We start from the raw sequence: 53,680 nt of genomic DNA on the forward strand, positions 1-53,680 counted from the left end.
GGCAAGCATGCCGGACTTGATCGCCGCGTGGCTACCCTTGATACGCGACGCGTTCAGAAAGCCCGCGTCGTCACCGACCAGCGCACCGCCCGGAAATACGAGCTTCGGCAGCGACAGCAGCCCGCCCGCGGTGATCGCGCGCGCGCCGTACGATACGCGCCTGCCGCCGTCGAGAAACGCGCGGATCGACGGATGCGTCTTATAGCGCTGGAACTCCTCGAACGGCGACAGATACGGATTCGTATAGCCTAGCCCAACGACAAAACCCACCATCACCTGGTTATGGTCGATGTGATAGAGGAACGAGCCGCCGTAGGTCTGCGAGTCGAGCGGCCAGCCGGCGGTGTGGATCACGAGGCCGGGCTTGTGCTTCGCCGGGTCGATCTCCCACAGTTCCTTGATGCCGATTCCGTACACCTGCGGGTCGGCGCCGTCGCGCAGCTTGAACTGGTCTTGCAACTGCCGGCCGAGGTGCCCGCGCGCGCCTTCGCAAAAGAGCGTGTATTTTGCGTGCAACTCCATGCCGAGTTGGAAATTTTCGGTCGGCTGACCATCCTTGCCGACGCCCAGATTGCCGGTCACGACGCCCTTGACCGAGCCGTCGTCGCCGTATAGCACGTCGGCGGCCGGGAAGCCCGGAAAGATTTCGACGCCGAGCGCTTCGGCCTGTTGCCCAAGCCAGCGCGTGACGTTCGCGAGGCTGATCACATAATTGCCATGATTCTTGAAGTTATCGGGCAGCGCCCAGTTAGGCACCGTGGTCGCGCCCGTTTCGGTCAGGAACAGGAACCGGTCTTCGCTCACCTCCACGGTAAGCGGCGCGCCTTTTTCCTTCCAGTCCGGCATCAGTTCGTTGAGCGCGCGCGGATCCATGACCGCACCCGACAGGATATGAGCCCCGATCTCCGATCCCTTTTCGAGCACGCAGACGCCCAGTTCGGCACCCTTTTCCTGCGCGAGCTGCTTGAGCCGGATGGCCGCGGCAAGCCCGGCTGGCCCGCCGCCGACGATCACGACGTCGTATTCCATCGACTCGCGCGGGCCATACTGCTCGATGAGACTTGCGGGGGTCATTGAAACTCCTCTTGCCGTTAGAATGCTCTTTTCGGGATCGTATTGTGGGCGAACGGTCCCGGCGCTGCAACCGGATGCAACGTCATTAGGACGATCGTACTATTATTCGGCCTCGGCTCGACAGTGTATGCCGACATGCCACGCGACGGGCAGACGCGTGGTTCGCGCTGCTCACGCGCTAGTGTGCGCCGCCGCGGCGCCCGGGCCGCTCCAACGAAACAAGGAAAACCACGATGGGCCGTTCGATCAATCTGGAAGGCAAGGTCGCGCTGATTACCGGCGCGTCCACTGGGCTTGGCAAGCGGTTCGCACAAGTGTTGTCGCAGGCTGGCGCGAAGGTCGTGCTGGCAAGCCGCCGCATCGAGCGCCTGAAGGAGCTGCGCGCGGAAATCGAAGCCTCGGGCGGGGCGGCGCACGTCGTGTCGCTCGACGTCACCGACTATCAAAGCATCAAGGCCGCGGTCGCGCATGCGGAAACCGAGGCCGGCACGATCGACATTCTGGTCAACAACTCCGGCGTGTCGACCACGCAGCGGCTGGCGGAAGTGACGCCCGCCGACTTCGAGTACGTGTTCGATACGAACACGCGCGGCGCGTTTTTCGTCGCGCAGGAAGTCGCGAAGCGCATGATCATGCGCGGCGCGGGCAGCGGCGGCAAGCCGCCGTACCGGATCATCAATATCGCGTCGATGGCCGGGCTGCGGGTGCTGCCGCAAATCGGTCTGTACGCGATGAGCAAGGCGGCGGTCGTTCATATGACGAAGGCGATGGCGCAGGAGTGGGGCCGGCATGGCATCAATGTGAACGCGATCTGCCCAGGCTACATCGAAACCGAGATGAACCACCATCACTGGTCGACTGAACAGGGCCAGAAACTGGTCTCGATGCTGCCGCGCCACCGCGTCGGCAAGCCCGACGACCTCGACGGCCTGTTGCTGCTGCTCGCCGCCGACGAGTCTCAATTCATCAACGGCTCGATCATCGCCGCCGACGACGGGTTCGGCCTGTCGTAAGGCATTTCGTTTCGGCGCCGCCGCGCGCCTGGCGTGGCCGTGATCATGGAATGACCGCGGCCGCGTCCGCTTTACCCTGGAAGAGTCTGATGAACGATTACCACGCAGTATTCGAAATGTCGCTGCCGATCCGTTGGGGCGACATGGACGCATTCGGCCATGTGAACAACACCGTTTACTTTCGCTACATGGAGCAGGTGCGGATCAGCTGGTTCGAGCATGCCGGTCTGTTGCAACTGAGGCCTGATGGCGAGGGGCCGGTGATCGTCAATGCGTCGATGGAATTCCTGAAACAGCTGCAATACCCGGGTGATGTGATCGGCAAAATGTCGGTCGGCACGCCGGGCCGCAGCAGCTTCGATACGGGCTTCATCCTGATGCGCGCCGACGATCCGCATACGGTCTATGCGCGCGGCAATGCGCGCTGCGTGTGGGTCGACTACAAGGCGGGCAAGTCGGTGCCGATGCCCGACAGTCTGCGCGCGGTGATCGAGAATGCACCGCTTGCGCAAGCGGCTGCGTAAGAGGACAAGTTCGTCGTCACGGTTGGGCTTCGTTGTCGTGAGTCGGTGTCCTGGCCCGATGCGCTGGGTCAATGTCCCAACAGCCGCTGTAATAGCTCAGTCGCGTTGCATGTATCGTATTTGCGCATCAGCCGCGCGCGGTACACGTCGACCGTGCGTGAGCTGATGTCGAGTATCCGGCCGATCTGCTTGCTGGTCTTGCCGGTCACGAGCTGCGCGGCGATCTCCCGCTCGCGCGGCGTCAATTCGATCGCGACGCGTCGCGTCGCGCTCAGATCCTCGAAAGTCCAGACGCCTGCCGCGTGCGGATCGGTGCGCTCGAGCGAGCGGCCGGTTACGTGGCACCAGAACAGCTCGCCGTTCGCGCGCTTCATGATGCGGTCGTCCGCGTAGCTGCCCTGCGCGGTCATGATCGGCGGAATGCGCGCACCGATCCGCTCGAACTCGTCGGCCGACGGATACAGCACCTGAAACGACTGGCCAAGCAGCGCCTCGCGTGTGCAGCCGAAGATCGATGCGAGCGCGTCGTTGCAGTCTTCGATCACGCGCGCGCGCGAAAGCACAAGGCCGATCGGCGCGAGATGGAAGGCGGTTTGGTAGTCCAGGGCGGGCATGAATGCGGTACGAATACTTATGTATTTTTGCGTATTGTGCCGTAATGGGCGGGCGTCGTACCCTTTGCCCATCAAAACGTAAGTCGCGGCAGCAGGCGGGCGGTTACCCGGTTCTTCGTTATGCGCGTTGTTATCCGCTTGTCAGGACGACACTTCAGCTTCGGCTGGTCGCGGATGTCCGAGCAGTTTGTACTGCGCTTGCTGCCAGTGACTAGAATGACGGTGCGGGCATTGCCCGTTGCGCGTCGATTGGATCGCATTCGTTGCGCGTGGAAGAAAAAGCATCGGGTCGATTCTGGGTTTCCATTCAAGGAAGGGACATATTGATGAACAAGGTCTATCCGAGCGCGGCCGAAGCGCTCAAGGACATCGTCAAGGACGGGCAGACGTTTGCCGTCGGCGGTTTCGGCCTATGCGGCATTCCTGAAGCACTGATCGCCGCGCTGCGCGACTCGGGCGTGAAGGGCATCACGTGCATCAGCAACAACGCCGGTGTCGACGGCTTCGGTCTCGGCCTGCTGCTCGAAACGCGCCAGATCAAGAAAATGGTCTCGTCGTACGTCGGTGAGAACAAGGAGTTCGAGCGCCAGTTTCTGGCCGGCGAACTCGAACTGGAATTCACGCCGCAAGGCACGCTCGCCGAGAAGCTGCGCGCGGGCGGTGCGGGCATTCCGGCGTTCTTCACGAACACCGGGTTCGGCACCGTCATCGCGGACGGCAAGGAAACGCGCCAGTTCGGCGAAAACCACTACGTGCTCGAGCATTCGCTCACGGCTGACGTCGGGCTCGTGAAGGCGTGGAAGGCGGACAAGTCGGGCAACCTGATCTATCGCCGCACCGCGCGCAACTTCAATCCAATGTGCGCGATGGCGGGTCGCATCACGGTGGCGGAAGTCGAAGAAATCGTCGAAGTCGGCCAGCTCGATCCGGACGCGATCCATACGCCGGGCATTTTCGTGCAGCGGCTCGTGCTCAATGCGCATCCGGAAAAGCGTATCGAACAACGTGTGACCCGCGCGAAAGGAGCGTGATCATGGCCTGGAATCGTGACGAAATGGCCGCACGCGCGGCGAAGGAACTGCAGGACGGCTTCTACGTGAACCTCGGCATCGGCTTGCCGACGCTGGTCGCGAACCATGTGCCGTCGGGCATCGAAGTGTGGCTGCAATCGGAAAACGGATTGCTTGGCATCGGGCCGTTTCCGACGGAAGACGAAGTCGATGCGGATATGATCAACGCCGGCAAGCAGACGGTGACGACGCTGCCGGGTTCGTCGATCTTCTCGTCGGCGGATTCGTTCGCGATGATTCGCGGCGGCCACATCAATCTCGCGATCCTCGGCGCGATGCAGATCAGCAAGACGGGCGATCTCGCGAACTGGATGATCCCGGGCAAGATGATCAAGGGCATGGGCGGCGCGATGGATCTGGTGGCGGGCGTGAAGCGCGTCATCGTGCTGATGGAGCATGTCGCGAAGGGCGATCAGCACAAGATCCTCGAAGCATGCACGCTGCCGCTGACCGGTGTCGGCGTCGTCGATCGGATCATTACCGATCTCGGCGTGATCGACGTGACCGACAAGGGGTTGAAGCTCGTTGAGCTGGCGCCGGGTGTGTCGGTCGACGAAATCAAGGCGAAGACCGGTGCGCCGCTCGACGTGAGCGCGGTGCACTGATTGGTTCGATCGGCGGTGCGCCAGTGCGAGCGGGCGTGACGAGAGTCACGCCCGCTGTGTTTTTGAGGGTGCTACGTGACGCTCGCCGTCGCGTGTCGCCGTGCCAGCAAAAATGAAGCGGATACAATCAGCTGGATTGTGACTGCGCGAAGGTCTTGCGCTATCTATGGCCTATCCGCACCAGTCTTCACTTCGTTTCGTCCGTCCAGGAGGGAATCACGATGACCGACGTGTCCGCATCCGTCACCCGCACCGACCTCAACACCGCTTCCAGCCAGAGCATGCCGCGACAGCGCTACGTGCAGTGCCTGAGCCCCGCCGGCCTGCATCGGCTCGCGTACACGGAGTGGGGCGACCCGCACAATCCGCGCGTAATCGTCTGCGTGCATGGCCTCACGCGCAGCGGTCGCGACTTCGACCGTTTTGCCGCCGCGATGGCGACGACACATCGTGTCGTGTGCCCCGATGTGGTTGGGCGCGGGTTGTCGTCATGGCTCGACAATCCGAACTTCTACGGCGTGCCGCAGTACGTCGCGGACATGGTGACGCTGATCGCGCGTCTCCAAGTGGAGACCGTCGACTGGTTCGGCACCTCGATGGGTGGCCTGATCGGCATGGCGCTCGCGGGTCTGAAGGGCTCGCCGGTGCACAGGATGCTGATCAACGATGTCGGCCCGCATATCGAACCGGACGCGCTGAAACGGATCGGCGCCTATCTCGGCAAGCCGGCGCGCTTCGACACGTTGCAGCAGGGTATCGAGCACGCGGCGCTGCTGGCGGAATCGTTCGGACCGCTGACACCCGACGAATGGCGCGAGATCAACACGCCGCTGCTGCATGAGCGCGACGGTGCATGGCAATTCCGCTACGACCCGCGTATCGCGCAGCCGTTTACCGCGGTGACGCCCGAAATGTCCGCACTCGGCGAAGCGGCATTGTGGAAATCGTTCGCGGCAATCGAGGGGCCGGTGCTCGTGGTGCGCGGCGCGCAATCGGATCTGCTGTCGCGCGACACGGTCAAGCAGATGGTTGAGCGGGGGCACAACGTATCGAGCGTCGAGATCGATGGCGTCGGGCATGCGCCGGCGTTTCTCGCGGCCGATCAGATCGCGCTCGCGCGGCGCTTCTTCATCGGCGAGTCCGTCGACGCGTCATAATAGAGGGTCGCGCCGGCGCGGGCCGTGCCCACGTTGCCGGCCAGCTCAACCATTCAACCATCAGGGACTCTCATGGCAGTCATTCGTCACCACGTCGGCAAGCGTCTTTCGGAAATCGCCGTGCACAACGGCACCGTGTACCTGGCTGGGCAGATCGCCGAGGACACCAATCAGGATATCGGTGGCCAGACGCGTGAAGTGCTGGGTCACGTCGACCGTCTGCTTGCCGAGGCGAACAGCGACAAATCGCATTTGTTGTCAGTGCAGATTTTTATCGCCGATATGGCTCAATTCGGCGGCATGAACGCCGTGTGGGACGAGTGGGTCGCGCAGGGCGCGACGCCGCCGCGCGCGACGGTCGAAGCGAAGCTCGCGAACCCGAAATGCCTCGTTGAAATCGTCGTGGTCGCCGCGCAGCGCAACTGATGCTCGCCCGTTGCACCGCCGTTGCTGTGTTGTTGTAGTCATTGCCTGACCGCCCGCTCGCCCGCGGTATGCATGCCGTGGGCCGTTGCATCATGAATACCGAGACCTCGACGACCGCTCCCGCTTCCTTGCCATCGTTCGACGATGCGCTTGCCTTCGTGCGCGAGCGTGCAGGCGAGGCGCGGCTGTCGTCGGGGGAGTCGCTCGCCGAACATGCGGCGGGCACCGCGTCGATCATGCGCACGCTTAACGTCGATCCGCCGGCGGTGCTGGCGGCAGCGTTGTTCAATTTGACGCCGTATCTCGAAGACCCGGAGAAAGTGATCGCCGAGAAGTTCGGCGACGAAGTCGCGCAGCTGGTGAGCGATGTGCGCAAGCTGCTGCGACTCGGCACGGTCAGTCTGCGCGCCGCTGCGCAAAGCGCGCTGCCCGAGACGGGCGGACGCGACGCGCAGGCGGCCCGCCGTGCGCAGGTCGAAGCGTTGCGCAAGATGCTGCTCGCGTTCGCCCAGGATATTCGCGTCGTGCTGATCCGGTTGGCGTCGCGTCTGCAGTCGTTGCGCTACTACGCGGCGGCGAAGCTGGCGCCGTCGCCGGAGGTCGCGCGCGAAACACTCGACGTCTACGCGCCACTCGCGAACCGGCTCGGCATCTGGCAGTTGAAGTGGGAGCTCGAAGATCTCGCGTTCCGCTTCGAGGAGCCGGCCACCTACAAACGCATCGCGAAGCTGCTCGATGAAAAACGGGTCGAACGCGAGACCTATATCGCCGAAGCGATCGCGCGACTGCAGCGGGAGCTGGCGGCCGCGCAGATTCGCGCCGAGGTAAGCGGACGGCCGAAACACATCTACAGCATCTGGCGCAAGATGCGCGGCAAGGATCTCGACTTTTCCGAGCTCTATGATGTGCGCGCATTTCGCGTGATCGTGTCGGACATCAAGGATTGCTACACCGTGCTGGGTATCGTGCACAACTTGTGGCAGCCGGTGCCGAGGGAGTTCGACGACTATATCTCGCGACCCAAGCCGAATGGCTACAAGTCGCTGCATACGGTCGTGATCGGCGACGACGGCCGCGCGTTCGAAGTGCAGATTCGCACGCAGGAGATGCATCGGTTCGCCGAATATGGCGTGGCCGCGCACTGGCGCTACAAGGAAGCGGGCACGCGCGGCTACGGCGGGCAGTTCAGCGCGAGCGGATCGTACGACGAGAAGATCGCATGGCTGCGTCAACTGCTGGCGTGGAAGGAAGAGGTGTCCGAGCGCGAGCAAGGCGACGCGAGCGGCCAGCGCGAAGACCAACCTGAGCGCGATGGCGGTTGGCCGGATCACGGCGGCGCGGTGCGCGACGAAGCCGATCCGTCTCATCAGCCGTGGCGGTATCTGCGCGACGCGACGCTTAACGACGATCACATCTACACGCTCACGCCGCAGGCGCGTGTGATTCCGTTGCCACAAGGTTCAACGCCGCTCGATTTTGCGTATCACCTGCACAGCGAGCTTGGGCATCGCTGCCGCGGCGCGCGCGTCGACGGCGCGATGGTGCCACTCAACACGGCGTTGCAGAACGGGCAGACGGTCGAGATCGTCACGGTGAAGGAGGGCGGGCCGTCGCGCGACTGGCTCAATCCGCAACTGGGCTATCTGCGCAGCCCTCGCGCGCGGCAGAAAGTGCGTGCGTGGTTCAATGCGATCGACTCCGCGGAGAACATCGCGAACGGCCGCGCGCTGGTGGAAAAGACGTTGCAGCGCGAAGGCAAGAGCTCGGTCAATCTCGATCAGCTTGCCGCGAAGCTCGGCTTCAAGGCGCCCGAAGATCTGTATGCGGTGGTCGGCAAGGAGGAGTTCAGTCTGCGCCTGATCGAGCAGGCGTTGAGCGACGCACCGCCGGCCGAGCCGGAAGTCGAGGCGCCCGAGCAGTTCGAAAAGCGCAGCAGTGGCGCGAGCGTCGCTCACGGTGCGTCGACGGGCGTGCTGGTCGTCGGCGTCGATGCCTTGCTGACCCAGCTTGCACGTTGTTGCCGGCCGGCGCCGCCCGACGACATTGCCGGTTTTGTCACGCGGGGCAAGGGCCTGTCCGTCCATCGCAGCGATTGTCCGACCTTCCTGCGCATGGCGGCGCGCGCGCCGGAACGCGTGCTGCAGACCACGTGGTCCGCGGACGTGATGAGTGGACGCGGTCAGTCGGTGTATCCGGTTGATCTCGCGATCGAGGCGACCGATCGGCAGGGCTTGCTGCGCGATATCTCCGAAGTCTTCGCGCGCGAGAAGATGAACGTGATCGGCGTCAAGACGCAATCGCGGCGCAACGAGGCTTACATGCTGTTCACCGTCGAGGTGTCGAGCGCGTCGCAGATTCAGCGTGCGTGCACACTGCTCGGCGAAGTGACGGGCGTCGTGCGGGCGACGCGTAAGGGTTGAGCGGACACGCTTGTGAGCGCGACTTGGGCGGCCATTTGGCGGGCACTCGAAGGGCGTTTCAGGGCACGCAAAAATGACCGGCGTTTTTAATGTCGGCGCATAAAAATACTTGCCAACACTCTGAGTGCTCCATATAATCTCGTTTCTTCAGGCTCGTAGCTCAGCTGGTTAGAGCACCACCTTGACATGGTGGGGGTCGTTGGTTCGAGTCCAATCGAGCCTACCAACGAAAATCGAAACGTCGGTGCATCGCGTCGGCGTTTCAAAAGCGCAAGAGATGCGAACAAGGTTCGCGTCACTATGGCGAACATGGCACCCGCCAGGATGGCGAGCATGGTTATGACACCGCGAACGTTGACGGACACGACTTCGGAGCGACGCTAGTCGAGGACCCTGTTCGCCTTTATCGCCCTTGCGATTTGCTGAAAAGTGAATGCGGCCCCTCGATAGCGGGGCCGCATTTTTTTTGCCTTTGATTTTTGTCGCAGTCGTTTTTTAAACGAGTGGTTGGAGCTGCCGCCGGCCGGTCGGCATCACGGAGAAAACAATGGTTTCGATACGTCTGCCCGATGGTTCTGTTCGACAGTACGATCACCCCGTGACGGTCGCCGAAGTCGCGGCGTCAATCGGCCCGGGTCTCGCAAAAGCGGCGCTCGGTGGCAAACTCGACGGCGAGCTCGTCGATACGTCCGCACTGATCGATCACGATGCGTCGCTGGCCATCGTGACGGAAAAAGACGCGGACGGCCTCGACATCATTCGTCATTCGACGGCGCATCTGCTTGCGTACGCGGTCAAAGACCTGTTCCCCGAGGCGCAAGTAACGATCGGTCCGGTGATCGACAACGGCTTCTACTACGACTTCGCGTACAGCCGCCCGTTTACGCCCGAAGATCTCGAGAAAATCGAAAAGCGCATGCAGGAGCTCGCCAAGAAGGATGAGCCGGTGTCGCGCCGTGTGGTGTCGCGCGACGAGGCGGTCGAGTACTTCAAGAGCATCGGCGAGAAATACAAGGCTGAGATCATCGAATCGATTCCGGCCAACGAAGAGATCAAGCTGTATTCGCACGGCGGCTTTACGGACCTGTGCCGCGGCCCGCACGTGCCGTCGACGGGCAAGCTGAAGGTCTTCAAGCTGATGAAGCTCGCGGGTGCGTACTGGCGCGGCGATGCGAAGAACGAGCAGTTGCAGCGTATTTACGGCACGGCCTGGACGAAGAAGGAAGACCAGGACGCGTATCTGCACATGCTCGAGGAGGCGGAAAAGCGCGACCACCGCAAGCTCGGCAAGCAGCTCGATCTGTTCCATATGCAGGACGAGTCGCCGGGTATGGTGTTCTGGCATCCGCGCGGCTGGACGCTGTGGCAGCAGGTCGAACAGTACATGCGCCGCCGCGTGAACGAGGCCGGCTACCTCGAGATCAAGACGCCGATGATCATGGACCGCTCGCTATGGGAAGCGTCGGGCCACTGGCAGAACTACCGCGAAAACATGTTCACGACGGAATCGGAAAAGCGCGACTACGCGATCAAGCCGATGAACTGTCCTGGGCATGTGCAAGTGTTCAATCATGGGCTGCGTTCATACCGCGATTTGCCGCTGCGTTTCGCGGAGTTTGGCTCGTGCCATCGGAACGAGGCATCGGGTGCGTTGCACGGATTGATGCGCGTGCGCGGCTTCGTCCAGGATGATGCGCATATTTTCTGCACGGAAGACCAGTTCATCAGCGAGTCGATCGCGTTCAACACGCTGGCGATGAGCGTGTATAAAGATTTCGGCTTCGAACAGGTCGACATCAAGCTGTCGCTGCGCCCGGACGCGCGGGCCGGCACGGACGAAACGTGGGACCGCGCGGAGGAAGGGCTGCGCGAAGCGCTGCGCGCGTGCAACGTGCAATGGGAAGAACTGCCGGGCGAGGGCGCGTTTTATGGTCCGAAGGTCGAGTACCACATCAAGGACGCACTCGGCCGGTCGTGGCAGTGCGGCACGCTGCAACTCGATATGGTGCTGCCGGAACGGCTGGGCGCCGAGTTCGTCGCCGAAGACAATAGCCGCCGGCGGCCGATCATGCTGCACCGGGCAATCGTCGGATCAATGGAGCGCTTCCTCGGAATCCTGATCGAGCACCATGCTGGTGCAATGCCCGGTTGGCTTGCGCCTTTGCAGGTCGTGGTCATGAATATCGCAGAAGGCCAGGCCGAATATGCGAAAAATCTGGCTCATTCGTTGCAAAAACAAGGGGTTAGAGTGGAAGCCGATTTGCGCAACGAGAAAATAAGCTATAAAATACGCGAGCACACGCTTCAAAAGGTCCCGTACTTGCTGGTCGTCGGCGACAAAGAGCGTGATGCTCAAACGGTAGCCGTGCGTGCCCGTGGCGGCGTCGATCTGGGCGTAATGCCCGTCGATGCGTTCAGTGAGCGTCTGCGTCAGGAAGTGCAGTCGTTCCAGTAACCCACTTGGCAGCGCGGCTCGTTTTTTTCAATTTTTAGAGGAAACGTAACATCGCTACTGATAAGTCGTCGCATCGCATCAACGGTGAAATTACTGCACCCGAGGTGCGTCTGGTCGGAGTCAACAACGAACCGCTGGGTATCGTAAAACTTGCTGATGCGTTCCGTATGTCGGAGCAGCAGGACGTAGATCTGGTCGAAATTGCCCCGCAGGCGGTCCCGCCGGTTTGCCGGCTGATGGATTACGGCAAGTTCAAGTACCAGGAAGCGAAGAAGCAGCACGAGGCCAAGCTGAAACAAAAGGTTATCCAGGTGAAGGAAGTGAAATTCCGCCCGGGTACCGATGATGGCGACTACAACGTCAAGCTGCGCAATCTCGTTCGCTTCCTCGAAGACGGCGACAAGACGAAAATCACGTTGCGTTTCCGTGGCCGCGAAATGGCTCACCAGGAAATCGGTATGCGCATGCTCGAGCGTCTGCGCACCGACCTCGACGAAGTCGGCCAGGTTGAGCAGATGCCGAAGATGGAAGGGCGCCAGATGATCATGGTGCTGGCGCCGAAGAAGAAGAAGTAAGCTTGCGCGTCGTTTGATGCGCGCTGTGATCGCCGGGATGGGCGCTCGCAGGTAGCTCTCGCAGGTTTAGAGTCGGTTTGAGGTTGAGCAGCACGTGTAGGAATCGAACGGTGCTTCGTCGGAAAGAAAGCGGCGAAGCCCGGCAAAGTTTCGGAACGGCGCCCGCACCTTGCAGTACAGCGGGCGTTTTGTCTGAAAAGCAGCGGCCGTATCGTAATAGCGTCGGCCGTCTGCATACCAAGTGGACTGGGTTTCAAAGGGCGGGTGAAGGGCCGTCAAGGCCAACCGCACACCCATATCCATCAAATAATGGAGTTGTTCGTCATGCCTAAGTTGAAGACCAAGAAGAGTGCTGCAAAGCGCTTCAAGGTGCGTCCGGGCGGGACCGTCAAGCGCGGTCAAGCCTTCAAGCGCCACATCCTGACCAAGAAGAGCACGAAGAACAAGCGTCAACTGCGCGGTTCCACGTCGGTCCATGAGAGCAACATGGCCTCCGTGCGCGCAATGCTGCCGTTCGCGTAACCCCTTAACCGATACTCACAGGAGCGAAACATGCCTCGAGTCAAACGTGGGGTTACCGCACGGGCCCGTCACAAGAAGATCATCAAGCTGGCCAAGGGTTACCGCGGCCGTCGCAATAACGTCTACCGCATCGCCAAGCAGGCGGTGATGCGTGCAGGCCAGTACGCGTACCGCGATCGCCGCAACAAGAAGCGTGTGTTCCGCGCATTGTGGATCACGCGTATCAACGCGGCGGTGCGTCAGCATGACATGACGTACAGCGTGTTCATCAACGGCCTGAAGAAGGCGTCGATCGAACTCGACCGCAAGGTGCTGGCTGACATGGCTGTGTTCGACAAGGCTGCTTTTGCGGCAATCGTTCAGCAGGTGAAAGCCGCCGTTGCAGCCTGATCGTGGCTGGTGCGCCTCGGCGCACCACCGGCGTCAGAAGCAGGACGCCCGGTAACTGCAAGGTTCGTTGCAGCGAATACCCGGACATCCCGGTGACGCTGCAACAAAAACGGGGCTCCTCACCGAGCCCCTTTTTTGTTGGTCGAGCCGGATTTGCTTCAATTGAACACTGACGTTGAGAAGATGGGATCAATGGACCTGGACCAAATCGTCACCGACGCGCAAAGCGCCTTCGAACACGCCACCGATGTCACCACGCTCGAAAACGAGAAGGCGCGTTTTCTCGGCAAGTCGGGCGCGCTGACCGAACTGCTCAAGGGGCTTGGCAAGCTCGATCCCGACACGCGCAAGACCGAAGGTGCGCGCATCAACGTCGCCAAGCAGCAAGTGGAAGCGGCACTCACCGCGCGCCGCCAGGCGCTCGCGGACGCGCTTCTGAACCAGCGTCTGGCCGCTGAAGCGATTGACGTGACGTTGCCCGGCCGCGGTCAGGGCGCGGGTAGCCTGCACCCGGTCATGCAGACCTGGGAGCGCGTCGAGCAGATTTTCGGCTCGATCGGCTTTGACGTCGCCGACGGCCCCGAGATCGAAACCGACTGGTACAACTTCACCGCGCTGAACAGCCCGGAAAATCATCCGGCGCGTTCGATGCAAGACACGTTCTACGTCGACGGCCAGGATGCCGGCGGCCGTCCACTGCTTCTGCGCACGCATACGAGCCCGATGCAGGTCCGTTACGCGCGCACGCACACGCCACCTATCAAAGTGATCGTGCCGGGCCGTACGTATCGCGTCGACAGCGACGCGACCCACTCGCCGATGTTCAACCAGGTCGAAGGCCTGTGGATCGAAGAGAACATCAGCTTCGCGGACCTGAAGGGCGTCTACACCGATTTTCTCAAGAAGTTCTTCGAGCGCGACGATATTCAGGTACGTTTCCGCCCGTCGTACTTCCCGTTTACGGAGCCGTCGGCCGAGATCGACATGATGTTCGAGCACGGCAAGAACGCGGGCCGATGGCTTGAGATTTCCGGCTCGGGCCAGGTTCACCCGACGGTGGTCGGCAACATGGGCCTCGATCCGGAGCGCTACATTGGCTTCGCATTCGGCAGCGGCCTCGAGCGTCTGACGATGCTGCGCTATGGTGTGCAGGATCTGCGTCTGTTCTTCGAAGGCGACTTGCGCTTTCTGCGGCAGTTCGCCTGACATCGCAGGCGCCGCAAGCTGTGTTTTTGGCGCGGCGCGGGCGTAGCGATGCAGCAGCCCGTGCTGGCCGGACGTGACTCAACCCGTTTAGAACGTAGAGAACCATGCAATTTCCGGAATCCTGGCTCAGAACCTTCGTCGATCCGCAACTGACGACCGAGCAGCTGTCGCATGCGCTGACGATGTCCGGTCTTGAAGTCGAAGATCTGCGGCCGGTCGCACCGCCGACGTCGAAGATCGTCGTCGGCCGCGTGCTCGAAGTGGTCAAGCACCCGGACGCCGACAAGCTCAACGTCTGCCAGGTCGATGCCGGCACCGGCGCGACGCTGAACATCGTCTGCGGCGCACCGAATGTTGCGCCGGGCATCAAGGTCCCGGTTGCGCTGGTCGGCGCGCAACTGCCGCCCGCCGAAGCGGGCGGCGCGCCGTTCGAGATCAGGCTGTCGAAGCTGCGTGGCGTCGAGAGCCAGGGCATGTTGTGCTCGGCACGCGAGCTGAAGCTTTCGGAAGACCACAGCGGTCTGCTGGTTCTGCCTGAAGACACGCCGATCGGTCAGGATATTCGCGACACCCTGAAGCTCGACGATACGATTTTCGAAGTCAAGCTGACGCCGAACAAGGCGGACTGTCTGTCGGTGTTCGGTATCGCGCGGGAGACGGCCGCGATTACCGGCGCGCCGCTCAAACCGGTCGATATCAAGCCGGCGCCGGTCGCGCTGAACGAAACGCTACCGGTGAAGATTTCGGCCCCCGACCTGTGCGGCCGTTTCTCCGGCCGTGTGATTCGCGGCGTGAACGCGCGCGCGAAGTCGCCGCACTGGATGGTCGAGCGTCTCGAGCGTTCGGGCCAGCGCAGCATTTCGGCGCTCGTCGATATCTCGAACTACGTGATGCTCGAGCTCGGCCGTCCGTCTCACGTGTTCGATCTGGACAAGATCCATGGTTCGATGGACGTGCGCTGGGGCAAGCGCGGCGAGACGCTCAAGCTGCTGAATGGCAATACCGTCGAGGTCGACGAAACGGTCGGCGTTATCGCTGACGATCGTCACATCGAAAGCCTGGCCGGCATCATGGGCGGCGACAGCACCGCAGTCACGCTCGATACCACGAACATTTATCTCGAAGCGGCGTTCTGGTGGCCGGACAGCATCCGCGGCCGCTCGCGCCGGTACAACTTCTCGACCGACGCCGGACATCGTTTCGAACGTGGCGTCGACTACTCGACGACCGTCGAGCATATCGAACGAATCACCCAGCTGATCCTCGACATCTGCGGCGGGCAAGCGGGCCCGGTCGACGATCAGATCGTCAACGTGCCGAAGCGCGCGCCGGTCAGGATGCGCGTCGTGCGTGCGCAGCGCATCATTGGCATTGCGATCGGCGCCGATCAGATCGCGGACATCTTCACGCGTCTTGGCCTCGACTACGATCGCGAAGGCGACACGTTCGCAGTCACGCCGCCGCCGTACCGATTCGACCTCGAAATCGAAGAGGACCTGATCGAGGAAGTCGCGCGCATCTACGGCTTCGAAAAAATTCCGGCGCGTCCGCCGGTCGCGAAAAGCGAAATGCGCGCAACCCACGAAACGCGCCGTTCGATCCATGCGCTGCGTCACGCGCTAGCCGCGCGCGATTACGCGGAAACGGTCAACTTCAGTTTCGTCGACGCCGAATGGGAACAGGACTTCGCCGGTAACCGCAACCCGGTGCGCCTGCTGAATCCGATTGCAAGCCAGCTGTCGGTGATGCGCACGTCGCTGTTCGGCAGCCTGATCAATGTGCTGCGGCATAACCTGAACCGGCGCGCGGACCGCATCCGCGTGTTCGAAGCGGGTCGTGTGTTCCTGCACGACCCGTCGATCGTCGCGGGCGAGATGACGGTCGAGGGTTTCGCGCAGCCGAAGATGCTGGGCGCGCTCGCGTACGGTCCGGTGCGCGAGGAACAGTGGGGCGCGCCGACGCGCGCGGTCGATTTCTTCGATGTGAAGGGCGATGTCGAAGCGCTGTTGACGCCGGCGCTCGCATCCGCCGCGCGCTTCGTGAAGACGGAACACCCGGCGCTGCACCCGGGCCGCAGCGCGCGTATCGAGCTCGATGGCCGCGCGGTCGGCTGGATCGGCGAACTGCATCCGCGCTGGATGCAGAAGTACGACCTGCCGCACGCGCCGATTCTGTTCGAAATCGAAGCGGAAGCCTTGATGCGGCGCGAATTGCCGAGTCCGACCGAGGTGTCGAAATTCCCGCCGGTGCGGCGTGATATCGCGGTCGTTGTCGACCAGAAAATCGACGCTCAGGCACTCCTCGACGAGATGCAAAACGCGTTTTCGGTCGACGCGTGCAAGACCGTTCAGAGGGTTGCACTTTTCGATGAATTTCGTCCAAAATCAAATACTTCCGGTGGGCTGGCAGCCCACGAGAAAAGCCTTGCGTTCCGTGTGACCTTGCAAGATACTGGTGGGACCCTTCAGGATGAAACGGTCGATCTGGCCATTCAGACCCTGCTGGATCGTCTGGCTCGAGCATATGGCGCACGGTTGCGCGGATAACCCGCAGGGCGGGTTGGTTTCGGTTGTTCCCGCATTCTCCGTTTCAGTTTGCGCGCCATTTGATAGATATGAATGAAATGAACTCGAGTGATTTCGAAGCCCTTCTTACGGCGCAACGTAGCGCCATGATTCGCGATATTCCGACATCATCCGCCGGCGCGCCGGGCGAAATGCCGACGCTGACGAAGGCCGAACTTGCCGAGTTGCTGTTCGACAATGTTGGACTCAACAAGCGCGAAGCGAAGGACATGGTCGAGGCGTTTTTCGAAGTGATCCGTGACGCGCTGGAGAGCGGCGACAGTGTGAAGCTATCCGGCTTCGGCAACTTTCAGTTGCGCGACAAGCCGCAGCGTCCCGGGCGCAATCCGAAGACAGGCGAGGCGATTCCGATCGCCGCGCGCCGTGTCGTGACGTTTCATGCAAGTCAAAAGCTGAAGGCGCTTGTCGAGAACGGCGCCGAGGCGAGCCTCGCGCGCTGATCGATATCTGATCGGTAGTAGATCGATAGTAGATCGATAGTAGATCGATACGCGCACGTTTTCGCGCAACCCACCACGACGGCTAACTGACGATGACAGCGACGATCGAAAAAGTCGTCTTGCCTCCGATTCCGGCGAAGCGCTACTTCACCATTGGCGAAGTGAGCGAACTATGCGGCGTGAAGCCGCATGTGCTGCGTTATTGGGAGCAGGAGTTCACGCAGTTGCGGCCGGTGAAGCGTCGTGGCAATCGGCGGTACTACCAGCATCACGAGGTGCTGCTGATTCGCCGGATTCGCGAGTTGTTGTACGAGCAGGGCTTTACGATCAACGGCGCGCGCAATCGACTCGATACGCACGGTGGCGCACAGCGCGAAGCGGAGGAACAGGAAGAACCCGCCACGCCGGTGGTCACGCAGTCGATGGTATCCGTCGATGTCGATCAGTTGCGCAAGGAATTGCTGCACGTGATCGATCTGCTCGGACATTGACGTGCGACGCGATGTTAACGCGAACGTCGATGCCAATGCGACGCGCAGAAGTGCTCAGCGGGCATAGTGTCTGTTATACTTGCCAGCTTTCGGGGCGTAGCGCAGCCTGGTAGCGTACCTGCATGGGGTGCAGGTGGTCGGAGGTTCAAATCCTCTCGCCCCGACCAAAGAAATCAAGGACTTACGGTGAACGCCGTAAGTCCTTTTTTCTTGGTGCGCCCAGCATGGACGCACCCTTGTGGGTGCAAGTCCCACTCTGAGTTGACCACAGCGATGTAGCGTCGCGCGCGATTTGGCATCACTTTGCGTCCGTTTTGACACCCCGATACCGCTAGATTTCGCGGCCTGATTGTCACTGAGTTAAAAGAGCTCGCCCTGTCCAGGCGGCAACGGAACCGAGCCGCGTTCCCGCATCACTCGTCGCCGACCGAGAGCCTGAACCGCACGACGCAGTCGGTCCGCCTCGGCAACCTCCATCGGCTCTGCCAAACCTAACTGTTGCCCGCGATGCTCTGGGCAGTAGTCATACGTGTCAAACCCACCCAACGGTTTCCTCGCCCTAATGTGGACGGTGCCCCGAAGCTCGGCGTGCTCGCGGCAAATGGGCATATCGCACGTGTAGGGGGCCTTCAACGCCCGTACGGCGTACTCAGTGCCGTCCGGCGCACGCGAGTAGCCCCCGATAGGCCAACCCAACTGGAAGTCACAAAGGAGCGTCGCCGGCCGATCGCAGTAATTGCAGGTCGTCTTCACGGATTCCTTCGCGCTCCCTTTGACACTAAAACAGGCCGCTGGTCTGCGTTCCCAGCTCCCAGTTGGTAATCACAAGCTCACGGCTGGTCTGTGGCCCACCGTTGGTGTTGTTGACTGCATACTTGATGTCGACGCCCAGCATCGCAAAGCCGTCGAATGCTTGGCGGATATCCGGGTGGTCGTTAATGCTGACCATTGCCTTGCCCTTCATGGAACGCATCAGCGATGCCATGCGCTCGTACTCGCTGAATGGAAACGGGACACCATAGCCCTCGGTCTGCCAGTACGGGGGGTCGCAGTAGAAGAATGAGTGCGCGCGATCATATCGCTCAATGCAAACGTCCCATGGCAGGTTTTCGATGTGCGCTCCCGCCAACCGAAGGTGCGCGGCCGAGAGACTCTCTTCGATCCGCAGCAGGTTCACGGCCGGCGCGGTCGTAGCTGTGCCGAACGTCTGTCCGTCCACCTTCCCACCGAATGCGTGCTGTTGCAGATAGTAGAACCGGGCAGCACGCTGAATATCCGTGAGCGTCTCGGGCACTGTCTTCTGATGCCACTTGAACACCTGTCGACTCGATATCGCCCATTTGAACTGCCGCACGAACTCTTCGAGGTGATTCTGGACAACGCGGTACAGGTTCACCAGCTCGCCGTTGACGTCATTGATAACTTCAACTGCTGCGGGCATCGGTCGCAGGAAGTACAGCGCCGCACCACCACAGAAAGGCTCGATATAGCATTCGTGCGCCGGAAACAGCGGGATGATTTTGTCGGCGAGACGGCGCTTGCCGCCCAGCCATGGAATGATCGGTAAGGCTGTATGCATTTGTTGGCTAAACGATGCCGGCGTGATAGCCTTCGTGCGCCTCTGCAGGGGTGACGTGGCCTTGCCGGATTCGCAGCTTGCTCTGCGGGTACGGGACGCACGTGGTGCTACAACACCATGCGCGTCGCCGCGTCCTTTTACGCTAATTCCGCGAGGTAACGCGCCAACGACGTTGCCATCGTATGGCCGTGACCGGTTCTAACCTGACGTGGGGGTGGGCAGGAATGTCCGAACCTGCGCCGGCATCGTGTCGCAGTACGTCTTCCAGCGCGCGTCAGATGTATCGATCTCACCCTGATTCGGGAATTCGGTTGTGTCCTGCGAGCAAGAGAACACCGAGCAGATGGTTGATTGCGTCGCATCCGAGAACTGCACATACAGCGTCGACATAGGCATCTTCCTTAAATTTCGTACCCAGAAATATTTATATCGATTGCGCTATAGGTTCCGCCCCCGGCAATGAAGGCTTGGTAGTAAAGCACCTGAGACGCGATGAGTTCCAACTCGAATGAACTTGATCCACCGGTCGAATTAGAATCCGAACACTGCCGATACGCATTGCCGTTGGCATCCGCAGCAACGAACAGATTCATCGTTGCTACTAGCCCAGTTGTGAGGTACCCGATCCATCCGCTGATACCAACAGCGCACTTTGGAACGATACCGGCGATGGATAGAGGCGTCCAGGCAGTACGAGGCACGGTCGATGTCAATGCAGCTAGTTGCGAAAAGCGGATCTTTCGACCGCGCTGGAACCCGCTCTGAAACTGCGCGCTTCCGTTCGTTTTCCACACGCTGATGAGTGCTGTCGCAACGACATTCCCGGGCGGACTCACGCCCGTGTACACCGACGTCGCGCCGTTGGCCGGCTCAAGTTGAGCAAAAGCCCCCTTCGAACCGTCGTCCTTAAGCGCGGCATAGATGGCGTAATAGCTATTCGGTGCGAGTTCCGTTCCGGTATCCAACCCACCCAGACCAGTCGTTCCACTGGCGACCGTGGCATTGAAGTTGGACAGGCAATAACGCAAGCCACCGAGCGCGCTTTCGACAACAATTTCGTCCGCTGTATAGGTCAGACTCGTGCCGCTTATGTCGTTAACGCATTTGAGGTTGCGCGCCTCACCAACGACACCCGACACTTGCCCGAACTGCACCGCATGCCATCCCTCGGTCGCGGTCGCAACTTGCCTTGCGCCCCCATAGCAGTCCAACAAGACGCAGAACGGATCACCGTCATTTACTCCCGGGATAGTCATCCTGACCAGGATCGCGGTACCTCCGGCCCTCAGTTCGCCACCTTGCAAAGGCTGTAATGCCATGCCGTAGATTGGGAGCGTGGGTAGACCATCGGGCGCGTAAGTCGATGGGCCAGTGTTCGCGTGCCCTATCTGTACCTGTTGCGCAAACCCATCTGCCCATGTCTCTGCCGTAAGAGCCGGGACATTCACCGCCGAGTAGGCATTTGCTGCGCCAGTGTCAGCGAGCACGACCGGAGATTGAATCAGGCGACGGATGGCCTTCAACACCTGTCTGTTGTCAGGCTGATTTGCTCCTGCTGCGTCGAGTGTCATACCCGCCGCCTCAGGCACTGCTGCCAGTTCTTCCTGCACGGACTGCATGAAGTCACGCGTGACGATCGTACCGAGTGCGCCCGACGAAGGATCGCCCGCGTGAAATTGCCCGTCAGGTGTGTTGATTCGCTGCATCGTTGGTTACCCCTGATAGGAAAAGAAGACGAAGGTGTGCGCCGGCTTCAGATCGTTGAACACCTGTTCCAGCACTGGATCGGAAAAGGACAGCAGCCGCTCGCCAACTGCGCTTTGTCCTACACGGAAGTAATACGAGAGATTCGGTGCACCTTCGACCACGACCTGCCAGACGAAAATGATGTCTTCGATATAAAGCGTGTCGCCGACGCGGCTTGAGTCAACGCGAAACGGTTGAGGCTCAACGATCTCGATGGTGTACCCAAGGCTTGCTGCGAGCTGCTTGAAGTAGGCGATCGACAGACCACCTATTTCGTTGATCTTCGCGATCACGGCGGACATGCGCTGCTGGATCGTCGCATCCGCTGCCGGAACCAGACCGCAGACACGCTCCCAATCGGGGAGGAACTGGGCCGCAAGAAAAGACGGCACCACACCGTTCGCGATAACGTCGGCATCCGCTAAAGCACGGTCGAGCGCGTTGCCCTCTGCCCTCAGATCAGCCGCGAGACCCGGTGCCTTCGGATCGTAGGAGAGTGGTGGTAGCAGCCGGCCTAGAAGCTCCGCGTGCGCCGTCATGCCATCACCGTCAACGTAACACTGCCAAGCCGGCACCATTCGACCGCAGTGGCATCGACTACCGGAACGACATTGCCAGCGGGCTCAGTCAACATATAGTCGGCGATGCCTGGAGTGTCGCTTATCACCGCACCGATACGCGTAAGGATCGCGGTGTCGCCTGGCGAGAGTGCTGCATCGTAAGCGGCCATCGCCTCATCTACGGCGGCCTGCGCGGTCGCCAGTTCAACGCCGTCGAGCTTGACGGCCGCGACAACGTCATATGTCTTTGTCGTCGGCTTGATCACAAGCGAACCTTTCGCGGTCACCGGCCGCTGATCATCAATGTGCGCCTGAGTTGCCTTGACCACATCATCGGACGGCAGACCTGCGCTCGCGGCAATGACAACATCGACAGTGCCGAGGCCGCGACGCAGCGGATAGACATACGCAGCGGCGACGCCAGCCACTTCCATTGCCCATTGCCAGTAATCGTACTTGTTGCCGCCTGCTGGCGGCCGGCGAATACGCTGCAACAGGCGAGCCAGCAGGCTTTCTGGTGTCTCGATTTCCGTGCCGCCCTCCATAGCCACGACAGTAACGTTTGCATTGACGTTCAAGGGCGGCACTGTCAAGGTCAATACATCGCCTTCCTCACGGTTTCCGGCAACGCCCGCGACGATGGCTTGCGCCGGTACGACGAGCTGGCCGGTGCCATCTATTACGCCACCACCAGTGGTTACGTACGCGGTGCCGTCCTGATACTTTGCAGCGAGGCCGCTGGTCACGGGCGCGTTGACCGCGCCCGTGACCAGCACTGATCCACCCGACACGACGGCCGCCTTAAGACCCATGCTTCGGAGCCGCGCGTGAAGAATCAGGAAATCCGTGTCGGCAGTGTCCGGAAATATCTGCTTCGCGATCCAGAGTTGATGCTGATACAGACCCTCGACAGCGCTGCCCACGCTACTGGCGCGCACGTAGTTGTCAGAGTCGCTCCCGACATCGGCTTCGGGTTCGAGGTTCTTGCGGTCGCGAAGGATGGCATCACGAACCTCTGCGGCCGTCAAAGCTGTTGCGGGCATCAGGAGACCTTCACGGGGTGTTTGAAGTGCTGCGGGTTGCCACTCACGTCGACGACTTCAATCAGCAGAATCAGCCATCCCGTCTGGCCATCTGCCGAGGTAACCGTGACGCTCTGCGCGCGCTTGTCATCAATGAGCGGCTGCAGTGCCTGCTCGGCATACTGAATCGCAAGCCCACGTACGCGTGGCGTGTCCTTCTCGCGCTCCAGTTCGTGCAGACGTGAACCAATGGTCGGATCAGCCCACCACGAGCCAAGCGGCGTTTTAAGGCGTATGTACACAGGATTAGCGAGCGTTGTTGTGCTCGTACCCGTGTAACCTCCAGTCGTCGGATCGAGAAGTGCGTCCATAGCGCGATTGTCGTGTCGCTCCACTTCGCCCGCTTAGATGATCGATGTCAGTGCGTGGCTCATAACTGGACCGGCGTGCGGGTAGTCGAACCAGTTTCCGGGTGCCCATGATTGTTGAAGTCGATGTCACCGATCTTCGCTTTGCCCGATACATTCAGGTTGTCGATCTGTGCACCGTCGCCTCCGGACATCGACATGCCACCTTTACCCGTGATTTGTTCGGCGACGCTCAGTTCGTGCGTCAGTGTGGCGGTCGGTGTGTCGATGGTCGTTCCAGTCCCGGCTGAGATATTCAGCGTCTTCGTGGCGATGTTGACCGTCTCTTCAGCATTGATGTTCAGCGTCTTCGTTGTGATGTCGATGACGCGACCGCGATTGAGAACAACCGAATCACCTTCGTCGGTATATAGCGCAACGGCTCCGGCAGGAAGAGACTTCAAACGATACGAACCGTGCTCGGTCGCAACGATGACCCCATGGCTTGTCTTCCCGCCGAGCGGTACGACAATTTTCATTGTGCCGGCCGGCGGATTGCTCGTGTAGCCGTAGTGCTGGAACAGTTCGAGATCGGGCAGGTTCTCGCCCGCCAATCCTTCGCCCTGCGACATCTGTACCGGACCGTCGCTACTGACGCTGCCCAGCACGCCACGAAATGCCTGGCGCACGCCGTTGAGCATGCGTGTGATCCGGTTGTCTACGTCCTTTGCGTTCATCATTTGCTCACCGTCGTGCCACCGCTGGAATCAGTCGTGATGATCGAGAGCGGGCCATCCGCTTTCTTGCGATGCTTGCGTCCTGTATGCGGGTGCGCGTCGAGAATCCACACACCATCTTCCTTAAGCGTCAACGTCGTACGCGTGCCACCCGGGCGGCCGCCGGCGAATCGACGCGCCATCATGAAATACACCGCGTCGATGCCATACTCTTCCCACAACACGTGCACCCGCTGGCCCGGCTTCCAAAGCACACCATCGCTTGTGCGGTGGCCACGCACGGACGCGCGCAACGTATGCGCCTGAAGTGCCGAGTCGGAAATGATCTTGCGTGCTCGCGCCTCGACGGCCGCGAGGTTCGGCGCGTCGTGATCGACGTGCACCTTCGGACGATAGACCGTAACGCTCGGGTCTTTAACGGTGATCTTTAACGCGTTCTTGCCGGTTCCAAAATGCGTGCCGTGCGCCTGACCAAGAACCGTCACGTCGGAATAGCGCTCCGCGATAGACTCATCTTCGTCGAACCACTCGACGTTATTACCGGTGCCGTCCTCGCGCAGAACGAGACTGGCCACGGGCGGCGCATTGTAGTCGGGTCCACCCACCACGAGCGTGCCGTCCGGATCGAACCACGGCCATAGACCTTCGCCCTCGGCCGCGTGCGCAAGCGCGTCCCATGCTGTATCGCCCGGGTCAACGCTAACCTTGTCCCACGACGGCATTGCTTGCGACGTATCGACGCGAACCTTCCTGATGCCCAGCGGCTTCACGATGTTCGCGATTACTTCATCGAGTGTCACCTGTTTCGCGGTAAAGATCGGCGCAGAACAGTCACGAAGAATCGCGGCGTAGTCTCGCCCGCTGATCATCAATGACTTTTCGTTTTTGGCCGTGCGTCGACGAACCTGATCGACGTAGCCGACAAGCACCGTTTCGCCACCGACTTTCACTTCCACCGCTGCGCCCTTGACGATATTTGCGGGCATCTTGCCAGCCGGCTTGGCCAGCCTGACTTCCCACGCGTCTGCCGGCACCAGCAGATCCGAGTCGATCGAATACGCAGTCCACTGGCTGTGCACCTTGCCGCCGATCAACAGTGACACGTCGTCGTTACTGGGCGAAGCCATATAGCACCTCTCCGCGTTCGATGAAATTCGGGTTGCGCACAGAAGGGTTCAGACGCAGCAGTTCGGCAGATCGCGTGTAGTCGCCATACCAACGGTATGCAAGCAGCGTCAGATTTGTCGGTGCAGGAACCGTACGGCTGATGAGCGGCGGTAACGCATCGATGACACTGACGGCGAGCTGCTGAATGGACAGCGCAACGTCTTTTAACGGCTCTGTAACCGGCCTGGAATCGTCGATCGCGAGCACGGCACGTGTTTCGTCTATCGCGTCCTGCAGCATGCCCCGCGTGTCGTCGGTGATCTGTTCGATCTGATCGGGCGTAAGAGTCGGCTGATCCGACTCGTTAGCGAGAACATCGGACGCGACACCGGCCATAACGGTGGCCACTACGACCTTTACAACTGCGGTGACGAGCTGCACATCACTCGCGGACGCTGCCACCGTGCTAGGACGTGGCGGTGAATATGGCGCCGCCGGATCAACCTGCGCCGTCGTCGTGGCCACCGTCGTCGCCGTACCGGGAATGGACAGACTCTGGCCACTCGAGGCAGCGGCAGGCAATTTAACGACCGTCGCCATCTGCTCGGTCAGATCGCTCCAGTCTGCCATCACCATGCCAGCATCAAATGACCGGAAATCGGTTATTCCACCGACCAGCCCGACAAGATCGGATGTAAACGCGGCCGGAAAGTTCAGATAGTCGACCGTCGCCGTACGAAAGCCAGTCACAAGGTTCTTGATCGGGCCAAGCGTATCGCTCAACACGTCGCGCAACGCATTCAAACGGCGCAACCCGGCCTGTGCTGTCTTCAGCGCTCCCATGGCAGTACCAAACATGCTGGTACCGGCAGTTTGCGCGGTGCCGGCCACTTGCGCTGTCGCGTCGGCGACCTGCACGGTGAGCTGCGCGACGAAGAACGGGTTGCCCGGAACCGAGGGCGCAAAGCGCATCTCGACCGTACAGTAATCCACATTCTCGGCATCGTGCGGTACATGGCCACCGAGAAACTGCATGTTCGGCATGCTCCCAAACACGGGATGGATCAGTTCGCCCGGGCCTCGCTGAGAGAGCGCGCCTAGAAAATTCTTAAGCCGCTTCTCATAGTCATCACCGAAGAACACGGCCGTGAGGTTCACATCGGTTTTGCCGCCGAGATCCTCAATGTCTTCGCCGTCGACGTGCGGATACGAATAGCGCGCCACGTCACGCTCCAGCGTGTCATCGGTGCGTTGCACGTCGAACTTGACGCCCCGGAACGAGGCGTCAAAGAGCGTGTCTTTCCATGCCATCTTATTGCCTCAGTGCAGCCTTCTGGCCGCTCGTCGTGACAAAGTCGTACAGATGCTGGCCATCGAGATTGATCGTGAAATGTCCTTCTACGACGGGTGGCTTCTCGTCTTTCTTCTGCGCGAAGATTGCGTCGCCGATGAGCTTGCCAATCTTCTCGCCGAAGTCATGACCGAAGTAGCCGGCAATCGCACCGCCGACCGCGCCGACGATCGTGCCGGCGACGGGAACGACGGAGCCAACAGCAGCACCGGCCGCGGCACCGCCCGCCATGCCTGCGAGACCACCGACAACGCCACCCGCAACGCCTACATAACCGGCTTTCTTCTGATCGGGACTCATCGCATCATTGTTGGCGATGGAGAATGCTTCGATGCCGCCGGCAGCAACCTGCAACGGCACACCAAATCGACCGAGCAGCTTCGCGTTACGGGCGAAGCGTGAACCAAAGGTTGCCGCTCGGGCTGCGTTCGAGCCGAGCGCTCCGGCTTCAGTCGCAGCGGCCGCATCGGCTGCTGCAGACCCGGCTGCGCCAGCGCCGGCAGCGCCGCCGAATCCACCGCGCAGGATGCTGACGGCGGCCGCAGCGCCAAGGGTCGCTGTAAGCGTCTGCAGGCCGATCGTGGTGCCCTCGATCGCGGCGGAAATGCCGGGATACTTCCGTGCGTAGTTGGTCAGGTTGGTCGCCGCGTTGCCTAGCGAGTTGTCGAGATTTTCAAGCGCGTTCTGTCGACCGATTACACGTTCGTTTTCCAGCTGATCGGCTTTAAACGAGGGGGTCTGCGAGATGAGATCGAAATTGCCGGTCACTGCCGATCGCGGATCGAACACCTGGGCCGATACCTGCTTGCGGTAATCTGTCTGGCCCATGTATGCGACGAGTGCACCCAACGCCTGCCGATCGTGGATCAGCTTTCCGATCGCCGAACCTTCCAGCAGATTCGCCTGGCTGGACAGGATGTCTTTACGCTCACCCTCCGGAGCACTCGCGAGCTGGGCACGTGTGCGCTGGTAGTTCTTGTCCTTCGCCATCACGTTTTCGACGATGCCGACAAACGCGTCCAGTGCGTTCACGCCCTGCGCGCGCGACGACGCGAGACTGCCCGTCAGATCGATGCCGAGGTGTTTTGCCTTCACCTGCGTGTCGGCCGAGTTGAGCTTTTCAAGCAGGTTGACGAGGTTATTGCCCGCTTCATCTTTCGTACCGGCTGTGATCACCGACGCCTGATTCGCGACGACCAGTTTGCCGAAATCGGTCAGACCGGACATGCCTGCGGTCTTCGCAAGGGACATCTGCTGCGGCAACCACTTCGACATATCCTTCAGCTCGAAGCCACCAGCCTGACCGCCCTTGAGCGCCATATCGAGCGCGCGCGGAATGTCCGCTTCCTTGATACCGAAGTTCTGCATCGCACGGATAGCGATATTGCCCAGCTCGTTTGGATCTGCGCCGGTGGCCGTCGAGAATTTCTGCAATGTCGGCAGCAGCTTCATCGCGGATTTATCACTGACCGCTCCAGACGCGAGCAGGTTGTCCAGGGTGTCAGCCGCCTGCTCACGGGTGCCGCCACCTTGACGGACAGCTCCGACAATCGCATCGTTAAGTTCGCCGATTCCACGACGACGGCCGACCACGTCCCGATCCGAGAACGCCGTGTTAGCCATCATCGCTAGCCGGCGATCGTAGGCCATGGTTTCACGAACGGCTGGAGCTGCGACCATGACGCCGGCAACGCCGCCCGCGATCGCGCCGCCGGCACGCCACGCGGCGTTAATGCCCCGGCCGCTGCGCGTAAGCCTGCTTTCCGCCTGCTCGGTGCCACGCAGCTCACGATTAAGTTCCGCGACACGGCTGCGCAGCGCACTGAATGCGCGCGCCTGTTCGGATGCCGACGAAAAACCGGCTCGATACAAACGGTTGTATGCCGCCACCGTTTGATCGATCTCGCGGCGCACGGTCTGCTCAGAGCGAACGTCGAGCTGCTGGCGCGCATTCGCGAGCCGTTGCGACGATGTGAGAATGTTCCTGTCGGCGCGTACGTATGCGGCCTCGGTCTGCTGCACGTTACGCTGCACCGATTGCTCGGCGCGAGCGGACTGCGACATCCGGACGTCGTATAGCATCCGGCTGGTCGTGACAGCGACGCGCGAGGCGTCGGTGTAGGTCTGCGTCGTCTGGCGCACGGAGCGCTGAACGTTCCGCTCAGCCTGTTGCGTAGGCGCGGATGCCTGATCGCGCATCCGCAGTGTGAGGCCGACTTCGAGATCGCGCGACATGAACTGGTTTTAACCTTTATGAGCGCGTTTAACGGGTGGGCGACGACGCAGGCTTTTAATCGTTGTGGCGGCGTCGGCTCCCTGGGAGCGCTTTACTCCGCGAAGCTTGCAGACGGCATCGAGCCATCCATCAAGCTCCGCGTCGCTCATTGCACGGACTCGGTCTTCTGAGATTCCGTGCTGCCCAAGGAGGACGACTGCGAGCCGGAAGCCCCGGCGGATTCCGCTGGACTCGGCCGCCGAAGCTTTTTTTTGAGATCGTCCTGCGCCTTCTGCAGCACGTCATAGTCGGAGTCGACCATTGCGGTGGCCAGCAGCTCGGGCGTGATCGATTCTTTCGGGATCGTGCCGAGCGACAGCAGACACGTCGCGAGAATCGCCGTATTCACCCGCATGTTGGAGACGCCACCGCCGATGATCTCGGGACTCTCATACACGTCGATGTTGTCTCCCACCGTCGCGAGGCGGATCTCGAAGTCGTAGTGACGCTGTCCGCTATCCGCCGGATATTCGACGCCGTACAGCAGCGATGCTTTTTCGGTCAGCTTCATTCCGTCACCTTATCGGCTGCAAACATGGTCAGATCGCGGCGCGCCTCGTTATCAGCGGTGTACTGATCGCTGACGGTCTGCGTGCCGCAGTCCTGGTAGGTCACACGCTGGCCACCAGGCGTTACAGGGAAAATCGTGATCTTCGCGCCTTCGAGGTTTTCCCAATCGACGGGGTCACCCGCGAGCGGAATCACCACGGTGACTTTCAGCGTGAACTTGCGGATGCCCCGGGCGAACCCCTTGATACGCCCCTTGCGGTTCATCGTCGGTACCGGTTTGGTGCCGGTGTCAACATCGGGCGAGACAGAGATGACTTCAATCTCCTGACTGTCGACCTCCATGACGATCGCGCCGACGTATTCTTCCAATGCCATGTCTTTCTCCTGATGGCGGTTAAATGTCTCGCGTTAGCCGAGAATCAGATCGATCTCCGCCGCGAACACGTGCAGGCCGGGCACCACGGGTGCCGGAAGCTTCCCGTTAAGCTGGCCGATGTTCTGCTCATCGGTCTCGAAGATGAATGAATCCTTGTTCGCGTCGATGTTCTGCAGGATCTCCAGATCCTCCAGCTCATAGGCGACGTCGAGCATCTCGCTGCGCACGGCCGGCGGGATGCGCGTCGACAACTTCGAACGCGGGAAGCGCAGACCGAAGCGATCGCGCCATGCCTTGCGCGAGTAGTCGAGCGAACGGATCGTCGTGATGTCGAGCAGCGCGGGATCGTCGATGCCTTGCGGATTCACCAGATACGTGCTGACCGCGCGCTTGATCTGCACGACATCACCGGGGCCGACTTCGAGTGGCGTGAGGCCTTCGTGAAGGGCCAGTTCCTTTTCCGTGCGACCGGCCTGAAGTTCCGATGCGACGATGTCGAGGCCCGCGATCGGCAACGTGTTAAGCGGCCGTGCAGGATCGGGCTCGCTCGCGAGGACAGCGCCGTAGCCTGCCGCGATTTCTGCCGGATGGCTCACCGAGTTCGGATACCAGGCGAGCGTGATGCGGCCGGAGTTCAACTGGCCAGCGAGCGTTGCACCAGCCGCAAGCGTTCCCGGGAACCCGGCAGACGCGATAGCCGGACGCATTTCCATTGCGCCCGACACCGAGTCAAGGAACGATCGCGTTTTCGTCAGCGCATCCTGCTGCGCCCAGCTCGGTGCGATGATGTTGTATTGCGACGCAAAGACCTTGTCGAGCGCCGGCTCGATGTCCGGATCATTGAGACCGCCTGCCATCGCGACGATCTCGGCCGTAATGCCGCTCGCCTGATTGAGCTGCGACAGGACGATGCCGTTGCCGGTCTCGCCCTTGTTTTTAGCCTTGACCGTGACCACGCCTTCAGCAGCAGCCGCGCTTACGTAGAGAGCCGATGTCTGGGTGATCTGCGCCGCCATGGCAGTGGCAACATCGACAGCGGTATCCCCACTGTTCACCGGAATATCGACGCGCGTGTTGCCGATGAACAGGGCGAATGCACCATCCGACGTAGATGTTCCATCGAATGTGATCGTGCCGGATGCCGGCTGGCCAGCGGTGGCATCGTCGACCGCGATCGCCGTGAGCGTCAGATACGGATTCGCCTTCAGCGCGGCGATCGCCGCAATGTGAGCAAGCGAGCCCGTGCCGAAGTACACGCCTGCCAGATCGCTGGAAAAGATCTGAACAGGTGTGAGCGCGGGCACCGTTCCGACCTGCAGGCGCTGTCCGACGATCAGCATGCTCTGATCGTTGGTCGGCAGCGCGCGCAGCGCAAGCGACGTGTTGAACTCCATGTATTGCCCGGGCGAACGGATGCCCGAGGCAATGGTGCTGAAGCTGATGTTTTTGCTGGCCATGAACTATGCTCCCTTCGTGGACTTTTTGTCACCAGCCGGTGCGGCGTTGGCGTCCGGTGCAACGGCGTTCGCTGGCGACGTATCGGCGACCGGCGCGGGCTTCGCAGCTGCTGCGGCTTTCGTAGCAGCTTCACCGGAGAGCAGATCGCCCTCGGCAATGCGGCGGCGGTAATACACCGTGTTGGGCACGTCGACGAGAGCACCATCGGTTACATACCGACGTGAGCCTGTCTCGATTGGAACTCGCAGACCCTTGCGGGCGATCACTTGCATCATTCACTCCTGTGGCATTTCGATCTGATCCGCCGCGTCTGCGGGTCGATCGGTTCCGGGTTTGAGGAAATAGCTGAGCAACGTCGTTTTCCAGTCCGGCGTCTCGGGATCGATCTGGCCACCGTACTGTTCGAACACCGCGCCGAGCGGACCCTCGGCTTCGCCCTGCGGGAATGCGCCGAGGAACAGCGTGTCTTCAACCCATGCCGTCCGGAACTCAAGCGCGTACACCGACATGGCGTCGTTGCGCACCTTCGTGTTGAACAGCGTGCGGACCGGACCCGGCTGCAGGTTGCGGATCGGCAGGCCCATGTCCTGCTCATTCAGCAGATGCCGAACCGCAGAGACGAGCAGATTGGTGCCGACCTCAGACTGCGCAGGGCCGCCATGGCGACTGGTCTGTTCGTTACGCACGCTGCGTGCGCCGACCATCACGACGAACACAGCTTCGGCCTTCCACTTGGACCGACTTGTCGAAACCGGGTCGGTGCGCTTCACGCCGCCGAACGTGACCCACGCAGCAGGGAAGCGCCGCACAACCGTATCCAGCTCGTCATCGTCGAACTCACCGCCGTACGTGGCAACCTCGGCGACCATCTTGCCGAGGCCGCGCTTGAGGCGATCGACAATGGAGACCTCGACGGCGGTGATGATCGGAACGTAAGCCATAGCGTTAGCGGTTTTCGCGGCCGAACACGCGCGTGCCGGTCACAAACTGGATAGGGTTGTCGGGCTGCGCAACGACACCTGCAGCCGTCACACCGAGCGTCACGCCGCCCGATGCGACAAGCTTCAGGAAGTTCACTGCGCTTTTGTAGCGACTCTCGATCTCAACCGTCATGACGGTCTCGCCACCGCACAGGCGATAACGTGCGATGTCGCAACAGATGCCCGTCAACATCTTCGGCGCGGGATCGAGCGGCAGCGCGTAGCGACCGGCAAGATACGTATCGATCTCGCTCGCCGCATCGTCCAGCGCATTGGCCAACACCGTGGCATTCACCTCGCCGGTGCTGTCGCGATCGGACAGCGCGAGCACCTCGCGCTGTCCGAAGCGGGCCGTCATGATGTCGACGGTTGCGTACATTGCCTAGCGCTTCTTCGAGCCGTTCTGAGAAACCGACTCGGCACCGACATGCCGGGCGGCTTCGAAGGCTGCGCGCTCCTGATCGAACGCGGCGCGCTCCTGATCGAACGCGGCGCGCTGTGTTTCCAGATCGGCTTGCGCTCGCTCGACTGCCGCCTTACGCTCGTTCAGCGCGAGTTCTGCACCCTCGACATTGGCTTCGCGTTCGTCGAGAGCGTCCGAGCGCTGCTTCAGCTCGGCCTCGATGTCGGCGAGCGCCATCGCGCGCTTCGCGTGATCTTCATCGACGGAGACCGGCAGCGAATCGAGCCGCGCCGCCGCGTGCATCACATGCGGGGCATCGCGATGCGGGAGCGCCGCCGTTTCCGCTTCGTCGAGATAAACCGCCGTGTTGACAACGACCAGAGACTTGTCCGCGAGGATCGCAGCATGTGCGTCCGGATGAAGCGCTCCCAGCGCGATCGTTTTCGGCTGTGTGCCAAAGACATGGCCGGCGCGACGAAAATTCTCCCGCGTGGCGGCCACGTGAATGGCCGGGTGCGTGTGCTTGCTCATCTAAACACTCCTGTTAATTCAAATGTGGCCGGAGCCCACCTTTTGCCGCAGCTCCGGGAGTTCCCTTCCTCCGCGCTTATCGGTGTCGCGCGGCAGTCTCTCGCGGGGTGTATCGGGTTATGAGAGCCACGAGGTCGACAGCAGATCCGCCGAGCCCTTCCAGACGTTGGTCGCGCCGTAGTTGTTGGCGTCGGCGTTCAGGATCTTGCGACCGACACCTTCGAGCGACGGCGGCACGACGAGCAGCGACGGGCGGATGCCGAGCGGTTTGCCGTTGTCGCCCTTGAATTCCTGCATTGCCGCGCGAGCCGCTTCGTAGCTGTCTTCGTTCAGCTCGGCCTGCGATGCGTACGCGAGCTGCCACAGTCCGAAGCCGACGTTGCACCGGGCATCAACGCCATAGCGGAACTGCTTGCTGGTGAACACCGCTTCGTCGGTCTCCTGATCCATCGCCACAAAGTTGTATGCCTTGCGCGTCTGGCGGATCAGCGGCTTGACCACGCGCGTCATGTCGAGCAGATACCAGGTTGGCCCGGTGCCGGTCTGGAAGTTCGAGACGGACGCCGTACCCGTGGCCGTATCGACCGGATGGTCGGTGTCGAAAAAATACTGGCCGTCGTAGCAGAGTTGCGTCGTGCCCTGCGACATCAGCCCGAACACCAGTTCGTCCGGATGCTGCTTCGCGTCCAGTCCCAGCTGAGCGATCACCGGCTTGTACACGCCGTACGTGTCGTCTTCGATCACATCGCGATCCACGCCGACCGTGTTCTCGAACGGCTTGTTCTTGATCGAGAAGTCGTGCGTCTTCAGGTTCTGGATCACGCGATCGCCGATCCACTCGCGAAAGCGCGTGGTCTGGCCGAGCCACGGATAGACTTCCTGAGCCGTCGACGATGGCACATCCATCGCGACGCGTTGCCAGTCGGATTGAGCGCCGGTGAAGGCTTGCTGGAACACGGTGTTAAAGCCCGTGAACAGGGTGCGCAGATTGGCGCGGTTGATTTCCATGAACGTTCCTTGCAGAGTGAGCGGGGGTTACTGCTTACGCGCGGATCAGAACTCGACCCAGACGCCAGCCGGATCAACGTCGCACACGATTCCCGCAATCGAACGCGTCGCGCCGCCATCGGTCTTCGCAACGGTCTGGTCGTCGACGATGTACGCGTTCGAGCCGACATCCTTGAACGTGATCTGGTCCGCGCCAGCCGAATTGGCGACGCGCCACAGGCCGCGCTTCACGGGCACATTCGCGGCACCGTCCGCACCGGCCGTGTTGTCGATCTGTTCCTGAACGATCGCCGCGCCTTTGAGCGTGGTGGACGCAGCGCCCTTCGTCGCAAACCCGGTAGCGCTGTCGATCGCGGCGATCGCGCCCACGAAAAACTTCACGCCAGCTTTCGCCGGATAGCTGAAACGGGCACCGGCGCGGTTCTGTGTGTCGCGATCGGCGGTCAATGCAGTCATGCTGTTCTCCTGAAGTAGATCGGGGCTGACGCGTCGACCGCTCAGGCGGCCGGCGCGGACGACTTGGCGAAGTCCTCGGTCGAGATACCGAGCGCCTTGCAAACGGCGATACCGGACGCATCCACGGCATTCGCGCCGGTTTTGTCACCGTTGGGCTGAACGCCGCCGGTCTGCGTCGAATGCAGCGCGGCGATCGGCTGCGCCGTCGAGAGGAACGTCTTGAGCTGGGCGACGTTGCTTGCACCCAGCTCGCGTGCCCACGATTCCTGCGCGGGCAGCAGCCGGCCGTTCGACAGCGCAGCCGTCACCAGCTCGGCGACCTCGTTGCCCGCCAGCTTCGTGTTGGCTGCATCGAGCTGCGCACGCAGATCCGTCATGACGGCGATCGGCACGTACCTGGCCGGGTCAACCTGACTGGCCGACAACGTGGCGATCTGGGCGCGCTGCGATTCGAGCAGTACCGGCAGATTGACGCTGGCGGCCGCGACACCCTCGCCGTCCGACAGCGAGGCGACCAGTTTCTGCAACTGGGCCTTGACGTCCTCTTCGGTCGAGCCGACAGGCATGTTCAGCAGCCAGATCAGCTGTTCGAGCAATTCATTCATGGTGTGATCCTCAGGAGGGGTTTCAGTGGGCAAAGCCGCCACTGCGGCAGAAGTGGACGCACTCGCCATCACCGAGGCAGCGGCGAGCTGAACCTCGTCGAGACAGTCGAGCGCGGGATTGTTGGTGAGCGCGGCATGCAGGATGCTGGTGACGTTGCCCGCCTTGTCGAACGAGAACACCGGTGACAGATACCGGTATTCATGTGCGTCGATCATCGACGACGCACGGGCGGTCCACTCCACGTCGACGGCATAAAGGCCATCGCCGTCGCGCCACTCAAGCGTCTTGAACCATGCTGCGGCAGGTGCGGGCTGGCCGTTCTGCGCTGCGTTGAGCGTCTGGTGTTCGTAGTCGATTACATATGGAACATCGCGAGACGTGGCTGCTGCGATCAGCTTCGCAGCAATAGCTGCATCCATATGCCAGGCGGCACACTCCGTCGGGCGACCGTCGCGAGCGCGAAATTCCCCGGCAGGCAGCAACTGGATAGCCGTGCCTGCGGACTGGATCTGTGCGCTGAGCGCTGCGATGAAAAATGGATTTGCCATGCCGTCATGGTGGCGGCCGGCGTGATGAAAAATTAGTCAACCGGTGTCAGTGCGTCCGGTTCGGGTGGAAATGAGGGGGGAGGTGCGGGACGCGAGGGGCGCTGCGAATGATTTTAACGGGGGTTTAACGGGCTTCGGACCCCATGGCCGCTACATAGGGGTGCCCAAGGTCGACAAATCGCTCAAATCGGGGGGCGTGTCAGTCGTCAATCAGACGCCGCAGGTATGCCGTTACCTCGTCCTCGATGCCCACGTTGTCCGCTTCAGTGAGAACGAGGAACGGCCGCGCCGGCATCTTGATCGTCCAGCCGGTGGAACGGGTCCATTTAACCACCTTCACGTTCTTGTGGCTGTTTTTTGCGAACACGGCGAGATGCGGGTGATCGGCCTGGCGCAGGATCATGCCATTCTTCGCCTTGCGGAGGCGCACGTATCCGGACATCGGGTGGCGCTGGATCGTACCGCCAAACTGGTGAATCGCCGCGTAGACGACGTTCGTGCCGACACGTGCGCTGGTTGCATCGTGACTCTGTTCTATGCTGCCGGCCAGCCGGCCGCTACGCTGCAGGATCTTGCCAGTGCCGGCATCCTCGCGGCGGCGCTTCAGCGTCTTCCTGCTCAGGCCGAGCCACTTGGGCCGCCCCTCGGCCGCGAAGTTCTCTTCGACGGCATCGGCCATCAGCGCCGACACCATCGACATTACGGGCGACGCATCCTTCAGGAAACCAGAAATGCGCTCCATGGCCTGCTCAAAGGCCGAGTCGTCAATCTCGATGTCGCGCATACGCTATACTCCTTTTAACGCGGTCGTATATGCCGGACTCGCTTCCGGATCGATGAAGGGCCGCGTGACGAATGGCCGCGAGCGAGAGCGGCCATTCTCATTTCTGCGGCCGGCGGTAGCGCAGGAATGTCCCGCGCTGTGCATCTATATAGTTGCGGCGCGCTTCTTCTGACTTGCCGACCTTCGCTGGGAATGTCGTCACGCCCGTCCAGCCGTCCTGCCCCTGCTCGAAAACAGCCAGGCCCCAATCACCGGCCTCTGTCTCAAGCGCGCGGATGTACCGGCGGCGCAGCGACCAGGCGCCGTTGAACTGCGCCCAGCCAAGCCAGATCTCGTCGGGGTCTTTCACGGCATCGGCCAGCAGCTCCATGTACGGGCCGCGCCCGAACTTGTCTGCCTTCCAGTTCCCGGCACCATCCTTGAATAACCATTCGTTGATCTGCAGCTGCTCGCCGGCCACGTCGGTGTACGTAACCGGCTTGCCGGCAGCAGCGCCGAACTGCTGCATGAATGTCTGTGCGTAGTGCTCCGGAGACTGGCCGGCTGGCAGCACCGCGTCCGCGCGCACGCGCGTGGCCGCCGGCAGCGGCGGCAGCTCGGCACCGACGGGTAAGGTCTGAGGCAACGTGTCGAGCGGCGGCGGGGTGAACGGCTTCATCCACGCTGCACCCGGGTTCGCGCCGAAGCCCGGGTCGGGCAGCACCAGTTTGCCCGTCGCTGGATCTTTGTATGCGATCGCAGGTTGGGTCTGGTTGTCGCGGCCGATGACCTGTTGCACCTCTTTCAGATCGTTGGCGCTAGCGCGCACTGTCACGCCGTTCTTCTCTACGTAACCCATCGTGCGCGTGCGCACGCGGCAACGGCAGCGGTATCCGTTGGGCGGATAGAAAGTTTGCCAGAACGGATCGTCATAGCGGTACACGCAGCCCGCAAGCGCACGGTGTGCCGGACGCGTGCGGCTGTCGAGCACCGCGACGTATTCCCAGAAGGGATGCGTGTCGACCTGTTCCAGCTGGGTCGCGTAGCGGCCGGCCATGTACGCCGACTGCATGTTCGTGCGGAAGATCGTGTCGAGCCGGCGAGGCGTCAGACGCTTGCCTTCGATCTCGCCCGTCTCGCCGTCGACGATCATGCCCTTGCCGAGCCACCCCTTACGTTCGAGCACCGGCGAGATCTGCTTTTTAAAGTCTTCGAACGTCGTGCCGTTTTTTAACGCGTCTGACAGCGCCTGCCGAACGTCCTGCAGCACGTCGACCTTCATGACGCCCGCAACCGTGAACGCCTTCGCGTGCGCCGCGGCAGCAACGTCCTGCCATCTGAAGCCGATCTTGTATCCCTTCGATTCGAAGTACTCGATCGCCTTTTCGGGCGGCAGGCCGATCGCGTAGGATAGATCAGCCGGCATTCAGTCGACCCCACACATCGGCGACGAAGATGCAGCGGGCGAGCAGCTCCGCAATCGCGGTTTCGTCCATCTGCGGAACTGCGGCGAGCAGCTGCTCGAACGCCTCATCCGGTGTCGAGCCTGCGCGCAATGCGGCGATGACCGGTGCGATCGCCTTGTGCGCCGCGTCGGTCATCGCGTCGGCTGGCAGACCGTCGATCGTCTGATCGAGCGCATGCTGATCGGGATACACTCCTCTCCGGCAGAGTTCGTGAGCACCGCACGATAACGCATCGCCGCCGTGCGCGGCGGCGTATCCGGACGCTCTTCCGGCGGCAGTGCCATCTCCGGCTTCGGCACCGACAGGATCTCTTCATCGTCCTGCGGCTCGGGGATCATGAGCTTGTCCTGCGCCCACTGGCGCGGCACCTTCACACCGGCCGCGACCAGCTTCGGCAACGCTGTCGAGTACAGCTCAAGATCTTCAGCTTCCCGCGTGTCGAACTCGAATCGCGGCACGCGACGCAGATCAGCCGCGCCGAAATTCAGCGCACATACGGTGTAGCACAGCCCGGCCGTAAGTGATGTTTGAACCTGTCGTGCATCCGATGTCAGCAGATCGCGCCGCACACCGTCGTGCGTCTTGCCGAGCGCATTGGTTGAGGTTTTGCCGTCTGCCTGTGATGTGAGCGTGCCGCCCAGAATCGCTTTCGACTGACTCTTCTCGCACCACGTGATCATTGCTTCGAACGGAACTTCGCTGCCGTCGGCGGCCTTCTGAAAGTCGATCAGCATGCCCTCAGGAATAATGCCGGCCGCGTTGTGACCGATATCGGCAACCGCGCGCAATAGGGTGGCTTTCTCTTCCTTGGTCGCACCTGCCGGATACTTGCCGACGCGCAGTGGCAGACCGTAGATTTCGAGGAACTCGGCCAGATCCGCAACCGAGTATGTCTTGAACAGGTATGGCCAGGCTAGCACACGATGCAGACCACCGCGCGTGAGGTAACCACTCTTCGCACGGTGCTTGTGAACGAGCCAGCCGAACGGCCACAACGGTTGACCGTCTGACGAGTTATCACGCAGGCGCAAGTCGTTGCCGTCATAGAACGGTGTGCGGAACCAGCGCTGCGGCCGGTGGGTGAGAGTTTTCGGGAGCCACACCTTGCCGAGCTGCTGCCATTCTATTTCCTGTGCGGAGAAGCCATGTCCGACCGCATCCATGCAATCGAACAGCACGTCGTCGAAGTTGGCAAGATCAGTGAACCATTCCTGCAACTGCGCGGTCTGGCGCTTTTCTTCGGCGCTCGCGTTGGCAGGTGCGACGATGCGCCAGTCGAGCGTGAGCAGCGCACGCTTGCGCTTGCTCATCTCCGCGAACAGGTGCGCATCCTTCTCTTCCATGTCGACGAAGAGATCAGACTGTGCCATCAGATCACCGAACTCCGCCTGTTCAAGAATCGAATAGAGCTTTTTGGGCGTCAGTCCGCGCGACGGATGCTGCGCGAAATCGCGCGTGATCCAGCCCAGCTTCGCCGTTTGTGGCTCGGCAAGTACGTCGCGCTGGAGAGGTTGGCCGTTCACATCAACGATCTGCACCATGGTTCGTTTCCTCAATAGCCCCGGTCGCGCGCGATCGCATAGTCGCTATCGTCATCGCGCTCGCCGTTTCCGTTTTTAACGGGCGTATAGCCCTCGGTGATGCCATAGCCACGCGACTGCGCGATCATCCACAGGATGTGCAACGCCGTCAGGCCGTCGTAGTGGTGATTGCCCTGCGGCTCCGGCCACGAATCCAGCTCGGCCAGCAGCCCCGTAAGCGATGGATGAAAGAGGATCGAGGGCGTGATGCGATCGGTAACGTACGGCTCAAGCGAGTCGATACGGACCTCAGGCGCGACGGTTGCGGTTACACCGACCAGCGGAAGCGGCACGCCCGCGCGTAGTCCCGCTTTCACTAGATCCTGCCGTGCCCACTCGTACGCGTTGTTGTTCTCAAAGCCAACTGCCATGCACCGGAACTCTTTCTGCGTCGCTATCAGATCGGACTCAAGCTTCGACGGCACGCGGCGCTTGATCGACGAATACACGACATGCAGACGGCGGCTGACGATATCGAGGCCACCGATCACAATTGCGGACGGGTCGGATTTCTCACCCTTGCCCATCGACGGGTCACACGCTCCAAACATCAGCCAGCTCTGCAATCGCTGCACCCAGAAGGTGATGTTGCCGAACACCTTGTCTTCTTCCGTGCGCGGATCGCCCTGCATTTCGGTGGCGAACGCACGAGGCGACTTCGCACGCTGCCGCATGAGCCAGTACAGCGTGCGCACAGACGGCCATGACGTGATCGCGCCTTCGTCCATTTGCGCGCGGTGCGCCTCGTAGAAGCGGTACGAAGGAAAATTGCTGTCGGACACGACTTCGCCGCGCGCAGCTGCATCGGAGATCACGCCCTTGTCGGCGTTGAGCATCAGCTCTTCGCACTGTGCCCACAGATCCAGATCCGCCGGCATCTGCGCGATCGCGCGGAAGTGATGCACGACGTGGCCGATGCTGCGCTTCGCGCGCGAGATCGGGTCATCCTTATCGAGAACCGTGCCGACGCCGATGTATTTCACTGTTCCGTCAGGCGGGCCGAGGTAGTCGATCGCCTTCTCAAGCCACGTCCATCGGTTCTGGCGCTCGGTAGGTGACTTCGCTTCGGAGTCGGTGATCAGATCATCACCGAACAGTACCTTTGGACGGCTCGCGCCGTGAAACGTACCGCGAATGGCTTGCTCCGCGCCGAATGGTTCGACCTTCACACCATTGCGCGTGATGAACTCGCCGACCTTCCACATCGGACCCTTGCCGCACACCTCGGGGAAGTCAAGCGCTAGCGCCGCGTTAGCGACTAGTTCCGTTTTAACGACTTCGAGCAGCTTCGTCGGCAGAGACGTTTCTGCGCCAAGCAGAATCAGGTAGTCGAGGAACGGCGGCGGCGCACCGGTCCAGCCGACTTCACGCCGTACCTCTTCACGCTGCAACAGCCCTTGCACGGTGATGTACACCGGGCCGATCTTCGTCGACATCGACGATTTGGCTTCACCGCGGGGCGCGACCCACCATTCACGTGTGCCGCCGGTCTGGCGCAGCAGCTTCGGGAAGCGCGTGCAGAAGTGAGCCTGGAAAAGAGACGGCGTGCCGCGAATGTGATGCGGGAAGTAGGTGTAGGCGAAGAACTGATAGTCGCCGTCGACGAGCACGCGCTTGCGACGCGCTAGCCTCGCTTCAGGCGACGGGTCGAGGCCGGTCGCGTGCGCCTGGATGTCGCGGCGCAGCTCGGCGGCCAGCTCGGCCATCTCCTTGTGAAAGTCCTTCTCGGTGAATTTCTGCACCATATCGTTCAGCCTTCGCTGCGCAGTTCTAAGGGTGAGTCCGCATCGGTTTCACATCGCCAGTGCGGACCCAACGCGTGATGCCCAGTTCGCATGCCTGGGTGAGACAAACACCATTTGCCATGCCGCGATGAGTGACCGGATTGCCGCATCCGCAGTAGCATCGCCTGCGCCTCCCTCGGCGACGCTCAAGCGGCTCGCTGTAGCGAATGTGATCTCTAGATGAGCCGTGGATTCCCCATCCTTCGGTGCCGCCTCGCATAGCCGCTGAAAGCGCCAGGCGGCCGAGTTTGCTAAGGTCCGTCATTCCGCTTTACCCTCCGATTTGCCGATACGCAGCACCACGTGCAGCGATCCGCAACCCATCGCTACACAGTCATGGTCGGGTGGCAGATCGGCGTCGGCGTCGGCGCAGATAACGACAGCGGACGGCGTGTCATACGCCGTCCCGATCTTGCGAATGCCGCTGCCGAGCGTCCACCAATTAGCCATATGCGGTGGCCAGCTCGTCGCCGAACGGACCCAGCACGTCTGCGAAGGCGGCGATGTGCTCGGGATGCCGATCCTTGATGAAAGCCGCAAGGCGTTGCACGACGCCCATCGCGATTGCCAGTTCGTTGGTCTCGGGCAGGATGCGCTTCGACGCATTGATTGTCTTGTTATAGGCGTCGGCGAGACTGGCCAGCATGGAAACCTTGTCGGCCGGCTTCATCTCGCTGGTTTCAAGCTCATCCATGGTGGCTTGATACTGCGTGAGCAGACCGGCCAGCATCTGCCGCGCCGCACCTTCAATGCCACCGCCCGCCATCAACTGCGCGGTCTGCGCCTTGTCCCAATCGTCGCCGGCTTCCAGCGCATCATCCTTCCAGCGTCGCGCGGTTGAATACGCGACGCCGCACTTTGCGCTGGCGATTTCGAGAGACAGGCGATCGAAAACAAACGATCGCCGTACCCGGTCGCGCGTTTCCTTCGGGTGCGCCATGGGTTCCTTACCAGCCGAGCTTTGCGCGTGCGAACGCGATGCCTGCCCCGACGATACCGCCCGTCAGGCCACCGGCGACCGCGCCGGCCACTGCGCCGCTGCGCGCTGCAACCTTCTCGACGTTTTCCATGCGCGTCGTAAGGACACCCACGTTCGCGTCGATCTTGCGCAGCAGAGCAAGCGATTCGCTGTCCGTAGTCGCAGCCGGTTGCGCAGCGGCAGTAGATTGTGCGTCTGCTCCGGTTGCCGCTGCTGCGCTGCCTGCCGGCGTTTGCGTCGATGCGTTGGTGCCCGCCCCGGTGTCGCCCGAGGTCGAAGCGGATAGTTGCGTGAGCCCCTGGCCAGTTCCTGCCTTCTCGGTAGTGTCGGTCATGCCTTGTCAGCCTTTATGAGATAGTCTTTCAGCTCGTTGATACGTGCGTCGATCCGCGTGAACAGCTGGCGCGTTTCTTCGCGTTCATCCTTCACTTCGTCGCGGCTCGCATACTCTTTTGCCACGGCCTCGCGGAAGGCGGCGAAATCCTCTCTGAGCTGCGCAACAGCCTTTCGATCGTCACGGGCATCGCCCTGGACGCGAGCGACCCAGATGCCACACGCCGAGAACGCTATCGCCCACAGCGCACAAACGACGCCGGTGATGATCGTGGTTCCGTCAAGCGTGAATTGCATAGCCCATTCCCTTAAGTCTCTTTTCCAGTTGCTCCTGACATTCGATACAGAATCGGCAACCGGGTACTGCGTCGCGGCGCGCCTGTGGAATTTCCTCTCCACATGTCTTGTTCTGACAGTGCGACTCAGACACGGCGCACTGCGCGGGAATCGGCTGTGTAGCAGCAGCTATTGCCTCGGCACGAAATCTTTCTTCCAGTTCGGTTGCCTTATCATCGACATCCATGCTTTGCCCTTACGGTTGCGCGGGCAGCGCGGCTCGCACGCCCTTCAGTTTGTCTTCGGTGCCGTGGGCGCGGTTGGCGTAGTCAACGAACCAGTCGAGGATGTCCGCTTGTGATACCCCGCTGTCAGTGGTGGCATCGGCGTCGGGTCCGTCAGCAGCAGTGCCGGGACCGGTGCCACCTTGCAAGGCTCGGTCACTATCGTCGGCAATGCCGGCGGCTGCGTTCCACAAGCGGACAAAGCCGAGAGAAAACACGCAGCTATACACAGGGGTAATAGTCGGGGCAGACTGGACATTGACGGCGCGCTGGGGCGCTGCGACGTGCGGCTGAGTGACATCATCGATATGCTCCTTTAACGCCACTGATTCAGTGATAGCGGCGCTCTGGACGTTGAGAAAACCGGATTCGGCAGCCTGCCCACGTGTCACGTCGGCGGCATACTTGCCGAATGCATCGCTTGCTGCCGACGCGGACGCCTGCTGGATCGATGCCTTGTAGTCGGAGAGATTCTTGTCGCCGATCGACTGTGCGACGCTGTAGCCGTGCTCGTAGGTCTTCGCGAACGCGAAGGCAAGCAGCACGGCAATGACGATGCCCGCGATAATCTTCGCGTACTTACTAATCATTGCCATTGGGGCCTTCCTTGTTGGAGCGTCCGCGCCACGCGCCAAGCGCCTGGATGATCGCCGAGTAACCGCCGACGCTAGTGAGATAGACAATCCACACGTCGAGCGTCAGCTTGTCCCTGACGCCCTGGTAGATGAACATGCCGGTGGCGACCGCCGAGGCAACGTTAGGCCAGAGCTTCGCGTGCGAGAGCTTGCCGTCGACGCCCGTGATGAGGTCGCGCAGTGCCATCAGTGACCCCGGGCGCGGTTGCGCCGCTTCGCAGCGACACGGCGTGCAGCGCGAACACCGGACGGCTTACGGCCCGGCGCGATCGGATGGGCGAAAGCGATGCGCAGACCGTAGCCCACATGCGTATGACGCGCGACCATCGCAGACGCGGCGATCGCACTGGCGAGGGAGAGGAGAAGGCGACGCATTAGTCGACCTTCATGAAGAGCGCATGCTCTGCAGCGCGACGGCGCGTGAGGCCTGCCATCGGCTTGCCGTCGCCCTTGTCCCAGAGCGGGAACTGATCGGCTGCGCCCGCATAGTCACGCTCACGCAGCTTTTTAAGCAGCGTTGACGGGCCCCCTTCACGCAGCTCGATAAACCCGTCTTTAACGCCTTTCTTGCCCGGGCCAACGTTGAACACGAACGACACCAGCGCATCGAACTGGTTTTGCGTCAGGTCGAGATCGAGCACATTGATGATGATCTCGCCGCGCGCATGCAGATCCTGCGCGAACAGCGCATCGGATTGCGCCTGCGTGATCTTGAGGCCGGGACGAACCTCGGGGCCGGTGTGTCCGCGCCCGATTGTCCAGGGGGCACCGCCAGTGGCGGGGTCGGGATACGCTTCGAGGCGATCATCCTCGAAGTCTTCGATCAGATCGCTGCCCGCTGCGGAAATGCGTTGGTTTTTCATGCCATCTCCAGTGGATGGCACGACTGTAGGGTGCGCGCGTGTGGCGGGTTAGTGGATGAATGTCAGTGGATAGAGACGGCCCCGTCGGACGGGGCATAACGTCAGGGGTTTGTGGCCTCTGTCAGCTTTCTCACGCCGGCGACAGCCTCAGAATGATTCTGCCCGCCAGCACGGGCAACAATGTACTCAACCATCAGCTGTTTCGCTCGATCCTCGGTGGACTTATCGCGCGGATCAAGCACCGGCAGAGCCTCCGCGACATCGTACATTGAATACGCGAAGTGCTTCTTCTTCGACTCGTTATAGCCAATCACGACCAATCCCGCGACTACGTCTGGCGTCGTACGGTATTTTTTCGCGGCGGCAGCAAGTAGCTCCGTGGCATCCCGAGCTTCCTGACTGTCCGCTGTATGGAAATGGCCGTCTGATATTGCCGCGAACTTTTGCCCGATGGTTGGCTCTGCCGCTTGTGCGGCGCACGCGCATACAAGCGCAAAAAGGGCAGTTGCTACAAATTTTTTCATATAGTTCCCGTGTGTGAACAACGAATGCTATCAGCGCCGCACGTCGAGTGTCATTGTTAATGCGGCCACCAATTTTAACGATACTCAAAAACCAAATAGCAAGCCCCGCATATAGCGGGGCTTTTCACACAATCTTGGGGGTTAGAACAGCACATCTTGACCGGGCGGAGACTGCGCATTCACGTCGCTACGCTTGAGGATGCGCCATATATGCCGGTCGGACATCCGGTAGCGAACCGCGAGATGAGTCACCGTGTGAATGGCACTGTGCTCGCGCGTCATGACATCGAAGTTGCGACGGATTTCGCGGTGCATCAATTCGCGCAGAGCAGTGGCGCAGCGCGGGATATAGAGGCTATCACCGCCGAAGTGTATCGTGATCGCATCGGCGGCATCACTCCCGACAACTTCGGAAAGCGCCTCGTAGCGGATTTCGCCCAAGCGCGACTTGCGAAGTGCAACCGGAAACGTCGTGCCGCCGAGCTGCTCGACGAGACGTACCGATGCCGGCAAGCCGATGAGGCGGATCAACACCTGTATTGCTTCGGGCAGCAGATGCTCGACGTTAGCGAAGTCCATCAGCGTTTCTCCCGCCGTTTCGCGTCAACCTGCAGCGCCGCGATCAATTTGCCGAGCATCTCGCCATCGCAGAATTCGATCGCGTCAACCTTGCAGATACGCTTGACCATGCCACTGACGTATTCCCACGGCCGGCCGGCATCGGCGAGCAGTGCCTCGATCTTGCCTAGCTGCGCAGCACGGCTCGCGGCCACGCGTGGGCGGCTCTGTTGTATTTTCGTGGGCAGGAAACCGCAACGCTCCATGTGCTTGAGTAGCTTTGCGGCACCCTCAGGCGCAAGATCCCTCGCTGACTCGACACCCGCGACGCTGCGCAGCATCGCGCGGTAAGTGTCGTCGTCAAGCGCTAGCTGTTTCTTCGCAACGTGGATTTTCGCTAGTACCGTTCGGGCGATCATGTCATTGCCCCCTGAACGCGCGGCGCAACTCCTTGCGGCACAACGCAGCAAGGAAAACAATGCCGGCGACAATGATAAGAGTGTCAGTCATCGCGCGCCCCCGCTGTGGCCGATAGCCATAGGCGGCTCGTCACTGCCAACGCCCGGGCGCACTCGCGCACCACTGCCGGCGACAATTCCATTCGAGCGGTCTCGAACAGACGACGCCGAACGACTGACCTCACGGCTTCTCGGTGACATCGTGGCCATCGCTGCATAATGGGCGCGCATGTATGCGTCCACGATACGTGCTTGTTCTGCTGATTGCTCGGTTGGCTGGATCTGCCCCTCGACTGCTGCTACCCAGCCACCACAGAACTCATCCGCGCGCGCCACCTTATTATTCGGCCCGCAGCGCCTGAGTTCCGTCTCAATATAGTGGCGACGCGCGCGACGCAATTGTCGGCCCAAGACCTCAAAGGTGTATGCGCAGACTTCGGGGGCCGGCGCAATGCCGATGAACACATAGCCGCCGTTGATGCCAAACGTGCGCTCATTCAGGCGGCGGCTAAACACCATCTCGCAACCGTATGCTCGGGCGCACGTGCTTGCCAGCCCGACTTCGTACCAGACCGGCGTTTTCGTCGAGGCGCTCTTCGCCCACTGTTCATCAGCACCCGCCGCGATAAGATCCGGATGCTCAAAACCGTATTCGCGCATCAGCTTCTGTGCCTGCCGCATTGCGGCCGCTGCCTCATGGGGCTCGCTCGACTTGGCGAGCGCGAGGCACTTGCGTATCTTGTTCAACGCTGTCTTCTTGTCCATTGATTCCTCGGCTGCTCATCAGTACATGGTCACCACGCCATGCAGACCGCCTCGCGGCGGTTTCGCTTCAATCGACATCAGATCCAATTGCAGGTAGGTCGCGAGGCATCAGTACCTGTTCGGCGTCGACAAGCATCAGCTCCAGCTCGGGCTTTTCTCCAACCACGTACTGACATTTGTGACTACCGGCGAAGTGGCGTCGACACCGGACTGACTCCCGAAACAGCTTGATCGCCTGCATTGCCTTGTCGGCGTCGAGCAGGTATTCCTCAAAGCCGATGCGGACGCAGGCAAGGTCGCGCTTTCGTGCTAGCTTCGTCGCCATGGTCAGATCGCCGCGAGGTCGAGGCTGATCGGCCGATACTCCTCGGTCTCGTCGTCGCGCTCGTAGAGACGTACATATGGCTTGCTGCCGGTGATTCGGATGCTGTCCACGATCGCACGCATGGCCGTGGTCCACTTAGGGTGTTCAATCGCGAGGCGGCGTAGACCGAGGATGCGGCCAGTGTTCACGTTGCCCTGCTTGTCGACCTGAAAGGCTTCGTTGATCAGCGCCTTGATCTCGTCGCTGCTGCCTTTCGTCCACTCGCGAATGCACTCGTCGATCAGTTCCTTCGCCGCTTGCAGGCGCTCGTCGAACTGGATGTGTTCGGCAATCTGCCGAACGACCTTGAATCGGCCGTCGAAAGTGATCAGCGTGATGTTTCCCTTGGTGCCACCGGCCTTCACGCCGTACTGTTCGTGGCTTGCCTCAACAAAGGCCGCAATGTCCGAGAATGCACGCGTCTTGAATTCGCCGAGCTGCGCCTGCAAACGCTTCGCCTGGTCGACGAGTGCCTGCACTGTCTGATCGCGCAACTGGTCGACTGGCTTGACCATCGATTCCGGCACGAGACGGCCGCGCGCGTCCTGCACGAAGCCAGCCGGGATATGTTGCTTAGTCATGGAGCTTTCCGTCCTTAGAAAATGAGTTAATTTCTTTGGTGATCCGCCTTAGCGTCTTGAGGCTCGCGGCGATACCTGGTGTGATCTGTCGCTCCCCTGATTCTGCTGCGGCGATGACGGCCGGCACGGACGTAGCAGGTGATGCACGAGCCTCCGGCGTGCCGAGGCCGGCATGCCCTTGTCGCTGCCGCTCGGTGTGCGTCTCGGCGCGTGATTCGGCCTGGTCCGCGAGACCGGCCAGCACTTCGAGCAGATACCCGTGGCTCTTCAAGGGCAGATTGAGACGCCCCTGATCCCGCTGAGCGAGCATGTGCTCGAAACCCTGGCGCCAGTAGTCGACCGGACAAACCCACGTGCGACCATTGCGCTCGATCTGTGCTGCGCGGATCATGGGAGCCAGTTCATTCAGTAGCGAAGCCATGCGGGTATGGCTCATTTGCGTTTTGGCTGGCGCGAACAATCCGACGTAGCGCAGCAACGGCTTGATGAACGAATCGCCGGCCGGGTGCGCTTCGATGATCGCCAGCAACGCTTCACGCGGAGCGTCGTCGGCGAGAACCACATCGAGGCTCATCACGGCGCGACAGTTCGGGCAGCAAAGTTGCGGCATCGGCATTAATGCACCTGCCGGTGCGAGGATGATTCGATGCTGTCTTCGAGCTGCTCGCGCAAACTATCCCGTTCGGACAGGTAGGTCTCGAGGAACGCCGAGATACCGCTCGTATCCTGTTTTATGTGCAGAATCAGGACGCGGTTCATTGCACCGACAATCTGCGCTGCAACTTCGTCGAATTGCGCCAGTTTTTGAGCCTGCATCAACAGCGTGAGGTTGGCTCGGCGCAATTCACGGCGCAGATCATCGACCGATTCAAAGGCGTCGGGATTTGCGATCGTGGGTCCGTTGGTCATTGTCATCACGCTGCTCCCACGATGCGCTCAATGTTGATCGCGTCAATGAACGCGAGTAGCTGCGTCGTCTCTTCGCGCGACAGATCGATAGCCTTGCGATCCTTGACGATCGACAGACGGCCATCGGTGAAAAAACCACACGAGAACCGTCCGTCGCCAACAGTCGCCGGGGCGAGCGCGGGCTTGCGTCTGGTCACGATCTGCTTTACGCCGTCCACTTCCTTAAGCAGGGTCTGCGATGCAAAGTAATGGTTGACGGAAGCGCCGCCTTCGACTGCCGGCTTCTTTTCGCTCTTGACGCGCCCGTCATTGAGGTACGGATGGATGAGCGGCTGGACGTTCTTCGCCTGCATGTCCAGTTCGTCGGCGATCTCGGCCGCTGTAATGCTAGGCCGGTCGACGATCAATTGCAGAATGGCTTTAACAGACGACATGTGTGAGTCTCCTTTAGTGGAAGGTTTGACCGCCGCGCACTTCGCTGTGGTCGGGGTTGCCCGAATGCTCGGGATACAGTTCGGGATCGGGTACACGTGTTTCGGTCGCGGTAGCGGCGATCGCGCGCATTGCTGTCAGCCCTTCGGCATACATTGCGGGCGTGATCTTCTCCGCCTTACGACACGCGAGCCAAACCGCGTACGTGTTCGAGTCAGCCGCTGTCATGCGGGCACCCGTCTCGACGTGCGTCACACAAAAGAGCGGTTCAAGTGGATGGACGGAGCCGGCGAACGGGTTGCTATGAATGGCGAAAGCGCCAGCGGGCATGTTCGGCAAATCCAGCGGTGTACCCTGTACTTCGACGAAGTAGGGAGCGCTGCCAGCCTTGCCGTGACAGAGCATTCGCAGCATCATGTCAATGCCCCTGTTCGTTCCACAACACGCGGATCTCGCCGACCTTGAACTGACCAACGCGGTACCGCGTCGAGCCGGAACCGCCGGTGCGGTAATACGTGGCTTCACCCTTTTCGATCAGCTCGGCGCACGCGGCGCAGTTCTGGATCTGGATCGTGGGCTTCGAGCCATTCGAAAACTCGATGCCGATGACGGTGAAACCACGTTCGGTCAGCGTGCCGATCGTCGCCGCAATGCGAAGTGCTGTGAGTTCCATCAGCTGGTTGATCGGCGGGATCGGCGGGTTGAAGACGTTAGAAAGGGACATCATTTGGAGACTCCTTTAACGGGGCGAAGCGGGCACGTCAGGCACGTGCGCCAATGGCTCAGTTCAAGCGGGTTGTTGAGAGGGGCGCGCCGATTGGCGTAGGACACGCATACCGTCAGCGATATCGGCTGCCCGGTATGCGTGCACTTCACCTGGCCGAAAACGCGCATCACGCGGTCGGCGACTCGATCGGTCTTGCCCGGGTATTTGCCGGCGAGAACAAGGGAAACAGTGGTGCGGGAAACGTCGAGCCTCTCTGCGACGGCGGTCTGCGACGAAGCGGTCACCGCGTCACGAAGCATCTGAAGCCAGTCGCTATCAGGCGTCATGGTCAGGCTCCTCCTGCCATACAACCTTCGCGAGATTCGGGTCGTAGATGCACTTCGTGCGCTGGATCATCGGCGGACGCGGGCCGGTGTATTTCGTCGGCATGAGGCGATATCGGGACTGCCGCGCACCTACGCCGCGAATGAACGGATGACCCTCTTCGACGATGGTCAGATAGCCCGCGACGGCCAGCGCTCGCAGGTACGTCTTGGCGGTCTGTTCTGCAACCTTGATGTCGGCCGTCGACGAACGGATGGCCAGTTCCGCTGCGGTGAAGTCGCCCATGATGCGCATCGTTCGCCACATGTTTTCGTTGCCGGTCGGGCGCACCACGTCGCCCTTGCGATCGAGGCGCGGCGCTTCCACGCCGACATCGCGGATCAGACGGTAGTGCTGCCGCTCGGTGAACTTCGTGCGCGCGCTGATCTGCTCGATGAAGCCGCCACGCTCCAGCACCTGAACATAGGTGCGGATGGTTGCGGTATCGATGCAGGTTGCCTTTTCGATGCCCGGGCCGGTGAAGTCCTTCGCCTGCTTGCGGATGACTTCCCAGATACGCTGACGGGGTCCGCGACCGCCCGCCAGTTCGAGGTGTGCGGGTTTTCTAGCCACGGCGAGATCCTCCGCACGCACCGACGATAAAAGCGATCATGCAGATGGCCAGAACGGCCAGCACGGCGACGACGGTCCAGACGACCAGCTGCACCCAACTCGTCGCGAAGCTCATGCCGACGATCATGACGAGCATCGCAACGGCACAGACCGCGATCAAAAGCGAGTTGAGGTGCACGGCCGAGCGATAGTCATTCGACGTTGGTGTGAAATGAGGTTTGATCATGGTCTGCACCTCACGCGCGACGTTTCGGTGCTTCGCCGGTGTACAGCTCGCGCTTGCCCCACAGTGCGAGATCCATTACGTCCTTACCAGCCAGCATCGCTTCCTCCTGAATGCGTTCGAGGTTCACGCAAACGCGGCGAACAGAACCATGCGACAGCTCGACAAGGCGCATCAGCAAATCGTCGGCGACCTTCACACGCGGGCAATACAGGCTGGTGAGCTGCCGTGCATCGCCCGTCGTGACCGGCTGTGCCGGCACCCACGCCAGCACGCGGCCGTGCATGCGTTCCCAACGCTTCAGCTTGTTCGGCAGCGCCTCTTCGCCGATCATCAGGATTGCGGCCTGGCTAGACTCGTACAGGTCGCGCACCAGCTCGACTGCATTGCGATCGACAAGGTGATCCATCTCGTCGATGATCAGCGGCCGGCCGCTGACGGCCAGTTCCTCCGCTACCTGATCGGCCATTTCAGGAATGGTGCCGCCGGGCTTGATGCCCATTTCGAACAGCACGGCCTTAAGAAAATGCTTCTTTGTCCAGACCGACTTCGCCTGCACATAGCGGGCGCGGCGCGAATTGGCCACATGGTTGGCCGCCATGCTCTTGCCATAGCCGGACGGACCGTAAAAGCAGACCAGTCCGGGCAGGTTTGCGCTGCGCGACAATGCGCGCTCGATCGCGAGATCGCACAGGCCAAGGTTGGTGATCTGCGCGATGCCGCCAGCGGCCGGTTTGAGGGTTGCTTCAAGTTGTGTCATGATTTCTCCTGTCAGGTGTTACCGATGGCCAGCGAGTTGCAGCTCGCCAGCTTCTTCGTCGCGGCGCTTACGCGCCGCGAATTCTTTGCTTCCTGCGTACAGTTCGTGGAACTTCAGTGCTTCCGCGTCAGGCGTCCCTCCGTTAAAAATGAGTTGATCAATCGATTGCCAGCGGGCATATCGCTGGTCTTCCGTCTGCGGCATTTCAATGACTGTCGCGGTCGGCGCAGCAATCGCAGGTTGAGGCTCGGGTGTGACGTCGACTGCCTGCACGTCGACGACACGGGCGTCGAGCGCTGCGCGCGCGATCTGACCGAAGCCTGGAATCGTGAGCACGTCCGGTGTTTCGACGCTCAGCGCCGGAGCGCCGCGCCGCTCGGCTTCAATCTCTTCGCGGTGTACGTCCAGACGCTTTAGGCGTGCATCAGCACGCTTTTCACGCGCCTGCTCGACGAACGACATCGGCATGTAGTGCCGCTCGTTTGCGCCGAACTCGGCGGTGCAAATGAAGCGGCCGTCCATGTGATGCACCCACACGCGTTGCGCGTCGTGGATATCGAAGGCGACATGGACCTGCTCGCCGTGAAACTCTTCGAGCAGCCCGCTGAAATATCTGTTGTTAAACAGCGCAATTTCGCCGCGTGATACCGTGCGCTCGACACGCGGGCGGAACACGTTTTGAGCTTCCGTATCGGTCAGCTGCAGCGGCTCCCATCCGGTCGCGCGATGCGATTCGTACGCTTCCAACGGGGACATGTGACGGCGCTTGCCGGTGACTGGATCTGCGATCTGCGGCAAGGATCGGTGCGGCTTGTTGTTGTACTCGTCGACACGTTCCGTGCAAAACTGCACGAAGCTATCCCAGCTCATCAGCGGTAGCGCGCCACCATGCTTGATCGCCTTACGGGTGACCTTGAACTGCGCAAGCTTCGCTTCGCGGTCCATCGACGCACCGATGAAGCTAGGCAGCAGTTTCGCGCCTTGAATCCAGATGGTTTGATGCGAACGCTCGATGACGCCTTTAGCCTGCGAGTTGTACGGCAGGGAATGCGTCACCTCGAAGCCGAGCAAGCCTTTAAGACCTGTGCCCTCGCGCTTAAGCAACTGATTGTCGTAGCCAGACCCGTTGTCGACGTAGAAAATGGCAGGCGCACCGCGGTTCATCGCCGCGTGGCTGATTGCTTCCAGCACAGCAAGGCTCGATTCGGCCAGACCGACAGAGAAACCGACTGCCATCCGCGTCGCGATATCGATGATCGTCGTGATCTCGGGCCGGAATGGCCGGCCGTGCATCGGATGCTGCACTTCGGCATCGAATGTGTGACCGTCTGCGCTCCATACGTCATTCGGCTGCAGCTGGTCGAACGTACGGCGAATGAATGGGCGGATGTTCTTCAACTCGCGCGGACCCATGCGGCCGACTTCGCGCGACACCTTGCCGAGCTTGCCGAGGAATCGGCGCACCTGGTGGATCGTCGGGAATGGCCACGCGTGAGCACGCATGCGGTACGCTTTTTCGAACTCGCGATACGCCAGCTCGACGGACGGTTTCTGCGGTAGCTGGTAGAAGGCTAGGAAAACCTTGGCCCATGCCGGCACGTCGTAATCTGCCTGCACGATCTTCGGCGCGAGATCTCCCGACTTCTCTTGTGCGAGCCAGCGCTTGAGCGTCCGGACGCTTGGGAATCCATCGCCCTTACGGCCGCGTTCATCGCGCGCCGATCGCAGCATGGGTTCCAGCTGCGCATCGAGCTGACCGAGCTTGGCCTGCGTCAGCAACGTGATCATTGCTGCTTCGCGCGAGATGCCACTAACCTGCATCAGACGATCGAGCGCAACGAGAACTCCCTTGCGTGCGGCTTGCGCGACCTTTTGTCGGTCATTTAATGGGAGTGGCGAGCGCAGTGGCTTCGCGGATTCAGTCGCCACAGGCAATGCGTCCCGTGCGACGCGCGTCGCAAGTGCGCCCTGCAGGTTGGGCGGCAGCATGTACTTGCGCCGAGTGCCGCCGCGTCCGGTTTCCTCGACGAATACCCAGCCTTCGCGCTCTGCGCGCGCAATGATCTTGCCTTTCGATGCAGGGATGCCCGAAATACGAAGCGAGGCAAGTTCCGAGGCAGAAAAATACGGTCCGGTCGACACAGTTATTTCCCGTTCCTCGAATGGATCCTCTCTACGATCTGCTCAAGGAGCTTTCCGTCCATGCGCCCCTCAAGCGAACGCTTTCTTGCCCTTAGATGACTCTCAAGCACCGCCATAGCGCCAAACTCGGCACAAACAGCTTCGTCGATGGTGAGGACGCGCCTGCGCGCA

Annotated in this window: 67 protein-coding genes, 2 tRNA genes and 1 other RNA gene (2 of these 70 only partly in view); 17 read left to right on the plus strand and 53 right to left on the minus strand. The window is 61.2% G+C overall.

The annotated features are described in order from the left end of the window. A protein-coding gene (locus tag HV796_RS23300; protein WP_175228874.1) for an electron transfer flavoprotein-ubiquinone oxidoreductase crosses the window boundary here: on the minus strand, window positions 1–1,074 show its 5' portion. Its footprint begins 600 nt before the window's first position; 1,074 of the gene's 1,674 nt are visible here — the first part of the coding sequence; the start codon lies at window positions 1,072–1,074; its stop codon lies beyond the left edge, outside the window. Between the two features lie 233 nt (window positions 1,075–1,307). On the opposite strand from HV796_RS23300, the gene HV796_RS23305 reads away from it, so the two are divergent. Beyond that, complete coding sequence (locus HV796_RS23305; protein ID WP_175228875.1) at window positions 1,308–2,087, plus strand: SDR family oxidoreductase; 780 nt, start codon at window positions 1,308–1,310, stop codon at window positions 2,085–2,087. An 89-nt stretch (window positions 2,088–2,176) separates the two neighbouring features. Beyond that, window positions 2,177–2,611, plus strand: a complete 435-nt coding sequence (locus HV796_RS23310; protein WP_246355996.1) for an acyl-CoA thioesterase — start codon at window positions 2,177–2,179, stop codon at window positions 2,609–2,611. Between the two features lie 68 nt (window positions 2,612–2,679). On the opposite strand, the gene HV796_RS23315 is transcribed toward HV796_RS23310, so the two are convergent. Beyond that, window positions 2,680–3,225, minus strand: coding sequence for a LuxR C-terminal-related transcriptional regulator (locus HV796_RS23315; RefSeq protein ID WP_175228877.1), 546 nt, complete (start codon window positions 3,223–3,225; stop codon window positions 2,680–2,682). A 326-nt stretch (window positions 3,226–3,551) separates the two neighbouring features. Between HV796_RS23315 and HV796_RS23320 the strand changes: the two genes are divergently transcribed. The 15 genes from HV796_RS23320 (at window position 3,552) to HV796_RS23390 (ending at window position 17,734) form a co-directional block, all read left to right on the plus strand. Further along, window positions 3,552–4,256 carry a CoA transferase subunit A gene (locus HV796_RS23320; protein WP_175228878.1) on the plus strand — a complete coding sequence of 235 codons (705 nt, stop codon included), beginning with the start codon at window positions 3,552–3,554 and terminating at the stop codon, window positions 4,254–4,256. 2 nt (window positions 4,257–4,258) lie between these two features. After that, on the plus strand, window positions 4,259–4,900 hold the full coding sequence (locus HV796_RS23325; RefSeq protein WP_175228879.1) for a CoA transferase subunit B: 642 nt from the start codon (window positions 4,259–4,261) through the stop codon (window positions 4,898–4,900). Window positions 4,901–5,121: 221 nt separating this feature from the next. After that, window positions 5,122–6,057, plus strand: a complete 936-nt coding sequence (locus HV796_RS23330; RefSeq protein ID WP_175228880.1) for an alpha/beta fold hydrolase — start codon at window positions 5,122–5,124, stop codon at window positions 6,055–6,057. A gap of 72 nt (window positions 6,058–6,129) precedes the next feature. Beyond that, the gene (locus HV796_RS23335; protein WP_175228881.1) at window positions 6,130–6,483 is read left to right on the plus strand and encodes a RidA family protein; all 354 of its coding nucleotides are present in this window, start codon (window positions 6,130–6,132) and stop codon (window positions 6,481–6,483) included. 92 nt (window positions 6,484–6,575) lie between these two features. After that, window positions 6,576–8,903 carry a RelA/SpoT family protein gene (locus HV796_RS23340; RefSeq protein ID WP_175228882.1) on the plus strand — a complete coding sequence of 776 codons (2,328 nt, stop codon included), beginning with the start codon at window positions 6,576–6,578 and terminating at the stop codon, window positions 8,901–8,903. A gap of 149 nt (window positions 8,904–9,052) precedes the next feature. Continuing rightward, window positions 9,053–9,129 (plus strand) — tRNA-Val (locus HV796_RS23345). A gap of 321 nt (window positions 9,130–9,450) precedes the next feature. Beyond that, a complete protein-coding gene (thrS, locus tag HV796_RS23350; protein ID WP_175228883.1) occupies window positions 9,451–11,358 on the plus strand; it encodes a threonine--tRNA ligase in 1,908 nt (635 codons plus the stop codon). 50 nt (window positions 11,359–11,408) lie between these two features. After that, complete coding sequence (gene infC, locus HV796_RS23355) at window positions 11,409–11,933, plus strand: translation initiation factor IF-3 (RefSeq protein ID WP_134196353.1); 525 nt, start codon at window positions 11,409–11,411, stop codon at window positions 11,931–11,933. Window positions 11,934–12,257: 324 nt separating this feature from the next. Continuing rightward, window positions 12,258–12,455 (plus strand): 50S ribosomal protein L35, encoded by a 198-nt coding sequence (gene rpmI / locus HV796_RS23360; RefSeq protein ID WP_175228884.1) that lies wholly within the window; start codon window positions 12,258–12,260, stop codon window positions 12,453–12,455. Between the two features lie 30 nt (window positions 12,456–12,485). Next, window positions 12,486–12,845 carry a 50S ribosomal protein L20 gene (gene rplT / locus HV796_RS23365; RefSeq protein WP_006052502.1) on the plus strand — a complete coding sequence of 120 codons (360 nt, stop codon included), beginning with the start codon at window positions 12,486–12,488 and terminating at the stop codon, window positions 12,843–12,845. Window positions 12,846–13,037: 192 nt separating this feature from the next. Continuing rightward, window positions 13,038–14,051: a phenylalanine--tRNA ligase subunit alpha gene (pheS, locus tag HV796_RS23370; protein WP_175228885.1), complete on the plus strand. Its 1,014-nt coding sequence runs from the start codon at window positions 13,038–13,040 to the stop codon at window positions 14,049–14,051. A gap of 104 nt (window positions 14,052–14,155) precedes the next feature. Further along, window positions 14,156–16,597, plus strand: coding sequence for a phenylalanine--tRNA ligase subunit beta (gene pheT / locus HV796_RS23375; protein WP_175228886.1), 2,442 nt, complete (start codon window positions 14,156–14,158; stop codon window positions 16,595–16,597). 68 nt (window positions 16,598–16,665) lie between these two features. After that, the gene (locus HV796_RS23380; RefSeq protein WP_175228887.1) at window positions 16,666–17,076 is read left to right on the plus strand and encodes an integration host factor subunit alpha; all 411 of its coding nucleotides are present in this window, start codon (window positions 16,666–16,668) and stop codon (window positions 17,074–17,076) included. Between the two features lie 92 nt (window positions 17,077–17,168). Continuing rightward, a complete protein-coding gene (locus HV796_RS23385) occupies window positions 17,169–17,567 on the plus strand; it encodes a MerR family transcriptional regulator (protein ID WP_175228888.1) in 399 nt (132 codons plus the stop codon). A gap of 90 nt (window positions 17,568–17,657) precedes the next feature. Then, window positions 17,658–17,734, plus strand: a tRNA-Pro gene (locus HV796_RS23390). Window positions 17,735–18,345: 611 nt separating this feature from the next. Here HV796_RS23390 and HV796_RS23395 read toward each other — a convergent pair. The 51 genes from HV796_RS23395 to HV796_RS23640 form a co-directional block, all read right to left on the minus strand. Further along, window positions 18,346–19,146: a DNA adenine methylase gene (locus tag HV796_RS23395; RefSeq protein ID WP_175228889.1), complete on the minus strand. Its 801-nt coding sequence runs from the start codon at window positions 19,144–19,146 to the stop codon at window positions 18,346–18,348. 198 nt (window positions 19,147–19,344) lie between these two features. Beyond that, on the minus strand, window positions 19,345–19,536 hold the full coding sequence (locus tag HV796_RS23400) for a hypothetical protein (protein WP_175228890.1): 192 nt from the start codon (window positions 19,534–19,536) through the stop codon (window positions 19,345–19,347). 11 nt (window positions 19,537–19,547) lie between these two features. Beyond that, entirely contained in the window at window positions 19,548–20,852 is a 1,305-nt protein-coding gene (locus tag HV796_RS23405) for a hypothetical protein (RefSeq protein ID WP_175228891.1), read from the minus strand. Window positions 20,853–20,858: 6 nt separating this feature from the next. Next, window positions 20,859–21,431 carry a YmfQ family protein gene (locus tag HV796_RS23410; protein ID WP_175228892.1) on the minus strand — a complete coding sequence of 191 codons (573 nt, stop codon included), beginning with the start codon at window positions 21,429–21,431 and terminating at the stop codon, window positions 20,859–20,861. Then, window positions 21,428–22,495, minus strand: coding sequence for a baseplate J/gp47 family protein (locus tag HV796_RS23415; RefSeq protein ID WP_175228893.1), 1,068 nt, complete (start codon window positions 22,493–22,495; stop codon window positions 21,428–21,430). Before HV796_RS23415 ends, HV796_RS23410 begins: the two co-directional genes overlap by 4 nt. Beyond that, window positions 22,495–22,845 (minus strand): phage GP46 family protein, encoded by a 351-nt coding sequence (locus HV796_RS23420; protein ID WP_175228894.1) that lies wholly within the window; start codon window positions 22,843–22,845, stop codon window positions 22,495–22,497. The genes HV796_RS23415 and HV796_RS23420 overlap by 1 nt, the downstream gene beginning before the upstream one ends. Window positions 22,846–22,904: 59 nt before the next feature. Further along, on the minus strand, window positions 22,905–23,522 hold the full coding sequence (locus HV796_RS23425) for a phage baseplate assembly protein V (RefSeq protein ID WP_246355997.1): 618 nt from the start codon (window positions 23,520–23,522) through the stop codon (window positions 22,905–22,907). A gap of 35 nt (window positions 23,523–23,557) precedes the next feature. Beyond that, complete coding sequence (locus HV796_RS23430) at window positions 23,558–24,685, minus strand: phage baseplate assembly protein (protein WP_175228896.1); 1,128 nt, start codon at window positions 24,683–24,685, stop codon at window positions 23,558–23,560. Continuing rightward, the gene (locus HV796_RS23435; RefSeq protein ID WP_175228897.1) at window positions 24,669–25,976 is read right to left on the minus strand and encodes a DNA circularization protein; all 1,308 of its coding nucleotides are present in this window, start codon (window positions 25,974–25,976) and stop codon (window positions 24,669–24,671) included. The genes HV796_RS23430 and HV796_RS23435 overlap by 17 nt, the downstream gene beginning before the upstream one ends. Before the next feature lies 1 nt (window position 25,977). After that, window positions 25,978–28,251 (minus strand): phage tail tape measure protein, encoded by a 2,274-nt coding sequence (locus HV796_RS23440; RefSeq protein ID WP_175228898.1) that lies wholly within the window; start codon window positions 28,249–28,251, stop codon window positions 25,978–25,980. Window positions 28,252–28,397: 146 nt separating this feature from the next. Further along, complete coding sequence (locus HV796_RS23445) at window positions 28,398–28,802, minus strand: hypothetical protein (protein ID WP_175228899.1); 405 nt, start codon at window positions 28,800–28,802, stop codon at window positions 28,398–28,400. Then, window positions 28,799–29,176: a phage tail protein gene (locus HV796_RS23450; RefSeq protein ID WP_175228900.1), complete on the minus strand. Its 378-nt coding sequence runs from the start codon at window positions 29,174–29,176 to the stop codon at window positions 28,799–28,801. The genes HV796_RS23445 and HV796_RS23450 overlap by 4 nt, the downstream gene beginning before the upstream one ends. Window positions 29,177–29,209: 33 nt before the next feature. Further along, window positions 29,210–30,634, minus strand: a complete 1,425-nt coding sequence (locus tag HV796_RS23455; RefSeq protein WP_175228901.1) for a phage tail sheath subtilisin-like domain-containing protein — start codon at window positions 30,632–30,634, stop codon at window positions 29,210–29,212. A gap of 3 nt (window positions 30,635–30,637) precedes the next feature. Continuing rightward, complete coding sequence (locus HV796_RS23460; protein ID WP_217477986.1) at window positions 30,638–30,910, minus strand: hypothetical protein; 273 nt, start codon at window positions 30,908–30,910, stop codon at window positions 30,638–30,640. Then, window positions 30,911–31,576 carry a DUF1834 family protein gene (locus tag HV796_RS23465; protein WP_175228902.1) on the minus strand — a complete coding sequence of 222 codons (666 nt, stop codon included), beginning with the start codon at window positions 31,574–31,576 and terminating at the stop codon, window positions 30,911–30,913. Window positions 31,577–31,580: 4 nt separating this feature from the next. Next, on the minus strand, window positions 31,581–31,994 hold the full coding sequence (locus tag HV796_RS23470; RefSeq protein ID WP_175228903.1) for a gp436 family protein: 414 nt from the start codon (window positions 31,992–31,994) through the stop codon (window positions 31,581–31,583). A 3-nt stretch (window positions 31,995–31,997) separates the two neighbouring features. Then, window positions 31,998–32,549 (minus strand): RND family efflux transporter, encoded by a 552-nt coding sequence (locus HV796_RS23475; RefSeq protein ID WP_175228904.1) that lies wholly within the window; start codon window positions 32,547–32,549, stop codon window positions 31,998–32,000. Window positions 32,550–32,666: 117 nt separating this feature from the next. Continuing rightward, entirely contained in the window at window positions 32,667–33,557 is an 891-nt protein-coding gene (locus tag HV796_RS23480) for a Mu-like prophage major head subunit gpT family protein (RefSeq protein ID WP_175228905.1), read from the minus strand. Between the two features lie 45 nt (window positions 33,558–33,602). Then, entirely contained in the window at window positions 33,603–34,013 is a 411-nt protein-coding gene (locus HV796_RS23485; RefSeq protein ID WP_175228906.1) for a hypothetical protein, read from the minus strand. A gap of 41 nt (window positions 34,014–34,054) precedes the next feature. Beyond that, a complete protein-coding gene (locus tag HV796_RS23490; protein ID WP_175228907.1) occupies window positions 34,055–35,167 on the minus strand; it encodes a phage protease in 1,113 nt (370 codons plus the stop codon). Window positions 35,168–35,366: 199 nt separating this feature from the next. After that, entirely contained in the window at window positions 35,367–35,951 is a 585-nt protein-coding gene (locus HV796_RS23495) for a phage virion morphogenesis protein (RefSeq protein ID WP_175228908.1), read from the minus strand. Window positions 35,952–36,048: 97 nt separating this feature from the next. Next, window positions 36,049–37,212, minus strand: a complete 1,164-nt coding sequence (locus HV796_RS23500) for a PBECR2 nuclease fold domain-containing protein (RefSeq protein WP_246355998.1) — start codon at window positions 37,210–37,212, stop codon at window positions 36,049–36,051. A gap of 133 nt (window positions 37,213–37,345) precedes the next feature. Then, a complete protein-coding gene (locus HV796_RS45460; RefSeq protein ID WP_281369821.1) occupies window positions 37,346–37,531 on the minus strand; it encodes a phage portal protein family protein in 186 nt (61 codons plus the stop codon). Then, on the minus strand, window positions 37,528–38,937 hold the full coding sequence (locus HV796_RS23505; RefSeq protein WP_281369822.1) for a DUF935 domain-containing protein: 1,410 nt from the start codon (window positions 38,935–38,937) through the stop codon (window positions 37,528–37,530). The genes HV796_RS45460 and HV796_RS23505 overlap by 4 nt, the downstream gene beginning before the upstream one ends. Window positions 38,938–38,948: 11 nt before the next feature. Next, on the minus strand, window positions 38,949–40,721 hold the full coding sequence (locus HV796_RS23510; RefSeq protein WP_175228910.1) for a hypothetical protein: 1,773 nt from the start codon (window positions 40,719–40,721) through the stop codon (window positions 38,949–38,951). A 300-nt stretch (window positions 40,722–41,021) separates the two neighbouring features. Next, on the minus strand, window positions 41,022–41,210 hold the full coding sequence (locus HV796_RS23515) for a hypothetical protein (RefSeq protein ID WP_175228911.1): 189 nt from the start codon (window positions 41,208–41,210) through the stop codon (window positions 41,022–41,024). Then, window positions 41,203–41,700, minus strand: coding sequence for a DUF1804 family protein (locus tag HV796_RS23520; protein WP_175228912.1), 498 nt, complete (start codon window positions 41,698–41,700; stop codon window positions 41,203–41,205). The genes HV796_RS23515 and HV796_RS23520 overlap by 8 nt, the downstream gene beginning before the upstream one ends. A 7-nt stretch (window positions 41,701–41,707) precedes the next feature. Next, a complete protein-coding gene (locus HV796_RS23525; RefSeq protein ID WP_175228827.1) occupies window positions 41,708–42,073 on the minus strand; it encodes a hypothetical protein in 366 nt (121 codons plus the stop codon). Continuing rightward, window positions 42,070–42,471, minus strand: a complete 402-nt coding sequence (locus HV796_RS23530; protein WP_175228828.1) for a hypothetical protein — start codon at window positions 42,469–42,471, stop codon at window positions 42,070–42,072. Before HV796_RS23530 ends, HV796_RS23525 begins: the two co-directional genes overlap by 4 nt. Continuing rightward, window positions 42,353–42,595, minus strand: a complete 243-nt coding sequence (locus HV796_RS45860; protein ID WP_175228913.1) for a TraR/DksA C4-type zinc finger protein — start codon at window positions 42,593–42,595, stop codon at window positions 42,353–42,355. The genes HV796_RS23530 and HV796_RS45860 overlap by 119 nt, the downstream gene beginning before the upstream one ends. Window positions 42,596–42,604: 9 nt before the next feature. Further along, window positions 42,605–43,228 carry a hypothetical protein gene (locus HV796_RS23540; protein ID WP_175228914.1) on the minus strand — a complete coding sequence of 208 codons (624 nt, stop codon included), beginning with the start codon at window positions 43,226–43,228 and terminating at the stop codon, window positions 42,605–42,607. Continuing rightward, the gene (locus HV796_RS23545; RefSeq protein WP_175228915.1) at window positions 43,215–43,454 is read right to left on the minus strand and encodes a hypothetical protein; all 240 of its coding nucleotides are present in this window, start codon (window positions 43,452–43,454) and stop codon (window positions 43,215–43,217) included. Before HV796_RS23545 ends, HV796_RS23540 begins: the two co-directional genes overlap by 14 nt. A gap of 187 nt (window positions 43,455–43,641) precedes the next feature. Further along, a complete protein-coding gene (locus HV796_RS23550) occupies window positions 43,642–44,130 on the minus strand; it encodes a lysozyme (protein WP_175228916.1) in 489 nt (162 codons plus the stop codon). 101 nt (window positions 44,131–44,231) lie between these two features. Further along, window positions 44,232–44,654 (minus strand): hypothetical protein, encoded by a 423-nt coding sequence (locus HV796_RS23555; protein WP_175228917.1) that lies wholly within the window; start codon window positions 44,652–44,654, stop codon window positions 44,232–44,234. A gap of 141 nt (window positions 44,655–44,795) precedes the next feature. Then, window positions 44,796–45,188, minus strand: coding sequence for a Mor transcription activator family protein (locus tag HV796_RS23560; RefSeq protein ID WP_246356004.1), 393 nt, complete (start codon window positions 45,186–45,188; stop codon window positions 44,796–44,798). Between the two features lie 44 nt (window positions 45,189–45,232). After that, entirely contained in the window at window positions 45,233–45,631 is a 399-nt protein-coding gene (locus HV796_RS23565; protein ID WP_175228919.1) for a gp16 family protein, read from the minus strand. 87 nt (window positions 45,632–45,718) lie between these two features. Further along, window positions 45,719–46,435, minus strand: a complete 717-nt coding sequence (locus tag HV796_RS23570) for a DUF2786 domain-containing protein (protein WP_175228920.1) — start codon at window positions 46,433–46,435, stop codon at window positions 45,719–45,721. 5 nt (window positions 46,436–46,440) lie between these two features. Further along, an RNA gene (locus HV796_RS23575) (hammerhead ribozyme type II) lies at window positions 46,441–46,503 on the minus strand. Next, a complete protein-coding gene (locus HV796_RS23580; protein ID WP_175228921.1) occupies window positions 46,503–46,760 on the minus strand; it encodes a hypothetical protein in 258 nt (85 codons plus the stop codon). The genes HV796_RS23575 and HV796_RS23580 overlap by 1 nt, the downstream gene beginning before the upstream one ends. Before the next feature lie 2 nt (window positions 46,761–46,762). Then, entirely contained in the window at window positions 46,763–47,380 is a 618-nt protein-coding gene (locus HV796_RS23585) for a DUF3164 family protein (protein ID WP_175228922.1), read from the minus strand. After that, the gene (locus tag HV796_RS23590; protein ID WP_217477988.1) at window positions 47,373–47,996 is read right to left on the minus strand and encodes a hypothetical protein; all 624 of its coding nucleotides are present in this window, start codon (window positions 47,994–47,996) and stop codon (window positions 47,373–47,375) included. The genes HV796_RS23585 and HV796_RS23590 overlap by 8 nt, the downstream gene beginning before the upstream one ends. After that, window positions 47,996–48,295, minus strand: coding sequence for a hypothetical protein (locus tag HV796_RS23595; protein ID WP_175228924.1), 300 nt, complete (start codon window positions 48,293–48,295; stop codon window positions 47,996–47,998). The genes HV796_RS23590 and HV796_RS23595 overlap by 1 nt, the downstream gene beginning before the upstream one ends. After that, window positions 48,295–48,723 (minus strand): hypothetical protein, encoded by a 429-nt coding sequence (locus tag HV796_RS23600; protein ID WP_175228925.1) that lies wholly within the window; start codon window positions 48,721–48,723, stop codon window positions 48,295–48,297. Before HV796_RS23600 ends, HV796_RS23595 begins: the two co-directional genes overlap by 1 nt. Before the next feature lie 13 nt (window positions 48,724–48,736). Further along, window positions 48,737–49,138 (minus strand): hypothetical protein, encoded by a 402-nt coding sequence (locus tag HV796_RS23605; RefSeq protein ID WP_175228926.1) that lies wholly within the window; start codon window positions 49,136–49,138, stop codon window positions 48,737–48,739. A 1-nt stretch (window position 49,139) separates the two neighbouring features. Then, a complete protein-coding gene (locus HV796_RS23610) occupies window positions 49,140–49,448 on the minus strand; it encodes a hypothetical protein (RefSeq protein WP_175228927.1) in 309 nt (102 codons plus the stop codon). Further along, window positions 49,445–49,774, minus strand: a complete 330-nt coding sequence (locus HV796_RS23615; protein WP_175228928.1) for a helix-turn-helix domain-containing protein — start codon at window positions 49,772–49,774, stop codon at window positions 49,445–49,447. Before HV796_RS23615 ends, HV796_RS23610 begins: the two co-directional genes overlap by 4 nt. Continuing rightward, on the minus strand, window positions 49,764–50,384 hold the full coding sequence (locus HV796_RS23620; RefSeq protein ID WP_175228929.1) for a hypothetical protein: 621 nt from the start codon (window positions 50,382–50,384) through the stop codon (window positions 49,764–49,766). The genes HV796_RS23615 and HV796_RS23620 overlap by 11 nt, the downstream gene beginning before the upstream one ends. Next, the gene (locus tag HV796_RS23625) at window positions 50,377–50,619 is read right to left on the minus strand and encodes a hypothetical protein (protein ID WP_175228930.1); all 243 of its coding nucleotides are present in this window, start codon (window positions 50,617–50,619) and stop codon (window positions 50,377–50,379) included. The genes HV796_RS23620 and HV796_RS23625 overlap by 8 nt, the downstream gene beginning before the upstream one ends. A 1-nt stretch (window position 50,620) precedes the next feature. Further along, entirely contained in the window at window positions 50,621–51,367 is a 747-nt protein-coding gene (locus HV796_RS23630) for an AAA family ATPase (protein ID WP_175228931.1), read from the minus strand. An 18-nt stretch (window positions 51,368–51,385) separates the two neighbouring features. Next, window positions 51,386–53,509: a Mu transposase C-terminal domain-containing protein gene (locus HV796_RS23635; protein WP_175228932.1), complete on the minus strand. Its 2,124-nt coding sequence runs from the start codon at window positions 53,507–53,509 to the stop codon at window positions 51,386–51,388. Window positions 53,510–53,511: 2 nt separating this feature from the next. Further along, window positions 53,512–53,680, minus strand: the end of a protein-coding gene (locus HV796_RS23640) for a hypothetical protein (RefSeq protein WP_175228933.1). The gene runs 353 nt beyond the window's last position; 169 of the gene's 522 nt are visible here — the last part of the coding sequence; the start codon falls outside the window, past its right edge; its stop codon occupies window positions 53,512–53,514.

It is taken from the genome of Paraburkholderia humisilvae, from assembly GCF_902859855.1.
Lineage (GTDB): Bacteria > Pseudomonadota > Gammaproteobacteria > Burkholderiales > Burkholderiaceae > Paraburkholderia > Paraburkholderia humisilvae.

Excerpts from the sequence above, each read along its gene's own strand:
- HV796_RS23305 (WP_175228875.1), top strand. The coding sequence starts at position 1,308 with ATGGGCCGTTCGATCAATCTGGAAGGCAAGGTCGCGCTGATTACCGGC.
- HV796_RS23310 (WP_246355996.1), top strand. The coding sequence starts at position 2,177 with ATGAACGATTACCACGCAGTATTCGAAATGTCGCTGCCGATCCGTTGG.
- HV796_RS23315 (WP_175228877.1), bottom strand. The coding sequence starts at position 3,225 with ATGCCCGCCCTGGACTACCAAACCGCCTTCCATCTCGCGCCGATCGGC.
- HV796_RS23320 (WP_175228878.1), top strand. The coding sequence starts at position 3,552 with ATGAACAAGGTCTATCCGAGCGCGGCCGAAGCGCTCAAGGACATCGTC.
- HV796_RS23325 (WP_175228879.1), top strand. The coding sequence starts at position 4,259 with ATGGCCTGGAATCGTGACGAAATGGCCGCACGCGCGGCGAAGGAACTG.
- HV796_RS23330 (WP_175228880.1), top strand. The coding sequence starts at position 5,122 with ATGACCGACGTGTCCGCATCCGTCACCCGCACCGACCTCAACACCGCT.
- HV796_RS23335 (WP_175228881.1), top strand. The coding sequence starts at position 6,130 with ATGGCAGTCATTCGTCACCACGTCGGCAAGCGTCTTTCGGAAATCGCC.
- HV796_RS23340 (WP_175228882.1), top strand. The coding sequence starts at position 6,576 with ATGAATACCGAGACCTCGACGACCGCTCCCGCTTCCTTGCCATCGTTC.
- thrS (WP_175228883.1), top strand. The coding sequence starts at position 9,451 with ATGGTTTCGATACGTCTGCCCGATGGTTCTGTTCGACAGTACGATCAC.
- rpmI (WP_175228884.1), top strand. The coding sequence starts at position 12,258 with ATGCCTAAGTTGAAGACCAAGAAGAGTGCTGCAAAGCGCTTCAAGGTG.
- rplT (WP_006052502.1), top strand. The coding sequence starts at position 12,486 with ATGCCTCGAGTCAAACGTGGGGTTACCGCACGGGCCCGTCACAAGAAG.
- pheS (WP_175228885.1), top strand. The coding sequence starts at position 13,038 with ATGGACCTGGACCAAATCGTCACCGACGCGCAAAGCGCCTTCGAACAC.
- pheT (WP_175228886.1), top strand. The coding sequence starts at position 14,156 with ATGCAATTTCCGGAATCCTGGCTCAGAACCTTCGTCGATCCGCAACTG.
- HV796_RS23380 (WP_175228887.1), top strand. The coding sequence starts at position 16,666 with ATGAATGAAATGAACTCGAGTGATTTCGAAGCCCTTCTTACGGCGCAA.
- HV796_RS23385 (WP_175228888.1), top strand. The coding sequence starts at position 17,169 with ATGACAGCGACGATCGAAAAAGTCGTCTTGCCTCCGATTCCGGCGAAG.
- HV796_RS23395 (WP_175228889.1), bottom strand. The coding sequence starts at position 19,146 with ATGCATACAGCCTTACCGATCATTCCATGGCTGGGCGGCAAGCGCCGT.
- HV796_RS23400 (WP_175228890.1), bottom strand. The coding sequence starts at position 19,536 with ATGTCGACGCTGTATGTGCAGTTCTCGGATGCGACGCAATCAACCATC.
- HV796_RS23405 (WP_175228891.1), bottom strand. The coding sequence starts at position 20,852 with ATGCAGCGAATCAACACACCTGACGGGCAATTTCACGCGGGCGATCCT.
- HV796_RS23410 (WP_175228892.1), bottom strand. The coding sequence starts at position 21,431 with ATGACGGCGCACGCGGAGCTTCTAGGCCGGCTGCTACCACCACTCTCC.
- HV796_RS23415 (WP_175228893.1), bottom strand. The coding sequence starts at position 22,495 with ATGCCCGCAACAGCTTTGACGGCCGCAGAGGTTCGTGATGCCATCCTT.
- HV796_RS23420 (WP_175228894.1), bottom strand. The coding sequence starts at position 22,845 with ATGGACGCACTTCTCGATCCGACGACTGGAGGTTACACGGGTACGAGC.
- HV796_RS23425 (WP_246355997.1), bottom strand. The coding sequence starts at position 23,522 with ATGCTCAACGGCGTGCGCCAGGCATTTCGTGGCGTGCTGGGCAGCGTC.
- HV796_RS23430 (WP_175228896.1), bottom strand. The coding sequence starts at position 24,685 with ATGGCTTCGCCCAGTAACGACGACGTGTCACTGTTGATCGGCGGCAAG.
- HV796_RS23435 (WP_175228897.1), bottom strand. The coding sequence starts at position 25,976 with ATGGCATGGAAAGACACGCTCTTTGACGCCTCGTTCCGGGGCGTCAAG.
- HV796_RS23440 (WP_175228898.1), bottom strand. The coding sequence starts at position 28,251 with ATGTCGCGCGATCTCGAAGTCGGCCTCACACTGCGGATGCGCGATCAG.
- HV796_RS23445 (WP_175228899.1), bottom strand. The coding sequence starts at position 28,802 with ATGAAGCTGACCGAAAAAGCATCGCTGCTGTACGGCGTCGAATATCCG.
- HV796_RS23450 (WP_175228900.1), bottom strand. The coding sequence starts at position 29,176 with ATGGCATTGGAAGAATACGTCGGCGCGATCGTCATGGAGGTCGACAGT.
- HV796_RS23455 (WP_175228901.1), bottom strand. The coding sequence starts at position 30,634 with ATGGCCAGCAAAAACATCAGCTTCAGCACCATTGCCTCGGGCATCCGT.
- HV796_RS23460 (WP_217477986.1), bottom strand. The coding sequence starts at position 30,910 with ATGATGCAAGTGATCGCCCGCAAGGGTCTGCGAGTTCCAATCGAGACA.
- HV796_RS23465 (WP_175228902.1), bottom strand. The coding sequence starts at position 31,576 with ATGGCTTACGTTCCGATCATCACCGCCGTCGAGGTCTCCATTGTCGAT.
- HV796_RS23470 (WP_175228903.1), bottom strand. The coding sequence starts at position 31,994 with ATGTACGCAACCGTCGACATCATGACGGCCCGCTTCGGACAGCGCGAG.
- HV796_RS23475 (WP_175228904.1), bottom strand. The coding sequence starts at position 32,549 with ATGAGCAAGCACACGCACCCGGCCATTCACGTGGCCGCCACGCGGGAG.
- HV796_RS23480 (WP_175228905.1), bottom strand. The coding sequence starts at position 33,557 with ATGGAAATCAACCGCGCCAATCTGCGCACCCTGTTCACGGGCTTTAAC.
- HV796_RS23485 (WP_175228906.1), bottom strand. The coding sequence starts at position 34,013 with ATGACTGCATTGACCGCCGATCGCGACACACAGAACCGCGCCGGTGCC.
- HV796_RS23490 (WP_175228907.1), bottom strand. The coding sequence starts at position 35,167 with ATGGCAAATCCATTTTTCATCGCAGCGCTCAGCGCACAGATCCAGTCC.
- HV796_RS23495 (WP_175228908.1), bottom strand. The coding sequence starts at position 35,951 with ATGCGCGACATCGAGATTGACGACTCGGCCTTTGAGCAGGCCATGGAG.
- HV796_RS23500 (WP_246355998.1), bottom strand. The coding sequence starts at position 37,212 with ATGAAGGTCGACGTGCTGCAGGACGTTCGGCAGGCGCTGTCAGACGCG.
- HV796_RS45460 (WP_281369821.1), bottom strand. The coding sequence starts at position 37,531 with ATGACCGACGCGGCGCACAAGGCGATCGCACCGGTCATCGCCGCATTG.
- HV796_RS23505 (WP_281369822.1), bottom strand. The coding sequence starts at position 38,937 with ATGGTGCAGATCGTTGATGTGAACGGCCAACCTCTCCAGCGCGACGTA.
- HV796_RS23510 (WP_175228910.1), bottom strand. The coding sequence starts at position 40,721 with ATGGTGCAGAAATTCACCGAGAAGGACTTTCACAAGGAGATGGCCGAG.
- HV796_RS23515 (WP_175228911.1), bottom strand. The coding sequence starts at position 41,210 with ATGGCTAATTGGTGGACGCTCGGCAGCGGCATTCGCAAGATCGGGACG.
- HV796_RS23520 (WP_175228912.1), bottom strand. The coding sequence starts at position 41,700 with ATGGCGCACCCGAAGGAAACGCGCGACCGGGTACGGCGATCGTTTGTT.
- HV796_RS23525 (WP_175228827.1), bottom strand. The coding sequence starts at position 42,073 with ATGACCGACACTACCGAGAAGGCAGGAACTGGCCAGGGGCTCACGCAA.
- HV796_RS45860 (WP_175228913.1), bottom strand. The coding sequence starts at position 42,595 with ATGGATGTCGATGATAAGGCAACCGAACTGGAAGAAAGATTTCGTGCC.
- HV796_RS23540 (WP_175228914.1), bottom strand. The coding sequence starts at position 43,228 with ATGGCAATGATTAGTAAGTACGCGAAGATTATCGCGGGCATCGTCATT.
- HV796_RS23545 (WP_175228915.1), bottom strand. The coding sequence starts at position 43,454 with ATGGCACTGCGCGACCTCATCACGGGCGTCGACGGCAAGCTCTCGCAC.
- HV796_RS23550 (WP_175228916.1), bottom strand. The coding sequence starts at position 44,130 with ATGAAAAACCAACGCATTTCCGCAGCGGGCAGCGATCTGATCGAAGAC.
- HV796_RS23555 (WP_175228917.1), bottom strand. The coding sequence starts at position 44,654 with ATGAAAAAATTTGTAGCAACTGCCCTTTTTGCGCTTGTATGCGCGTGC.
- HV796_RS23565 (WP_175228919.1), bottom strand. The coding sequence starts at position 45,631 with ATGATCGCCCGAACGGTACTAGCGAAAATCCACGTTGCGAAGAAACAG.
- HV796_RS23570 (WP_175228920.1), bottom strand. The coding sequence starts at position 46,435 with ATGGACAAGAAGACAGCGTTGAACAAGATACGCAAGTGCCTCGCGCTC.
- HV796_RS23580 (WP_175228921.1), bottom strand. The coding sequence starts at position 46,760 with ATGGCGACGAAGCTAGCACGAAAGCGCGACCTTGCCTGCGTCCGCATC.
- HV796_RS23585 (WP_175228922.1), bottom strand. The coding sequence starts at position 47,380 with ATGACTAAGCAACATATCCCGGCTGGCTTCGTGCAGGACGCGCGCGGC.
- HV796_RS23590 (WP_217477988.1), bottom strand. The coding sequence starts at position 47,996 with ATGCCGATGCCGCAACTTTGCTGCCCGAACTGTCGCGCCGTGATGAGC.
- HV796_RS23595 (WP_175228924.1), bottom strand. The coding sequence starts at position 48,295 with ATGACAATGACCAACGGACCCACGATCGCAAATCCCGACGCCTTTGAA.
- HV796_RS23600 (WP_175228925.1), bottom strand. The coding sequence starts at position 48,723 with ATGTCGTCTGTTAAAGCCATTCTGCAATTGATCGTCGACCGGCCTAGC.
- HV796_RS23605 (WP_175228926.1), bottom strand. The coding sequence starts at position 49,138 with ATGATGCTGCGAATGCTCTGTCACGGCAAGGCTGGCAGCGCTCCCTAC.
- HV796_RS23610 (WP_175228927.1), bottom strand. The coding sequence starts at position 49,448 with ATGATGTCCCTTTCTAACGTCTTCAACCCGCCGATCCCGCCGATCAAC.
- HV796_RS23615 (WP_175228928.1), bottom strand. The coding sequence starts at position 49,774 with ATGACGCCTGATAGCGACTGGCTTCAGATGCTTCGTGACGCGGTGACC.
- HV796_RS23630 (WP_175228931.1), bottom strand. The coding sequence starts at position 51,367 with ATGACACAACTTGAAGCAACCCTCAAACCGGCCGCTGGCGGCATCGCG.